Origin of the sequence: Vibrio fluminensis, assembly GCF_015278125.1 — a bacterium.
Taxonomy (GTDB): domain Bacteria; phylum Pseudomonadota; class Gammaproteobacteria; order Enterobacterales; family Vibrionaceae; genus Vibrio; species Vibrio fluminensis.
Map to the genome: position 1 here is coordinate 57,672 of NZ_JADILO010000001.1, position 57,671 is coordinate 115,342.

Annotated in this window: 45 protein-coding genes and 1 pseudogene (2 of these 46 cut by a window edge); 28 read left to right on the forward strand and 18 right to left on the reverse strand. The window is 43.4% G+C overall.

The features are described 5' to 3' along the window. The 5 genes from pepN to IRQ95_RS00300 all read right to left on the reverse strand — a co-directional run. Positions 1–2,038, reverse strand: the 5' portion of a protein-coding gene (gene pepN, locus IRQ95_RS00280; RefSeq protein WP_194435026.1) for an aminopeptidase N. It extends 569 nt beyond the left edge of the window; the window shows 2,038 of its 2,607 coding nt (coding positions 1–2,038); its start codon is at positions 2,036–2,038; the stop codon falls past the left edge of the window. A gap of 274 nt (positions 2,039–2,312) precedes the next feature. Further along, complete coding sequence (locus tag IRQ95_RS00285) at positions 2,313–2,984, reverse strand: hypothetical protein (protein ID WP_194435027.1); 672 nt, start codon at positions 2,982–2,984, stop codon at positions 2,313–2,315. A gap of 134 nt (positions 2,985–3,118) precedes the next feature. Further along, a complete protein-coding gene (gene prc, locus IRQ95_RS00290; protein ID WP_194435028.1) occupies positions 3,119–5,113 on the reverse strand; it encodes a carboxy terminal-processing peptidase in 1,995 nt (664 codons plus the stop codon). Positions 5,114–5,130: 17 nt separating this feature from the next. Beyond that, on the reverse strand, positions 5,131–5,763 hold the full coding sequence (gene proQ / locus IRQ95_RS00295; RefSeq protein ID WP_194435029.1) for an RNA chaperone ProQ: 633 nt from the start codon (positions 5,761–5,763) through the stop codon (positions 5,131–5,133). Between the two features lie 98 nt (positions 5,764–5,861). Next, a complete protein-coding gene (locus IRQ95_RS00300; RefSeq protein ID WP_194435030.1) occupies positions 5,862–6,335 on the reverse strand; it encodes a GAF domain-containing protein in 474 nt (157 codons plus the stop codon). A gap of 106 nt (positions 6,336–6,441) precedes the next feature. Here IRQ95_RS00300 and IRQ95_RS00305 point away from each other — a divergent pair, with 106 nt between their 5' ends. From IRQ95_RS00305 to IRQ95_RS00315, 3 genes are read left to right on the forward strand one after another with little or no spacing between them, the layout of a single operon-like run. Further along, positions 6,442–8,238 carry an ABC transporter ATP-binding protein gene (locus tag IRQ95_RS00305; RefSeq protein WP_194435031.1) on the forward strand — a complete coding sequence of 599 codons (1,797 nt, stop codon included), beginning with the start codon at positions 6,442–6,444 and terminating at the stop codon, positions 8,236–8,238. A gap of 45 nt (positions 8,239–8,283) precedes the next feature. Beyond that, a complete protein-coding gene (locus tag IRQ95_RS00310; RefSeq protein WP_194435032.1) occupies positions 8,284–9,552 on the forward strand; it encodes a paraquat-inducible protein A in 1,269 nt (422 codons plus the stop codon). Further along, a complete protein-coding gene (locus IRQ95_RS00315) occupies positions 9,545–12,178 on the forward strand; it encodes a PqiB family protein (RefSeq protein WP_194435033.1) in 2,634 nt (877 codons plus the stop codon). Before IRQ95_RS00310 ends, IRQ95_RS00315 begins: the two co-directional genes overlap by 8 nt. Before the next feature lie 31 nt (positions 12,179–12,209). Here IRQ95_RS00315 and IRQ95_RS00320 read toward each other — a convergent pair whose 3' ends face one another. Beyond that, entirely contained in the window at positions 12,210–12,473 is a 264-nt protein-coding gene (locus tag IRQ95_RS00320; protein WP_194435034.1) for a hypothetical protein, read from the reverse strand. 54 nt (positions 12,474–12,527) lie between these two features. Between IRQ95_RS00320 and rsmF the strand changes: the two genes are divergently transcribed. Further along, the gene (gene rsmF / locus IRQ95_RS00325) at positions 12,528–13,961 is read left to right on the forward strand and encodes a 16S rRNA (cytosine(1407)-C(5))-methyltransferase RsmF (protein WP_194435035.1); all 1,434 of its coding nucleotides are present in this window, start codon (positions 12,528–12,530) and stop codon (positions 13,959–13,961) included. Positions 13,962–14,165: 204 nt separating this feature from the next. Here the strand turns inward: rsmF and IRQ95_RS00330 are convergent, their stop codons facing one another. Continuing rightward, complete coding sequence (locus IRQ95_RS00330; protein WP_194435036.1) at positions 14,166–14,999, reverse strand: CvfB family protein; 834 nt, start codon at positions 14,997–14,999, stop codon at positions 14,166–14,168. Between the two features lie 101 nt (positions 15,000–15,100). On the opposite strand from IRQ95_RS00330, the gene IRQ95_RS00335 reads away from it, so the two are divergent. Further along, positions 15,101–16,471, forward strand: coding sequence for a hypothetical protein (locus IRQ95_RS00335; RefSeq protein WP_194435037.1), 1,371 nt, complete (start codon positions 15,101–15,103; stop codon positions 16,469–16,471). 7 nt (positions 16,472–16,478) lie between these two features. Here the strand turns inward: IRQ95_RS00335 and IRQ95_RS00340 are convergent, their stop codons facing one another. Then, complete coding sequence (locus IRQ95_RS00340) at positions 16,479–16,961, reverse strand: PaaI family thioesterase (protein ID WP_194435038.1); 483 nt, start codon at positions 16,959–16,961, stop codon at positions 16,479–16,481. A 248-nt stretch (positions 16,962–17,209) separates the two neighbouring features. Here IRQ95_RS00340 and IRQ95_RS00345 point away from each other — a divergent pair, with 248 nt between their 5' ends. Further along, positions 17,210–18,262 carry a 3-deoxy-7-phosphoheptulonate synthase gene (locus IRQ95_RS00345; protein ID WP_194435039.1) on the forward strand — a complete coding sequence of 351 codons (1,053 nt, stop codon included), beginning with the start codon at positions 17,210–17,212 and terminating at the stop codon, positions 18,260–18,262. A 17-nt stretch (positions 18,263–18,279) separates the two neighbouring features. Beyond that, positions 18,280–18,765, forward strand: coding sequence for a YajQ family cyclic di-GMP-binding protein (locus IRQ95_RS00350; RefSeq protein WP_194435040.1), 486 nt, complete (start codon positions 18,280–18,282; stop codon positions 18,763–18,765). A 64-nt stretch (positions 18,766–18,829) separates the two neighbouring features. Here IRQ95_RS00350 and IRQ95_RS00355 read toward each other — a convergent pair whose 3' ends face one another. Beyond that, positions 18,830–19,765 (reverse strand): precorrin-2 dehydrogenase/sirohydrochlorin ferrochelatase family protein, encoded by a 936-nt coding sequence (locus IRQ95_RS00355; RefSeq protein WP_194435041.1) that lies wholly within the window; start codon positions 19,763–19,765, stop codon positions 18,830–18,832. Positions 19,766–20,145: 380 nt separating this feature from the next. On the opposite strand from IRQ95_RS00355, the gene IRQ95_RS00360 reads away from it, so the two are divergent. The 6 genes from IRQ95_RS00360 to IRQ95_RS00385 all read left to right on the forward strand — a co-directional run bounded on the left by IRQ95_RS00360 (position 20,146) and on the right by IRQ95_RS00385 (position 25,851). Continuing rightward, positions 20,146–21,312: a transporter substrate-binding domain-containing protein gene (locus IRQ95_RS00360; protein WP_431358040.1), complete on the forward strand. Its 1,167-nt coding sequence runs from the start codon at positions 20,146–20,148 to the stop codon at positions 21,310–21,312. A gap of 82 nt (positions 21,313–21,394) precedes the next feature. After that, positions 21,395–22,591 (forward strand): amino acid ABC transporter permease, encoded by a 1,197-nt coding sequence (locus tag IRQ95_RS00365; RefSeq protein ID WP_194435043.1) that lies wholly within the window; start codon positions 21,395–21,397, stop codon positions 22,589–22,591. A gap of 1 nt (position 22,592) precedes the next feature. Further along, positions 22,593–23,690, forward strand: a complete 1,098-nt coding sequence (locus IRQ95_RS00370; RefSeq protein WP_194435044.1) for an amino acid ABC transporter permease — start codon at positions 22,593–22,595, stop codon at positions 23,688–23,690. Between the two features lie 22 nt (positions 23,691–23,712). Next, a complete protein-coding gene (locus tag IRQ95_RS00375; protein ID WP_194435045.1) occupies positions 23,713–24,462 on the forward strand; it encodes an amino acid ABC transporter ATP-binding protein in 750 nt (249 codons plus the stop codon). Between the two features lie 277 nt (positions 24,463–24,739). Further along, positions 24,740–25,408, forward strand: a complete 669-nt coding sequence (locus IRQ95_RS00380) for a Bax inhibitor-1/YccA family protein (RefSeq protein ID WP_194435046.1) — start codon at positions 24,740–24,742, stop codon at positions 25,406–25,408. Between the two features lie 113 nt (positions 25,409–25,521). After that, a complete protein-coding gene (locus IRQ95_RS00385; RefSeq protein ID WP_194435047.1) occupies positions 25,522–25,851 on the forward strand; it encodes a TusE/DsrC/DsvC family sulfur relay protein in 330 nt (109 codons plus the stop codon). A gap of 28 nt (positions 25,852–25,879) precedes the next feature. Here the strand turns inward: IRQ95_RS00385 and yccX are convergent, their stop codons facing one another. Beyond that, entirely contained in the window at positions 25,880–26,152 is a 273-nt protein-coding gene (gene yccX / locus IRQ95_RS00390) for an acylphosphatase (RefSeq protein WP_194435048.1), read from the reverse strand. An 88-nt stretch (positions 26,153–26,240) separates the two neighbouring features. Between yccX and IRQ95_RS00395 the strand changes: the two genes are divergently transcribed. Both IRQ95_RS00395 and IRQ95_RS00400 read left to right on the forward strand, forming a co-directional pair. Next, positions 26,241–27,644, forward strand: a complete 1,404-nt coding sequence (locus IRQ95_RS00395) for a methyl-accepting chemotaxis protein (RefSeq protein ID WP_194435049.1) — start codon at positions 26,241–26,243, stop codon at positions 27,642–27,644. Positions 27,645–27,776: 132 nt separating this feature from the next. After that, the gene (locus tag IRQ95_RS00400) at positions 27,777–28,970 is read left to right on the forward strand and encodes a class I SAM-dependent methyltransferase (protein ID WP_194435050.1); all 1,194 of its coding nucleotides are present in this window, start codon (positions 27,777–27,779) and stop codon (positions 28,968–28,970) included. 90 nt (positions 28,971–29,060) lie between these two features. Here IRQ95_RS00400 and IRQ95_RS00405 read toward each other — a convergent pair whose 3' ends face one another. Continuing rightward, complete coding sequence (locus tag IRQ95_RS00405) at positions 29,061–31,232, reverse strand: Ig-like domain-containing protein (protein WP_348541568.1); 2,172 nt, start codon at positions 31,230–31,232, stop codon at positions 29,061–29,063. Positions 31,233–31,532: 300 nt separating this feature from the next. Continuing rightward, a complete protein-coding gene (locus tag IRQ95_RS00410) occupies positions 31,533–34,388 on the reverse strand; it encodes a cadherin-like domain-containing protein (RefSeq protein ID WP_194435051.1) in 2,856 nt (951 codons plus the stop codon). A gap of 462 nt (positions 34,389–34,850) precedes the next feature. Here IRQ95_RS00410 and IRQ95_RS00415 point away from each other — a divergent pair, with 462 nt between their 5' ends. The 4 genes from IRQ95_RS00415 to IRQ95_RS00430 all read left to right on the forward strand — a co-directional run bounded on the left by IRQ95_RS00415 (position 34,851) and on the right by IRQ95_RS00430 (position 39,314). After that, a complete protein-coding gene (locus IRQ95_RS00415; RefSeq protein WP_194435448.1) occupies positions 34,851–36,113 on the forward strand; it encodes a TolC family outer membrane protein in 1,263 nt (420 codons plus the stop codon). Beyond that, complete coding sequence (locus IRQ95_RS00420; protein WP_431358041.1) at positions 36,089–36,727, forward strand: OmpA family protein; 639 nt, start codon at positions 36,089–36,091, stop codon at positions 36,725–36,727. The genes IRQ95_RS00415 and IRQ95_RS00420 overlap by 25 nt, the downstream gene beginning before the upstream one ends. Before the next feature lie 101 nt (positions 36,728–36,828). Further along, complete coding sequence (locus tag IRQ95_RS00425; RefSeq protein WP_194435053.1) at positions 36,829–37,179, forward strand: DUF2750 domain-containing protein; 351 nt, start codon at positions 36,829–36,831, stop codon at positions 37,177–37,179. Positions 37,180–37,370: 191 nt separating this feature from the next. Further along, the gene (locus IRQ95_RS00430; RefSeq protein ID WP_194435054.1) at positions 37,371–39,314 is read left to right on the forward strand and encodes a GGDEF domain-containing protein; all 1,944 of its coding nucleotides are present in this window, start codon (positions 37,371–37,373) and stop codon (positions 39,312–39,314) included. Here IRQ95_RS00430 and queC read toward each other — a convergent pair. Both queC and queE read right to left on the reverse strand, forming a co-directional pair. Continuing rightward, positions 39,307–39,996, reverse strand: coding sequence for a 7-cyano-7-deazaguanine synthase QueC (gene queC, locus IRQ95_RS00435; RefSeq protein ID WP_194435055.1), 690 nt, complete (start codon positions 39,994–39,996; stop codon positions 39,307–39,309). The two genes, IRQ95_RS00430 and queC, sit on opposite strands and share 8 nt — an antisense overlap. Positions 39,997–40,008: 12 nt before the next feature. Beyond that, a complete protein-coding gene (gene queE / locus IRQ95_RS00440; protein WP_194435056.1) occupies positions 40,009–40,656 on the reverse strand; it encodes a 7-carboxy-7-deazaguanine synthase QueE in 648 nt (215 codons plus the stop codon). 561 nt (positions 40,657–41,217) lie between these two features. Between queE and IRQ95_RS00445 the strand changes: the two genes are divergently transcribed. Continuing rightward, entirely contained in the window at positions 41,218–42,855 is a 1,638-nt protein-coding gene (locus IRQ95_RS00445; protein WP_194435057.1) for a methyl-accepting chemotaxis protein, read from the forward strand. Positions 42,856–42,871: 16 nt separating this feature from the next. Here IRQ95_RS00445 and IRQ95_RS00450 read toward each other — a convergent pair whose 3' ends face one another. Both IRQ95_RS00450 and IRQ95_RS00455 read right to left on the reverse strand, forming a co-directional pair. Then, the gene (locus IRQ95_RS00450; protein ID WP_228481031.1) at positions 42,872–44,299 is read right to left on the reverse strand and encodes a bifunctional NUDIX hydrolase/phosphatase PAP2 family protein; all 1,428 of its coding nucleotides are present in this window, start codon (positions 44,297–44,299) and stop codon (positions 42,872–42,874) included. 12 nt (positions 44,300–44,311) lie between these two features. After that, positions 44,312–44,779 carry a GNAT family N-acetyltransferase gene (locus tag IRQ95_RS00455; RefSeq protein WP_348541569.1) on the reverse strand — a complete coding sequence of 156 codons (468 nt, stop codon included), beginning with the start codon at positions 44,777–44,779 and terminating at the stop codon, positions 44,312–44,314. Between the two features lie 568 nt (positions 44,780–45,347). On the opposite strand from IRQ95_RS00455, the gene IRQ95_RS00460 reads away from it, so the two are divergent. The 3 genes from IRQ95_RS00460 to IRQ95_RS00470 all read left to right on the forward strand — a co-directional run bounded on the left by IRQ95_RS00460 (position 45,348) and on the right by IRQ95_RS00470 (position 48,570). After that, positions 45,348–46,319 (forward strand): tripartite tricarboxylate transporter substrate binding protein, encoded by a 972-nt coding sequence (locus tag IRQ95_RS00460; RefSeq protein WP_194435058.1) that lies wholly within the window; start codon positions 45,348–45,350, stop codon positions 46,317–46,319. A 188-nt stretch (positions 46,320–46,507) separates the two neighbouring features. After that, positions 46,508–47,020, forward strand: coding sequence for a tripartite tricarboxylate transporter TctB family protein (locus IRQ95_RS00465; RefSeq protein WP_194435059.1), 513 nt, complete (start codon positions 46,508–46,510; stop codon positions 47,018–47,020). A gap of 17 nt (positions 47,021–47,037) precedes the next feature. Continuing rightward, positions 47,038–48,570, forward strand: coding sequence for a tripartite tricarboxylate transporter permease (locus IRQ95_RS00470; RefSeq protein ID WP_194435060.1), 1,533 nt, complete (start codon positions 47,038–47,040; stop codon positions 48,568–48,570). Positions 48,571–48,638: 68 nt separating this feature from the next. On the opposite strand, the gene IRQ95_RS00475 is transcribed toward IRQ95_RS00470, so the two are convergent. After that, on the reverse strand, positions 48,639–51,779 hold the full coding sequence (locus tag IRQ95_RS00475) for an HD domain-containing phosphohydrolase (RefSeq protein WP_194435061.1): 3,141 nt from the start codon (positions 51,777–51,779) through the stop codon (positions 48,639–48,641). A gap of 284 nt (positions 51,780–52,063) precedes the next feature. Here IRQ95_RS00475 and IRQ95_RS00480 point away from each other — a divergent pair, with 284 nt between their 5' ends. The 4 genes and pseudogenes from IRQ95_RS00480 to IRQ95_RS00495 form a co-directional block, all read left to right on the forward strand. Continuing rightward, entirely contained in the window at positions 52,064–53,491 is a 1,428-nt protein-coding gene (locus IRQ95_RS00480; RefSeq protein ID WP_194435062.1) for a TolC family protein, read from the forward strand. A gap of 12 nt (positions 53,492–53,503) precedes the next feature. Beyond that, complete coding sequence (locus IRQ95_RS00485) at positions 53,504–54,478, forward strand: HlyD family secretion protein (protein ID WP_194435063.1); 975 nt, start codon at positions 53,504–53,506, stop codon at positions 54,476–54,478. Further along, on the forward strand, positions 54,478–55,665 hold the full coding sequence (locus IRQ95_RS00490; protein ID WP_194435064.1) for an ABC transporter permease: 1,188 nt from the start codon (positions 54,478–54,480) through the stop codon (positions 55,663–55,665). The genes IRQ95_RS00485 and IRQ95_RS00490 overlap by 1 nt, the downstream gene beginning before the upstream one ends. Next, positions 55,662–56,783: pseudogene (locus IRQ95_RS00495) on the forward strand (ABC transporter permease); the annotation flags it as partial. The gene IRQ95_RS00490 and the pseudogene IRQ95_RS00495, both read left to right, overlap by 4 nt. A 99-nt stretch (positions 56,784–56,882) precedes the next feature. On the opposite strand, the gene IRQ95_RS00500 reads toward IRQ95_RS00495, so the two are convergent. Continuing rightward, on the reverse strand, positions 56,883–57,263 hold the full coding sequence (locus tag IRQ95_RS00500) for an ATP-binding protein (RefSeq protein WP_194435065.1): 381 nt from the start codon (positions 57,261–57,263) through the stop codon (positions 56,883–56,885). Positions 57,264–57,513: 250 nt separating this feature from the next. On the opposite strand from IRQ95_RS00500, the gene metA reads away from it, so the two are divergent. After that, positions 57,514–57,671, forward strand: the beginning of a protein-coding gene (metA, locus tag IRQ95_RS00505) for a homoserine O-acetyltransferase MetA (protein WP_194435066.1). 784 nt of this gene lie beyond the right edge of the window; only the first 158 of its 942 coding nucleotides appear in the window; it begins with the start codon at positions 57,514–57,516; the stop codon falls past the right edge of the window.

Below are 57,671 nucleotides of genomic sequence, written 5' to 3' on the forward strand. Positions count from 1 at the left end.
GTAGAGCACGCTTACCAATTGCTGCGTGATCAATAGTGTACTCTGCTTGATTCAAGCTGTGGTAAATTGCAGAAAGCTCATCTTGTAGTTCAAATGCTAATTGAACTTTGATCGCTTTTAGTACGGCTGCGACAGCATCGACATCAACAGTCTTGTACCAACCTGATACTTCATTGTGACTTGGCAATGAAAGCACTTCAGCAATAAACGCTGGTTCTAGTTCTTCACTTAACAATACGCCACGGAATGCATCGACGACTTCACTTGGAAGTAAGACGTCACCACCCGCTTGCAAGTTAACAACATTGCGACGAATATACTTCGCCAACAACATTTGTCCCGCATCCCAACGAGCAAACTCATTGCGTGCATGAACCATTAAGAACGTTAGCTCTTCGTCACTGTAATCGTATTCAAGTTTTACTGGTGCAGAAAATTCTCTTAACAATGATGGTACGGGTTTTTCTGTCACACCTTCAAACACAAAGCTTTGTTTTGCTTGAGTTAGATTCAGAATATTTGAAACTTTTTCTCCGTTACAGCGTAACTCAACCACAGCACCCATTGCATCATACAACTCAATATCGAATGGAATATGCAGTGCCAGCTTCTCTGTTTGATCTTGAGTCGGGTCAGTTGATTGTTCTAGCGTCAATGTGTACGTTTTAGCATCAGCATTGTATTCGCTGCTTGCTTTTACGGTCGGTGTACCCGATTGGCTGTACCATAAACGGAACTGAGTAAGGTCAACATTGTTAGCATCTTCCATTGCTTTAACGAAATCTTCGCATGTCGCGGCTGTTCCATCGTGTCTTTCCATATAAAGCTTGATGCCTTTTTGGAAGCCTTCTTCTCCCAGTAAAGTGTGGTACATGCGAATGACTTCACTACCCTTTTCATACACGGTTAAGGTATAGAAGTTATTCATCTCAATCACTTTATCTGGACGAATTGGATGGGACATTGGACTGGCGTCTTCGGCAAACTGCGGGCCACGAATAATACGGACATTGTTAATGCGGTTTACCGCTCGTGAGCCAAGATCAGATGAAAACTCTTGATCGCGGAAAACAGTCAAACCTTCTTTTAAACTAAGTTGGAACCAATCACGGCAAGTCACACGGTTACCAGTCCAGTTATGGAAGTACTCGTGGCCGATTACCGCTTCGATACCTAAGTAATCTGTGTCGGTCGCAGTTTGATCGTTCGCTAGAACAAACTTAGAGTTAAAGACATTCAAACCTTTATTTTCCATTGCGCCCATGTTGAAGAAATCAACCGCGACAATCATGTAAATGTCTAAGTCATACTCTAAGTCGAAACGCTCTTCGTCCCACTTCATCGAATTGATCAGCGAAACCATCGCATGATTAGCGCGATCTAAGTTGCCTTTATCGACAAAGATTTCTAGTTCTAATGCACGACCAGACTTGGTGGTGTATTTGTCACGTAGAACATCAAAGTCACCCGCCACTAATGCAAACAGGTAAGATGGTTTTGGATGTGGGTCAAACCACTTCACCCAATGACGACCATTTTCAGTTTCGCCTTGTTCAACGCGGTTGCCATTGCTTAGTAAGAATGGATACTGCGCTTTATCGGCAATCACAGTTGTAGTGTAAATTGCCAGTACATCAGGGCGATCTAGGTAGTAAGTAATACGACGGAAGCCTTCCGCTTCACATTGAGTGCAGTAAGCACCATCAGATTTGTACAAACCCTCTAATGCAGTATTCGCTTCTGGGTTTATTTCGGTAACGATAGTTAATGTAAACTCGCTAGGCAATTGGTTGATCTTAATGCCATCTTCAACCAACTCATAATCAGACCATGGTTCTTGGTTTACTAATAGACTCTTTAGCACCAACCCATCACCATCTAACTCTAAAGTTGAGCTCTGTTTCAGTTGCTTAACTTGTGAGACCGCCGTCACTAATGTCGCGGTATCGTATAATTCAAATGTCAGATCGATATCAGTAATCGTATGAGATGGAGACTGATAATCTTTGCGATATTTGGCTTGAGGAGCTTGAGCCATTTCTAAATCCTTCTACAAATAATGTCGGTAGTTTTAAGTGTTCTAGAGATTGTACCCCAACGAAAATTACGATAGTTCAGACAAAACATCTGAAATCGCATTCGTTACTTATCGTTCAGTATGAGGCTGACGCTTTTTTCTCTAATAACTTAGTTGTAAAGCTTACAACTGTGACAACAAAAAAACGAGGTATTGTCATACATTACCTCGTTTTTTTCTAATATTGGTTTTACATCTAACTTATAAATCTAAACAACCAGTAAATTGACGATGTTTATCTTATTCGATTTAACACCGCAAACATGCCGCCTTCACCCGATTCAATCGTCAACGTATCTCGATTAAGTTTATAGCGAGTATTATGTTCACCGTTTTCATACAACAGGACAAGATGCTCGCCTTCTGTAAAGTAAACACCTCTTCTGATCGCTTCGTCACCATCAGGGTTGCTGACTTTGAATAGAAATACAAAATCAGGTTGTAATATCAAATCCATCTGGTTGACGTCACTCGCCAAAAGATCATCACCATCAAGATGCTTACTTGACCACATGCCTGCGAGTGAGTTTGAAAGGGCTTTGGTAAAAACGATGCCGTTTAAATTAAGCAAATTGTGGTTGCTCGCATAAGAGTAAATCTGAGGATGATCGGTATTCAACCCGAGAATAATCGTATCTTCATTTGCGGTATACATTCCTTCCCAGCGATCAACGGTATAGTCTTTTTTCTGAATATCAATCGTGAAATTATACTTAGAGTCTAACGTCAATTTTATCGCAATATAGTCTTCTTCTGATTTCTCAGGTTCAGGATTAATCAAATACCAATCGCCGATTAGAAACGGATGATCAAACAAACTTAACGCTTCGGTTTCTCGCGCATTAGAAGGGGTGGTCCCCCAAGTTGTAAAGCTAAAACAAGCTAATAAAATCCCAATCCATCTCATATCGCGTCCCCTTACTTTTTCTTTAAGCGTAGGCACAAGTCGGCGATAAAGCTAAAAATTTGATCTGGCTCACATTAGTTTTTGGTACAAAAAAAGCGAGCTACTTGAGCTCGCTTCGTATTTTGTTGATTAGCTTAACGTATCATATCAACCATGATAGCCACAGATTCATCTAGATATGCATCTGGTGCTTCATAATCTTTCGGTAAATCATCCAATGATTTATATGGCGTTTCACCGGCCAGTTTTTGGCGTTGGTTAATACGTTCAAGACGACGATTATCCGCTTCATCGCTAATGCGTTTGCGTTCTTTCTCGTTTAATGACAGAGCGTTATCTTCTTTCTCTGCATTGTATCTTGCGATATCTTGCGCGATAAAACCAAACTCTAGATCATTTGCGATGCGTGCTTGATGCTGTTTATCTAACTGCGCAATCAATTTATCGTTACGTTGTAACTGTGTGTAATCCGCTTTTTCAATGCTATCCCACGGTAGTGCATTATCTTCAACACTCTCACCCGTCTCAGCTGGGTCAATCGGTGTTGGATAAGCAATATCGGGTACGACACCTTTATTTTGCGTACTACCACCATCAATTCGATAGAATTTTTGAATTGTGTATTGAACGTAACCCAATTCTTTATCGAACAGATCGTAAATATGATTGAGCGAACGATGTTGTTGCACCGTGCCTTTACCGAATGAGTTCTCACCCACGACTACTGCGCGACCATAATCTTGCATTGCAGCGGCAAAAATCTCAGATGCAGATGCACTGTAGCGGTTAACTAGTACCATCAATGGACCGTCATAGCTGATTTCGTTATCGGTATCTGCATTAACGTTAATGCGACCATAACTATCTCGAACCTGAACAACCGGGCCACTCGTAATAAACAACCCAGATAAAGCCGTAGCTTCAGTTAGTGCTCCGCCGCCATTGTTACGTAAATCAACGATGATACCGTCGACTTTTTTCTGTTTGAGTTCAGAAATCAGCTTATCCGTGTCTTTAGACAGACCGACATAAAAACTCGGTACTTCTAGGACACCAATCTTTTTGCCATCTTGCTCGATGATTTCAGATTTAACAGCGCGATCTTCTAGACGAACTTTATCGCGAACAATTGAGATAACTTCACTCTTTGCATCGTTACCTTCCGGTAAGATTTCAAGTTTGACCGTTGTGCCTTTTGGCCCTTTGATAAGTTGGACCACGTCATCAAGTCGCCAACCAATCACATCAATCATCTCACCATCATCTTGACCAACACTGATGATGCGATCACCTTCACCGAGTTTCTTGCTCTTCGCCGCTGGGCCACCAGCAACAAGTGAACGAATCACGGTATAATCGTCAGTCATTTGCAACACAGCACCAATACCTTCAAGGGATAAATTCATCTCTTGCTGGAATTGATCAGCATTTCGTGGGGAAAGATAACTAGTGTGAGGATCGACTTCGCGCGAGAACGCGTTCATGTACAATTGGAAAGCATCTTCATTGTTGGTCTGAGTCAAACGTTTCAATGCATTATTGTAACGTTTGCCTAGGATGTCTTTGATTTCATCCCAGCTCTTGCCAGTCAATTTCAGATTTAAGGCATCGTACTTAACCCGTTTACGCCATAGTTCATCAAGCTCTTGCTCGTTCTTCGGCCAAGCGGCTTCGCTGCGATCAAGTTCAATACTTTCATCGGTATCAAACGTCATCTCTTTATCGAGTAGAGATAAGGCGTAATCAAACCTTTCATAGCGACGTTTGATTGATTGATTATAAATATCAAAAGCGATTTGGTTATCACCTGACTTTAATTGATCATCAATCGAATTCGCCCACTTAGAAAAGGAGTCGATATCAGCTTGAGTAAAGATATTCTTATTGAAATCAAGCATTTCAAGGTAACGATTAAAGATCGCTTGCGAAAATTGATCGTCTAACGAGAAATGTTTGTAATGAGAACGGGTAAATCGAGAAGCGACTCGCTTACTGGCGGTTTTGTGTTGAGCTTCTTGCTCAAGCGCAGGTAAGTCAGTTAATTCGATTTTAGCTTCGAGTGCTTTTACTGGAGTAGCTGCTAGCATAACGCTAGCAGCAATCAGCGAAAAGTTTAAACGGCATTTCATGCGTAGGAGATTCTCCTTTATGCGCGTAGGTGCTCCGCTTTCACAACCATTTGTAGGCCGTTAGACAGTTGAACTCGCACATCTTCCTTATTGATTTCAACGATAGTTGCAGGCATGTTTCCTTTACCCATGTTCACGTTTACTGCGTTACCAACTTTTACTTCTTCAGCTGTTAGTAGACGTGTTTCAACTGGTTTAGCTGCCTTCGGCGCTGACTTAGCAGGACGACGAGCTTGTTGAGGCTTTTTAGCCGCAGGCTTAGCAGTTTTTGCCTTGCCTTCTTCACGAGTCTTCTTGCCTTGTTCTTTGCGACGAGCTTGCACTTTCGCTTTGCTTTCTGCTAGTGCAGTTTTAGCGTGTTCAACGTGCTCTTCATCAAGCTCACCAGCTGGGTTGCCATCTAAATCTACACGTACTGCACCTGGCTTAACACCGTGTAGGTAACGCCATGATGAAGTGTACTGTCTTAACGCTGCACGAAGCTGAGTTTTACTTACTTTCGGGTCGTCTGAAAGGCGATCCGCAAGATCTTGAAAAATACCAATTTTAAGTGGCTTTGCTTCACCTTCTAAAGTAAAGCACTTAGGGAAACATTCAGCAATGTATGCAATTACTTCTTTGCTGTTTTTTAACTTTTCAGTGTTTTCCATGGGGGTTCCTGGTTAAAGCGGACTATCCGCGAGCGTTAAGATAAATATTTCAGCCATTATAGTGACCTGTAAACGAAAAACCACACTCTAACGCGAATTTATGCCTTGATAGCGTGTGAATTAAGCAGGTTTTCCACTTCTGCCATTAATTTAAGCAGTCCATTTTCGTCTTCTTGGTCAAATCGACCAATATTTGGGCTGTCGATGTCTAACACACCGGCGATTTTTCCATCAATTGAAAATGGGATAACAATTTCTGAATTGCTAGCGGCATCACAAGCGATATGACCTTCAAATTGGTGAACATCATGGACGCGTTGAACTTGGTTTGTCGCCACAGCTGTACCACAAACACCCTTTCCAACCGGAATGCGAACACAAGCAGGGTTGCCTTGGAAAGGCCCCAATACCAATTCATCTTTATCCATCAGGTAAAAACCGACCCAATTGATATCCTCGAGAGACATATTAAGTAACGCGCTGATATTCGACAAATTAGCAATCAGATTCGTTTCTGACTCAATAAGAGCCTGTGCTTGTTTAGTGAGGGATAGATAAAATTCTTGCTTCATAACAACTTCCGTTTAGAGACCTTACCGCGACTTCGAATCAAAACATGAGACATGTTTGGCGATTCTACGTACAATGTGAGTATAAATTATTCTTATTATCAGTAGAATGACCGAAAACAATAACACTATTAGCCGTTCTTGGCTGATTTCACAAGCAAAAATACACAAATCTAAGCTGATCGTAGCTAACCTCATTGCGATTGTAGCGACATTAGTCAGTGTCCCTATCCCTCTACTATTACCTCTAATGGTGGATGAAGTTCTGCTCGACAAGCCCAGTACTGGTCTTGAGCTAATGAATAGCGTTTTGCCTAGCTCAATTCAAACACCAACGGGTTACATTTTTTTTGCGTTGCTTCTTGTTATATTGATGCGCACTGTCAGCCAAGTGCTCAACATTTTGCAAAGCCGACAATTTACGCTGGTTTCTAAAACCATCACTTATCAAATGCGCAGTAAAATGATTGATAAGCTAGGCCGCATTAGTATTCGTCAGTATGAAACTCGCGGCAGTGGCGGTATCAATGCTCACTTGATTACCGATATTGAAACAATTGACCAGTTCATCGGCTCTACGCTGAGCAAATTTATTATTAGTTTTCTTACCGTTATTGGCACTGCGGGTGTACTACTGTGGATAGATTGGCGCTTGGGTTTATTTATTTTACTCGTCAATCCCATCGTGATTTATTTCTCCCGACTGCTCGGTAGCAAAGTTAAACACCTTAAGAAACGTGAAAACCAATCATTTGAACGTTTTCAAAATCGTTTAGTAGAAACATTGGACGGCATCTATCAGCTGCGTGCAGCAAATCGCGAACGTGAATTTTTGAACGAACTTAAACTGAATGCCAACCAAATTCGTCTCGATGCCGATAAGTACGCTTGGCAATCAGAAGCGGCTGGTCGTGTCTCCTTTCTACTATTCTTATTGGGCTTTGAGCTATTTCGTGCGGTTGCGATGTTGATGGTAATGTTCAGCGACCTGACCATTGGCCAGATTTTCGCTGTGTTTGGCTACCTTTGGTTTATGCTCTCGCCTGTTCAAGAGCTGCTCGGTATTCAGTTCTCTTGGTACAGTGCAAAAGCCGCTTTAACACGTATTAATACCTTATTAGAACTTGAAGAAGAATATCGTCCTAAGAGTAAAGTGAACCCGTTTAATGACCAGCAAGAAGTTGATGTGAGTATTGAGGACGTCACTTTTTCTTATAACGATGAAAGCCAAGTGCTCAGACACCTTAATCTGCATATCCCTGCGGGGAAAAAGGTTGCCTTAGTTGGTGCCAGTGGTGGTGGCAAGTCCACGTTAATTCAACTGTTAATTGGCGTCTACCGTCCTGAATCTGGCGTGATTAAATTCAATCATCACACTACCGACGACATTAGTTTTGATGTAATACGTGATCAAATTGCCGTGGTTTTACAGCAACCTATACTATTTAATGACAGCTTGAGGCATAATCTCACCCTCGGCAGTCATTATAGTGACGAGCAACTTTGGCAATCGCTTGAAATCGCGCAAATGCAAGATGTCATTAGCCAGCTTAGCCAAGGGTTGGAAACGCAGATTGGCCGTAATGGTATTCGCTTATCTGGCGGGCAAAGACAAAGACTGGCTATCGCTCGCATGGTATTAAGTGACCCGAAATTTGTCATTTTAGATGAAGCAACCTCAGCGTTAGACACCGCAACCGAGGCTGCTCTGCATAAAGCGTTAACTGAATTCTTAAATGGTCGAACAACGCTAATTGTAGCGCACCGCTTATCTGCGGTTAAACAAGCAGACATCATTTACGTGTTAGAAGATGGACAAGTGACCCAAACCGGGACTCATGGAGAATTAGTTGAACAACAAGGTCTATATCAAACCCTCTATGGCGCTGTGCAATCGCACGGCTAACAGGGTTACTCTCTATCTATTTGCCCTCAACCATCAGGGGGCACTTTGAGTTTAGATCCGCACATCACGCAACCTAGTAAAGTTCGACTTTGCCAAGGCTGTGAGTTACCCGTTGATATTGTTGAGGTTGAACTAGGCAAGAGTGCATTCTGTCCTCGCTGTGGTACGCAACTTTATCGCGGTGGTAGGCCTTCTTTATCAGGCAATTTAGCCATTGCGCTAACTTGCCTGTTGCTATTTATCCCTTCGCATTTTTTCAATTTCTTGAGTATCCGTCTGTTCGGGCAAATGATACCGGCAACCCTTCCGTCAGGCATTATTACTTTGTTCGAAGAAGGCTTCGTCTTTCTTTCACTATTAGTTGCATTTTGCAGCTCAATCGCACCACTACTGGTATGCAGTTCTGTAGTGGCAGCACATATCGCACTTAAACTCCGTTCGTTTAAATTATTAAGACCCGCCTTGTGGATCGTGCAGCATCTCAAGCATTGGGTGATGATCGACGTTTTCTTAATTAGTGTCGCGATTTCTTGTTTTAAACTACAAGACTATTCCGATCTGTTTGTTGGCGTCGGTCTATATGGTCTAATTCTATTGCAGCTCTTTACCGTGCTACTGGTAAGCCGCGTGAGCGTACGTCGCTACTGGGAAGCATATCAAGCAGAAAATGAATACCCGTTCGAGCATAAAGATGTGCACTGCACTGTCTGTCACCTCTCTCAGCCGAACAATGACAAGTGTGTTCGCTGCCACAACAGTTTGGCGCATCGAACACCGAATTCTATGCAGAAAACAGCGGCATACTTGTTGGCCGCTTCAATTGCGATATTACCAGCGAACCTGATCCCAATTTCTATTTTGCTTACCAACGGAAAACGTTTAGAAGACACCATATTCTCAGGTGTCGCTGCATTGGTAAAAAATGGCATGAGTGGCATCGCGCTGATTATCTTTGTCGCCAGTATTGTCGTGCCTGTGGCGAAAATTATTGGGCTTGCTTATATATTGCTGGCAGTAAAATTCAAACGCCGTATTTTTCATCGACAACGAATGATGATTTACTTTGTCGTGAAGTGGATCGGCAAATGGTCCATGATGGATCTGTTTGTTATTTCGATAATGATGGCCTTAGTTGACCGTGGTCAAATCCTTGATTTTACGCCAGGATATGGCGCTGTCGCTTTTGGTATCGTTGTGGTATTAACCATGTTGGCAGCAGATAGCTTTGATCCTCGATTTATCTGGGATAATTATGATGAAAGTCGTAATCGTCCGAGCAAAAAACTAAAACAACAAGAGTCTTTCAATGAGTAATTCAACGTCTTCGCAAAATTCTTACTCACCTGATGTGAAGCGGAATAAAGGTATTTCGCCCCTATGGATACTCCCTATTCTCACCATGGTGTTGGCAGGGTGGTTAGTATTTAAAGCTGTTCACGATGCAGGACAGAGAGTCAAAATTCAGTTCTCTGATGCTCAAGGTTTAATTGCAGGACGCACAACTATCCGCTATCAAGGCTTAGAAGTGGGTATGGTGCGCGATATTATTCTTTCTGAGAACCTAGAGAGCATTTATGTCGAAGCTGATATCTATCCAGAAGCAACCAAACTACTAAGTGATACTACCCGCTTTTGGATGGTAAAACCGACAGCATCACTGTCCGGTATTTCTGGCCTTGATGCGCTGGTATCGGGTAATTACATTGCCATTCAACCCGGCGCTGAAAGCGACGAAATTAAAACCACATTCGTTGCTCTCGATCGCGCACCAGTCGATCTACTGGCGAATCAGGGCTTGAGCATTACACTTAAATCAAGAGACCTAGGTGGGATCTCGATTGGCTCTCAAATTCTTTATCGTAAGATTCCAATTGGTGAAGTTTACAACTACCAGCTCGATAAGCAGAGCAAAAACGTTATCATCCAAGCCTCTATCCAAGATGAATATCGTGACATCATTAATAGTGAAAGCCGGTTTTGGAATGTGAGTGGGATTGGCGCAAACGTTGGTTTCTCAGGGGTCGATATCCGCTTGGAAAGTTTAACCGCATTAATTGGCGGTTCTATCGCTGTAGACTCCCCTGGACGCGGTGAGCCGGTAAAACAAAACGCCCAGTTCAAACTCTATCCAGACCTAAAAACTGCTGGCCGTGGTATCTCTATCAAAATAACCTTACCGGACGATAACAAAATCAGCCCTTCGGGCGCGCCAATTATGTATCGTGGCATTCAAATTGGGCAAATTACTGATTTGGAGCTAAACAAGCAACGCGAGCACATCATTGCGTCGGCCGCTATTGAGCCAGCTTTCAGCGACATGCTTAACACTGGCAGTCGTTTTGTGCTTGAAGAAGCCGAAGTGTCTCTTTCTGGCGTCGAAAACCTGACCAACCTTATAAAGGGTAACTTCCTAACATTAGTACCAGGTGAAGGAGAAAAAGCGCGTCAATTTACTGCAATTCGTAAGAATGAGTTCAAAATGCAACAAGCTCAGTCGATTGCGGTTGAACTGTACGCCGACAATTCATTTGGTCTAGATGCTGGCGCTAAGGTGCTTTATCGTGGTGTCAGTGTCGGTGAAATCACTAAAACAACACTGGAGCAAGACAAAGTACGTTTTGACCTATTAATCGATAAGCGTTACCAAAATCTAATCCGCTCAAATAACCGTTTCTTCGTAACAGGCAGCGCTAGTGCCGAATTAACCGAGGCGGGGTTAAATGTCACAGTACCACCTGCAAAGCAGCTACTCACGGGTTCGATCAGTTTTGTCAGTCTTGGAGACAAAATCGCCAAACCTCAGTATCAACTGTATAAGAGCCAATCTTTAGCAGAGCTGGCTCAGCACGCTCTAAGCGGCTCACAAAAAATTACCTTGGTCACTGACGAGCTACCTCCGGTTTCTAAAGGCAGCCCTCTACTCTATCGTAATTTGCAAGTTGGTAACGTCGCTGACTATAAACTGGTGAATGGACTTATTTTGGTTACGGTCACGATTGAAAACCAATACAAACACCTACTGAATAAAGAGACTGTCTTCTGGAATCGCTCTGGGGTTGAGATTGACGCTTCACTCGCCGGAGTAAGTGTCAAAGCGGCACCGCTTAAGACCCTAATCAAAGGGGGCATTGCGTTTGATACTATGTCAGGCATTGCGAATAAAGAAGGCAGCAACTGGAAGCTATACGATACGTTGAAACAGGCCCAAAAAGCAGGGTTCGAGATCACGCTAATCGCTCATGGCGACAGTAAAGTTTCGGTGGGTACCCCTATTCAATACAACAGCATCAAAGTCGGTGAAATCAGTAAAGTCGTGCCTGATTTTTCGCGTAATGACGTTGAATTAAAAGCACGTATTCTACCTGAGTTTGCCACCCAAATTGCTCGCCAAGGGAGTTATTTTTGGCTTCCGCAGGCAGAGGTAGGTTTAAGTGGCGTCAAGAATATTGAGAACCTCCTTAGCCAATCTATTAGTGTCTCAGTTGGTGATGGCGCACAAGCCAATAGCTTTGAACTGCATAGTCAGCCATTCCAAGCTGCTGGTGTCTCGTTCATACTGCAAAGTGAGACTCGCGGCTCTGTCGCCGTTGGCACTCCAGTGCTTTATCGCGAAATAGAAGTTGGCGAAGTCGTCAGTGTTGAACTGGGTGAGTTTGCCGATCGCGTTATTACTAAGATCGCGGTCGATGCAGACTACGCTTACCTAGTGCGCCAAAATAGCGTTTTTTGGAATAGCTCTGGTGTCGATGTTTCTATTGGCTTAACAGGGGCTGACATTCGTTCAGGCACTGTAGACAGCTTATTGCGCGGCGGAATCACCTTTGCCACGCCTGAAGGCTCGCAACTTCAACCTGTCGCAAAGCAAGATCAATCTTTCTTGCTACATAAAGCGCCAGAAGCCGACTGGAAATCATGGCGAACCGCCATTCCAAAGCCATAAGCAAAGCTTATAAGCCAAGTAATTTATAAGATTAACTTATCCAACACCAAGCGCAGCCCAAGCTGCGCTTTTTTTTCCATATTCCGTAAGCAACGTAAACGCTACGTTCCCACACCCATATTCCGTAGCGAAGCGTTCCCAATTCCGTATGCAGCGCAAACGTTGCGTTCCCGCATCCGTATTCCGTAGCAAAGCGTTCCTGATTCCGTAAGCAGCGAAAACGCTGCGCTCCCCCATCCGTATTCTGTAGCGAAGCGTTCGCGTCTCCCGCATCCAGTACCCGTTCTCCTTCCATCTTCAACTCTCTCGGGTATAATCGCGCTAAGTTTTATTTGCTCGAGTTTTCATTTTGCACGCTAACGTATTTATCCCTGATGCATTCCTAGCCGAGATGGCGAAAATCCTTCCTAGTTCACTGAATATGGAAGATTTTGTCGCTGCTTGCCAACGCCCACTGCGTAAAAGTATTCGTGTTAACACGCTGAAAATCTCGATTGACGAGTTTTTGATCCGAGCAGCAGAAAAAGGTTGGCAACTTGAGCCTGTGCCTTGGTGTGAAGAAGGCTTCTGGATTGAAGCCGATGAATCCATCGTCCCTCTTGGTAATACAGCAGAACACATGAGCGGTCTTTTCTACATTCAAGAAGCCAGTTCAATGATGCCAGTTGCAACCTTGTTTCAAGCCGATGACCAGTACGACAGCGTATTGGACATGGCTGCCGCTCCGGGTTCAAAAACCACACAAATTGCGGCACGCATGAATAACGAAGGTGTGCTGGTGGCGAATGAATTTTCATCAAGCCGAGTTAAGGTCCTGCATGCCAACATCGAGCGCTGTGGTGTACGCAATGCCGCACTGAGTAACTACGATGGTCGTGTGTTCGGTGGCTGGCTACCAGAACAATTTGAAGCCGTGCTTATCGATGCGCCATGTTCTGGAGAGGGAACCGTACGTAAAGATGCTGATGCGATGAAAAACTGGAGTAAGGAGTCCGTTATTTCTATCGCAGAGACACAGAAAGACTTAATTGAAAGCGCGTTCCATGCCCTTAAACCTGGTGGCGTAATGGTCTACTCAACCTGTACATTGAGTCGTGAAGAAAACCAAGAAGTTTGTCTGCACCTTAAAGAAACATTTGGTGACTTAGTTGAGTTCGATAACCTGTCTGAACTGTTTCCTAATGCAAAAGAAGCAATTACCGAAGAAGGTTTCTTACACATCTTCCCTCAAGTTTACGATTGTGAAGGCTTCTTCGTTGCGCGTCTGCGTAAACTTGGTTCGGTGCCAGCTCCTGAAGTTAAAAAACGCTTGGGTAAATTCCCATTTGAAAAAGTTAGCAATAAAGTACAGCAAGACATCGCGAAACAGTTAAAAGAAGCACTCGATGTTACTTTGCCTGCTGATTCTGCTGTATGGCTACGCGACAACGACGTATGGTTATTCCCTACCGCTCTTGAGCCAATGCTGAGCGAGTTTAAATTCTCACGCATGGGGATCAAAATTGCTGAAGCACATAAAAAAGGTTACCGCTGGCAGCATCAAGTTGCGACAGCACTATCGGATGGTTCCGAAACTAATTGCGTAGTACTTTCTATTGAGGAAGCTCGTGAATGGTTTATGGGACGCGATGTTCGCCCAGAAGGTCAATCTGGCAAAGGTGAAGTCTTAGTTAAAATGGGCAGTGATGTAGGTAACTATGTGATTGGACTTGGTAAATGGGTTGGGAATCGTGTTAAGAACGGCTTACCTCGTGAACTCGTCCGTGACAAAAACCTATTTTAATCACGTATTAAATTAGTTCTAAAACCCAAGACAAGCTCGCGCAAACCAAATTTTGTACTAATATTAATCTTATATACAAACAATAATATTAAGAAAGTTAGCGCGGGCTCAAACATTAGAGCCAATCCCCTAGGCCCGGATCAGGATAAGATCTGGGCCTTTTTTATTATGCTTCAATAGTATGAAGTCATAACAAAGGTTGAATTAGCTAAGGCGGATACCGTCTTTCTCAATAGTGATCTTGCCTTGCTTGTATAAACCACCAATGGTCTTTTTGAATGTCCCTTTACTGGTACGAAAAGCAGCGAAAATCTCTTCTGGTGAAGATTTATCGTTTAAAGGTAAAAATCCACCTTTTTTCTCTAGCAATTCGATGACTTTACAGCTCAAGTCATCCATCTTAGCGACACCAACTTTCTGCAAAGATAAATCAATCTTGCCATCTTCACGAATCCCTTTGATGTAACCCTTCATTTTTTTACCAATGAACAGTTTACCAAATACGTCGGAATTAAAGATCACACCCCAATGTTCACCATTCACAATTGCTTTGTAGCCTAAGTCACTACGCTCAGCGATCAACAAATCCACTTGTTGGTTACGAGTGTAGTTTGCAGGCGTCTTGTCTAGCAATTTGTTGAATTTCGTCGTACCGACGATGCGGCCTGATGCACGGTCTGTGTAGACATAAACAAGAATGGTTTGACCTGCAGCGAGACGACCGCGTTGTTCACTGAACGGTACCAACAGATCTTTCTCTTTGATACCCCAGTTAGCGAATGCCCCCGTGCTGCTAATGCCTTCGATTTTCATTAAACCCCATTCGCCTACCTGAGCAATTGGAGTCTCTGTGGTTGCAACCAGTTGGTTGTCAGAATCAAAATACAGGAATGCATCAATAAACTGACCTACTTCCACTCCTTCTGGAACGTGACGTTGCGGTAAAAGAGTGGTGCCAAAATCGCCTGCATCAAGAAACACGCCAAAATCAGCTTGTTTCACTACTTCGAGGTGGTTTACTTGACCAACATTAATCATTGTATTTTTATCTCTGTAACACTTAATTTGGAGCGATTATAGCGAAAGTCTGTTATGCTTGCGCCAGATTATTCGAACTTTTTTCCTTTCGGAGCTCCCCCTTGATTACCGTTGATAAGCAGGACGGCATCACGCTCAAGATTTCCCATTCAATGGCATCCAGCAAAAAGGCCAATCTTGACCTCTATTTCTTTGTTCCTGGTGAGTTAGGGCTCAGTCCTGACGTGCTCAAAGAAACTGAATTTTATTATGAGTCTATCGTGCAAAAGCGCGCTTATTACAGTGACAAAATACTCTTGCCACTTATCCATAGCCGTTTAGCAAAACGAGGACGTTTATCATCGACTCAGTATCGCGTCAGTTTGAGTTTGTTTGCTTATCAGTACGTCATCGCATTAGATAAAGCCGTTAACCAACTTAATCGCTATGACACTGACGTCGTGACCGACGAAGAAATCGATGCGGTGATTGAATTGTCTATCGACATTCTCAAGAAATTGCGTCGTGGCATTCCTTATGAAGAAAGCTTGAAGCGCTATTATGCCAACATCGACAACTATTTATCATGGTACACCGAGCAAAAGTTTCTTTCTCTGATTGCTCATATGCCCCGTGATGGTGATTACAAAACGCTGAAAGAGCGTTTGATCCTGATTGTCGAAAAAGAGAAAGCGCATCGCAAGCTCAATAACTACAATTCACCAGCAACACGTGACGACGTAACGCGAATGAGTAACAAGATGCGCCTACTACGTCGACTCATTGAACACCCTATCGTACTTAAAGAAAAAACGACCTCGCTAGGTAAAAATATGAAGCGAATCGTTAAAGGTTTGGCGACGGGTTTTGTCATGGTGTTTGTCACCATCACCGCGGTACTTGCTCGTGATTACTGGGGTGAAATCACCGCATCATTTATTGTCGCGATGTCGTTTGTTTATGCTCTGCGTGAAATCTTTAAAGATGATCTTCGTGATGTACTCTGGCGATGGTTCCGAAAGGGTAAACCGCGATGGCGTAAACGTTATACTGACCCAACCACCAATAAAGTGGTCGGTCAAAAAACCGAATGGCTCGACTATCAAGCACTAAACAAGCTTCCAGATAGAGTTATGTTTATTCGCAAAAAACGCACCGCGCAACGTGAAGAGCAGATACTTCATTACCGCTCGGAAATCGAAATGGCGACTTCACGCTTTATGAGTGGTTATGAAGAGACCCGTGAAACCATGTTCGTTAGCATGAGATCGCTAACACGATTAATGGATAAAGGCTCAAACAGCGTCTATTTACTGAATAACGGTCAAGTGAGTCGAGAGTCTGTCGAAAAGCGTCACTTAATTAACTTAATAGCTAAAGAAGACCGCGATGACGGCAAACAGAGATACTTCCGCTGGAAAATAATCTTAAACCGTACCAAGATTGTCGCGATAGAGCAGGTTGACGTCGACCCAAACATTCAACTGCCTTAAATAATCGTTATTGGCGCTTAGATAACTTAATCGAAAGCGTCAGTTCAAATACCGCCATCGGTTCATCGGCATGCAGTGATGGACAGGTGGCAGTAATTACTACCGCTCTATTGATGCGCTCTCCTGTTTCAATGGCTTCATCCAGCATTTGGTCAATCAGCAAACCGTCACTGCAAGTAAACAATACATCCGCTTCTGGCCTTTTTAAGAATTCTCCTTTGACCGCTTTAAACGCCAGCGAAATTTTTTCGCCTCGCTGCTGCGCCTTACTCATTGCCATAAAGCCACCAGCAACATCTGCACCGACAGCCAAAACGCCAAAATACATACTATTAAGATGATTTTTAGTTCTACGACGCAGCGGGATCATCACTTCGACTTTCTCTTCGTCCAATTGCAATATCTTGGGACGGCATAGCCAGATCAACGGGACTTTAAAGAAGCCGAAAGAGTTCAAGTAGAAATTTGCTTGGCGTAGAGGACTGAGCATAGTGACTTCCGTTATCAACTGGTCTGATCTGTTTTTAATAACTAAGTTATATATTGTTTTGCAGCAAAGTCAACATATTATTAACATAATTGAGAATGAACCGCGCTTAAACAGTTACATTGTCACACCACTAAGGTTACTTGATTTACTTGGTTATAAGTTAAATCTTAAGAATTTGTATATTTAGTTTATTCCTTAGTGGGTTTCCGTTATCTTTAGCGCTTCGTAATTAAAGAATAGGCTGCAGTATGCCACTTAAAACCGACGAACTAAGAACCCAACCGATGGGTCCTATGCCAACTCCTGCTGAGTTGAGCCACACTTACCCTATTACTGACGATGTAGCGGCGCGTATCGCTCAATCTCGTCGTCAGATTGAAAGTATTTTGGTAGGTGAAGACCAACGTCTTCTTGTTATCGTTGGTCCATGCTCTGTTCACGATACAGACGCAGCACTCGATTACGCGAGTCGCCTAGCTACCATTCAAGAACAATACAAAGACGAACTATTCATCGTCATGCGTACCTACTTCGAAAAGCCTCGTACTGTTGTAGGCTGGAAAGGTCTAATCACCGATCCTAATCTAGATGGTTCTTACGCACTTGAAACTGGTCTTAACAAAGCTCGCGAGCTATTGCTTGATATCAATAAACTTGGCTTGGCAACGGCTACCGAGTTTCTTGATATGATCACTGGCCAATACATTGCCGATCTTATTACTTGGGGTGCAATTGGCGCGCGCACAACTGAATCGCAAATTCACCGTGAAATGGCCTCTGCACTATCGTGCCCAGTAGGTTTTAAAAACGGTACCAATGGTAATATCAAAATTGCTATCGATGCGATTCGCGCAGCAAAAGCTCAGCACTACTTCTATTCACCAGACAAAAACGGCCGTATGACTGTTTACCGCACTTTTGGTAACCCATATGGTCACGTCATTCTGCGTGGTGGCGATCAAGGTCCAAACTTTGATGCACAATCAGTCGAAGTCGCATGTAAACAGCTTGCAGAGTTCGACCTACCACAGCGTCTTGTGGTAGATTTCAGTCACGCGAACTGCCAAAAACAACATAGAAAACAGATCGATGTTGCTAAAGACATTTGCGAACAAATTAAATCTGGCAGTACGTACATTGCAGGTATTATGGCTGAGAGCTTTATTATTGAAGGCAATCAACCAATGGACGACATTACTTCCCTAACCTACGGTCAGTCTATCACTGACCCATGTTTAAGCTGGGAAGATACTGCGTACATGTTGGAACTTTTGGCGGATGCTGTTAAAGCACGCCCATAATTTTAGAGGAAATTTACATGCCATCTTTTGATATTGTTTCTGAAATCGATAGCGTAGAACTACGCAATGCAATCGAGAACGCTCAACGCGAGCTTTCTACTCGTTTCGACTTTAGAAACGTAGCAGCAGAGATTGAGCTACAAAAAGATGAATCTGTAAAACTCAGCGCGGAAGGTGATTTCCAGCTAAAGCAAATGCGTGACATTTTACGTGGACACCTAGCAAAACGCGGTGTGGACGCGAATTCAATGGAAGCAAAAGATCCTGAAGCAACGGGTAAAAATTGGCATCAAGTGCTTGTTTTCAAACAAGGCATTGACACTCCAATGGCTAAAAAGGTTGTGAAAGCGCTGAAAGACGCAAAGATGAAGGTGCAAGCCTCTATTCAAGGTGAAAAAGTACGCGTAACAGGTAAGAAACGCGATGACCTTCAGGCTGCTATTGCTCTGATCCGTGAAGCTGAACTGGGCCAACCATTCCAGTACGAAAACTTCCGTGACTAGTCAATACCGTTAAATGTTAAAAACCCGCGTCTTCGCGGGTTTTTTTTCGACGTGAACACACAGATTACATTTTCGCTGATTTGAGTCTTAAACTATCACCAATCAGTAAGTTATATTTTGCCGATGCTTCATTGATGAACACAATCACACGTAATTGTTGTTGCTGGGCTTGAGCAATTAACTTACTCAACTCCCCTTCATCATAAAACATCAGTCGCTCAGCATCTCGCCTAACACTATCGACAAACACAAATGGACAGTCTGATGGATATAAGACTAACTCTGCTTGTTGCATTAATCTTAATGCCTTAAGTGAGAGTAATTCAATATCTTGACCGAATTCAACCCAGGTCAGCTGCCCCTCAGTCGTGACAGCCTCATTTAGAAGACCTTGATAACACTCTTCTAGTTCTTGTCGTGACGCGGCCAACTCTACCTGAGCATGGTCAAAAAATCGTTCCCAAAACTTGCGGCGTAAATCAACACTTGGCAGCTTCTGCTTAATATCATTGCGCTTCGACGCAGCAAAATCTCCTTGTAAGGAGAGGTTTTGTGGCAGTATGTACTCCAATTTTTGTCGAATATTTCGCACCAGCACAGGTGACGCTCCACCACTTGAAATCGCTATCTGAAAACGACCGCGATTAACGATTGAAGGCGTAATAAAGTCACAATATGGCTGGTCATCCACCACGTTAACCAGAATACCCAGTTTTTTGGCGTCATGGTGCACCTGATGATTCAAATTCGGGTTATCAGTGGTTGCCCAAACTTGCACAAATCGCGTATCCATCATCTCGTGTGAGTAGAAGTTCTGCACCCATTGGCACTCTTCACTTACAACTAAAGTCTGCAAGTAATCTTCAATCGCTGGAGACACAATTGTAACAATTGCCCCTGCTCTGACCAGGGTTTCCACTTTGCGGCAAGCCACTTCACCGCCACCAACCACCAGCACCTCTTTACCTTTGAGGTCTAAAAACATTGGAAAGTACTGCATTTCGCTCCTTGCTTATTTATCCTTCAATACTATACGTCGAATTTAACTTTAACTTTAAAATTATATTTTGAGTTAAAAGCGTTTATTAAGACTATAAAACTATGAAATAGCGGCTACCACTGTATCTAAATCTGCATTACGAGAAGTGAGATCAAGGTACTATTTACAAATAATTAACACTTCGTCATTCTATTTGTGTCGAGGATTGTGATTCTAATCAAAAATCATTTTAAATTATACATTTGAGAATATGCAGATCCTTTCCTAGGCTTATAACTAGTTGATTTAGAGACTGACACACTTGAACAGTTTATAAAGTCGACAATATCAATAAACACAACATTTTTCGATTAGTTGCATCAGGTCCCACCTGATTTAACATGGATTCCATAGGAAGGATACAGATGGTTAAAAAGCTCTCACTTCTAAGCGCAAGCATCGTAACGGCTGCACTTCTTGCAGGTTGCGGTGACAACACAAACTCTGCGGCAGACACGGCAAAAGTTGCAGAACTTGAGAAAAAAATATCCGAACTACAAAATCAATTATCTCAAAAAACAGATGCGCCAGCCGCAGCCTCGGCACAGACTTCATCAGAAAGCACACTGGATCGTGTAATTAAAGATGGCCAGTTAACTTGTGGTGTAAGTACTGGTCTACCAGGATTTTCTAACCCGAACTCTAAAGGTGAATGGGAAGGCATTGACGTAGAATACTGTCAAGCACTTGCCGCGGCAGTACTGGGTGACAAATCGAAAGTTAAATACGTTCCTTTAACAGCGAAAGAGCGTTTCACAGCACTGCAATCTGGTGAAATTGACGTACTTTCTCGCAACACGACGTGGACACTGCACCGCGATACCGCCTTAGGTCTTAACTTTGTAGGCGTAAACTATTACGACGGTCAAGGCTTTATGATTAAGAAAGACCTTGGTATTTCAAGCGCGAAAGAGCTTGATGGTGCATCAGTATGTGTGCAATCAGGTACAACAACTGAACTTAACCTAGCGGACTACTTCCGTAACAATGGTATGAGCTACAAGCCTGTTGTATTTGATACTGCGGCTCAAACCTCAAGTGGTTTTGACTCTGGTCGATGTGATGTGCTTACCACCGACCAATCTGGCCTTTATGCCCTGCGTCTAAATCTTGCTGATCCAAGCTCAGCAGTCGTACTACCAGAAATTATCTCGAAAGAGCCGCTAGGCCCTGTAGTACGTCAAGGTGACGACAAATGGTTCAACGTGGCTAAGTGGACGCTGAACACTATGATTAATGCCGAAGAATATGGCATTGATTCTCAGAACGTTGATGAAATGGCCAAATCAACCGATCCAAATGTTAAACGCATTCTTGGCATCGACGGTCCTAAAGGTAAAAGCTTAGGCATTCAAGATGATTGGGGTTATCAAGTAATCAAACAAGTAGGCAACTACGGCGAAAGTTTTGAGCGCACTGTTGGCGAAGATTCTCCTCTAGAAATCTCTCGCGGTGTTAATGCTCTTTGGAACCAAGGTGGCTTCCTATACGCGCCACCTATCCGCTAAGTTCAAGTCATATCTTCATAAAACAAATGGGCGGATTATTCCGCCCATTTACTAAAATCGACGGATTAGAGGTTACTGCAGTATGAAACCTACTATTAGCGAAGCTAGTCAGGCGCCAACGTCTAAAACTAGCATTCTCTATAATCCCACTTTTCGCTCAGTCGCTTTTCAGATTATCGCTGTTAGCGCACTGGCTTTCTTTGTCTACACTATTGTTAACAATGCACTTACCAATCTAGATTCACGTGGCATCGCCACTGGATTTGGTTTCCTTGATCAAGAAGCAGGCTTTGGGATTGGCCTATCGCTGATTGAATATGATGAAACCTTCTCTTACGGCCGTACTTTCTGGGTAGGCTTACTTAACACCGCGCTTGTATCTTTCTTGGGTATTATCGTTGCGACTGTGCTTGGTTTTGCCATCGGTATAGCGCGTCTATCATCGAACTGGCTTGTGAGCCGTTTAGCCGCAGTATATATAGAGATTTTCCGTAATATTCCTCTGTTGCTACAAATCTTCTTTTGGTATTTCGCCGTACTACAAGCACTACCTTCACCGAAAGAAAGCATCAGTTTAGGCGAGGCAATCTTCGTTAACGTACGGGGACTGTTTTTCCCCGCTCCCGTCATGGAACAAGGTTCTATGGTGGTTGTCGGCGCTTTCGTTGTTGGCATCATCGCGACTATTGTGATTAATATTTGGGCGAATAACCGTCAGAAATTGACTGGTCAGCAAACCCCTATGTTTCGCATTGCGTTTGGTTTAATTGTTGTGTTGCCAGTGATCGTGTACTTCATCATGGGTTCGCCAATCTCGGCAGAGTACCCTGAATTAAAGGGCTTCAACTTCCGTGGTGGTATCAGTATTATCCCTGAGCTCGCTGCGTTACTGTTGGCACTAAGTATCTACACGGCTTCATTTATTGCCGAAATCGTGCGTTCTGGTATTAATGCTGTCAGTCATGGGCAAACAGAAGCGGCAATGTCACTAGGCTTACCACGCTCTAAAACCCTAAAACTAGTGGTTCTTCCGCAAGCACTTAGAATCATTATTCCTCCACTCACCAGCCAATACTTAAATCTAACTAAGAACTCATCGCTAGCAATGGCGATCGGTTACCCTGATTTGGTTTCTGTGTTTGCCGGAACTACCCTTAACCAGACTGGACAAGCGATTGAAATCATCGCAATGACTATGGGTGTTTATCTGACACTAAGTCTACTGACCTCTGCTCTGATGAACTTGTATAACCGTAAAGTGGCGTTAGTGGAGAGATAATATGAAGACACATCAATTTCAGCCAGATTTACCGCCACCATCGAATACCGTTGGCCTAGTTGGGTGGTTACGACGTAACTTATTCAATGGTCCCTTAAACTCTATCGTGAGTTTAATTCTTGGTTACTTTATGGTGGTAGGCTTATGGTCTATTGCTGAGTGGGCATTCATCAATGCAGATTGGATAGGGACAACTCGGAACGATTGTACCCGAGAAGGTGCGTGTTGGGTATTTATCAGTGTCCGTTGGGAGCAGTTTATGTACGGCTTCTACCCAGAAGCTGAGCTGTGGCGCCCTCGCCTGTTTTATGCAACATTAGCGTTGTTCACTATCTTACTCGCTTATGAAGGCACGCCAAAACGTACTTGGATTTGGTTGTTCTTCGTAAATGTTTACCCATTTATTGCCGCAGGCTTGCTCTATGGCGGAGTATTCGGGCTTGAGGTGGTTGAAACGCATAAATGGGGTGGTTTGCTGGTTACTCTGATCATTGCTCTTGTTGGTATTGTGGTCTCTTTACCGATTGGTGTGGCGTTGGCGCTTGGACGCCGTTCAGAAATGCCCATCATTCGCAGCATATGTACCGTTTACATCGAAGTATGGCGCGGTGTTCCACTGATCACTGTGCTATTTATGGCATCTGTAATGCTACCACTGTTCCTTTCTGAAGGTTCTGAAACCAACAAATTGATCCGCGCGCTTATCGGTGTGGTGATGTTCGCTGCTGCCTATATGGCTGAAGTGGTTCGCGGCGGTTTGCAAGCGATTCCTAAAGGTCAATATGAAGCAGCCGACGCTTTGGGCTTAACTTACTGGAAGAAGATGGGACTGATCATTTTGCCGCAAGCATTAAAGATCACTATTCCTTCCATCGTAAACACCTTCATTGGTCTATTTAAAGATACCAGTCTGGTACTTATCATCGGTATGTTCGATGTGTTAGGTATAGGACAAGCCGCGAACACTGACCCTGAGTGGTTAGGTTTTGCAACTGAAAGTTATGTATTTGTCGCGTTAGTGTTCTGGGTATTTTGTTTTGGCATGTCGCGTTATTCGATATGGCTAGAGAACAAACTCCATACCGGCCACAAACGATAATTCTAGTATTCAAGGACGTATTATGACGCAACAACAAGATTACATGATCGAAATTAACGACATGAACAAGTGGTATGGTGAGTTTCACGTACTAAAGAACATTAACCTGAAAGTCAAAAAAGGCGAAAAAATTGTTATTTGTGGGCCTTCAGGCTCAGGTAAATCAACCATGATTCGCTGCATCAATCGTTTGGAAGAGCACCAAAAAGGTCACATCTTTGTTTCAGGTAATGAGCTAACCGAAGATTTGAAAAACATTGAAGCAGTCCGCCGTGAAGTAGGAATGTGTTTCCAACACTTTAATTTATTCCCTCATTTAACTGTATTGGAAAACTGTACCCTAGCACCTATTTGGGTCAAGAAAATGCCGAAAGATGAAGCGGAAAAGATTGCGATGCAGTACCTAGAGCGCGTTAAGATCCCTGATCAAGCCGACAAATATCCAGGACAGCTTTCTGGTGGTCAGCAACAGCGCGTGGCTATCGCACGTTCACTGTGTATGAACCCGCAAGTGATGTTGTTTGATGAACCTACATCAGCTCTCGACCCGGAAATGGTGAGGGAAGTATTAGATGTAATGGTTGAACTAGCAGATGAAGGTATGACTATGCTTTGTGTCACTCACGAGATGGGCTTTGCTAAAGAAGTGGCCGATCGCGTTATCTTTATGGATGCAGGTGAAATCATTGAAGAGAACAATCCAGTTGAATTTTTTGAAAACCCGCAATCGGATCGAACACAGAACTTCCTGGCTCAAATCCTTCATCACTAAAAAGCACTAATTGACCGACTTTAAGGGCACATAGCGTGCCCTTTTGTTTTTGTTACAGTTTTTCGGTCAAGTAACCCAACAGATTAGTAGCACATCACAATACCGCTACTGGAAAAAAGGGTTCAGATGCACATTTGGTTAAATTGTGTTACATCTTCGCAATTACTTGAGCAACTATTTCTATTATTATTCTGTTAACTACTCGATGGGGCTTGATCTTTTACTCAATCAACCGCATAAATGTAGGTATAAGCATAACACGCTAATGAGGAAGACTATGAACAGTCCTATGTTTACTCGTTCTACAAGTGCAACGAATACACTTGAGATCAACAAAACCCTAAAGAATACATATTTCTTGCTATCGATGACACTTGTAACGAGTGCTATCGCTGCCATGTTTACTATGGCTATCGGCATTTCTCCAATCATGGCGCTAGTGATGCAAATCGCAGCTATCGGTATTCTTTTCTTCGCTCTGCCAAAAAGCATTAACTCATCAATGGGTATTGTCTGGACATTTGTCTTCACGACTCTAATGGGTGGTGCTCTTGGTCCTATGCTGACTTACTACGCATCAATTGCTAATGGTCCATCAATCATTGCGCAAGCTCTAGGCTTGACGGGCATGGTATTCTTAGGTCTATCTGCTTACACCATTAGCAGCAAGAAAGACTTCTCTTTCATGCGTAATTTCCTAATGGCAGGTCTGATCATTGTTATCGTGGCTGCACTAATTAACATCTTTGTTGGTTCAACAATGGGTCAACTAGCGATTAGCAGCATGTCAGCCCTAGTTTTCTCTGGCTTTATCCTATACGACACAAGCCGTATTGTACGTGGTGAAGAAACCAACTACGTAAGTGCAACTATCTCAATGTACCTAAACATCCTTAACCTATTTACTAGCTTGTTAAGCATTCTAGGTATCATGAACGACGACTAATCGTCGAATCTGATTAAAAAAAGCCCGATGGAGTCTCTCCTTCGGGCTTTTTTATTGTGAGTAGTTCTGAGCTAGGCTACCCTAATCGTAATCTAATCGGTTGGATAATTAAGATGTTTGAATATAACGGCAAGCAAATCGAAACGGACGCGCAAGGCTACCTTCTCGACCATACTCAATGGGAAGAAGGCATGATTGCAATCCTTGCGGAGCAAGAAGGTATTGAACTTACAGATGCACACCTAGAAGTCGTGCACTTTGTTCGCGAGTTTTATCAAGAATTTAATACTTCGCCAGCCGTAAGAATGCTGGTGAAAGCAATGGAAAAAGCACACGGCCCAGAAAAAGGTAACAGTAAATACCTGTTTAAGCTATTCAAGGAAGGCCCAGCTAAACAAGCAACGAAACTTGCTGGACTGCCAAAACCCGCTAAATGTTTATAAGTTGACTGTTCGATATCCTGTGAAGCCTTCACAGGATATCAAATCCCTTAAAGTGCTTAAAATCGACCTCTTCTCGACTTAACTGATCGACTCTAGAGCTGGGTGGCCCTTCTTTCAAATACTCATGCATCTTCGCGATTTGCGCCTCGTTACCACACACCATCACTTCAACATTGCCATCCCATAAGTTCTTAGCATAACCGGTCGCTCCGACTTTCAGAGCGAAGTACGCGGTTTGATACCGAAAGCCTACCCCCTGAACTCTGCCCGCTACCACAAATTTCATACATCGATGTGTCATATATATACCTCTTGCCCTAACGCGATGTTATAGTGCCGCCGCTTTACCCACTAGTGGAATCAGTGGGGTATATTTAAGGAACTACATTATGAAACAAATCCCTTTTCGTTGGATTGATAAGTATCTCATCCACTTAACGATTCAAGAGAAGTTTTACTTACTCTTCTTTCTTCCCTTCTCTGCTCTAGTCATTTTAACGCTCATTCTCAATAACGCCTCTGGCGCAATGACTGACAGCCTATATCAGGAAGAGCTACTGTTAGTTAAAAGCTTAATTGAAGCGGGAAATATTTCTCAAAATGATGTCCAATCATTAATAAACTCTTCTTCCACAATAAGCATCGGTTTTGGCCCAGATGCTGTGCCCGTAAACAACGGACAATTTAGCCTTGTCGCAAACCATGACCAAAACTTGTGGACCGCACTGTCTACCTTTCAAGTCATCATAATTGCGGCTACCTTGTCGCTAATTGCACTTGGGGTTTATTACATTATGACCTTTATTGGTGGTGCGATGTTCACCATGAATCAGGCCCTAAACACGCTCGCGAGCGGAGACTTAACCGCCCGAATGAATTTCTTCAAAGTACGCGATGAGTTTAGTGAAATCGCAATTACTATTGATAAGGTAGCCGATCGCGAACAGAATCTAGTCATGTCGATTCAAGAATCGATCGCGCTAATGCAGCAAATCAGTTCAGAACTTAATCTAGCCACTCGAGAAAGTGCTCAAGTATCAGCCTCTCAGCAAGAGCACCTAAGCTCTCTTGCCAGTGCAACTGAGCAAATGGCGTGTACAATCCGCGAAGTGGCGACCCTTGCCCATGACTCGAGCTCTCAGACTAACGAAGCACGCAATATCGCTCAGCAAGGCCAAAGCAAAGTGGGCGATACGTTAAGCTCTATTTCGCATTTATCTAATGAGGTCCAATCGGCATCTCAAGCGGTTGCGGAACTGGACGCGAATGCAGCACAAATCGACCAAGTAGTAGCAGCCATCAACGGAATATCTGAACAAACTAACCTCTTGGCGCTAAACGCAGCGATTGAAGCTGCGCGAGCTGGAGAGCAAGGTCGCGGGTTTGCTGTAGTCGCAGATGAAGTGCGCGCGCTTGCAGGCAGAACACAACAAGCGACGGTCGAAATTCAATCCATGATTGAGTCATTGCAACGTAATAGCCAGTCACTCACGCAGTTGATGGAAACCACCGTCTCCAGCGCCAACGAAGGTCAGACTTTAATGGCAGAAGTAGACAGTGAGATAGGAGAGCTTGCAGCCCGTAACCAAAGTATCTCTGATAGTTCAACCCAAATTGCCACTGCTGCTGAACAGCAAGGTGTCGTTGCGGATAATATTGCCGCTAGCGTCGATGAAATTCGTAATCAATCCAATATGGTATGTAACAGGCTCGAAGAAACTCGCACTCATGTAGAGCAACTTCGCAGCCAAAGCAACACTATGGAAGATATGTTGATGGGACTTAAAGCTTAAATAAAACAAGTTTCAACACATTCTCTATCAGATACTAGTCAGCAGAGCCGCCATCGCGGCTCTTTTATTTGCTTTTCCCTAGCGCTTCACTGACAATACCCACCCTTTCAAGACAATCATTTGAGTATCACAATGACACCATCAATTTACCTAGTAAAAGGTCGAGATAAATCACTACGACGCAAACACCCATGGATCTTCTCTCGCGGTATCCAACGCGTAGAGGGTGAACCGCAGCTAGGTGAAACAGTGGATGTGTATAGCAATGATGGTCAATGGCTCGCTAAGGCTGCCTATTCACCGAACTCGCAAATCCGTGCACGTGTTTGGAGCTTTGAGAAACAAGACATCAACAAAGCGTTTTTCGTCAAACGCATCCAAGACGCACAACTACTTCGTGAAGATGTGATTGAGCGCGACGGACTAACCGGTTACCGCCTAATCGCAGCAGAATCTGATGGCCTTCCTGGCATTACTATCGATAAATACCAAGATTTCCTCGTATGCCAATTGCTAAGCGCAGGCGCTGAATACCAAAAACAAAACTTGGTTGATGCACTGATCGAAGTGTTCCCGAATGCCAACGTTTACGAACGCTCAGATGTGGCGGTACGTAAAAAAGAAGGTTTAGAAGAGACAACTGGTGTACTTCACGGCGAGCTGCCACCTAAATCGGTTGTTATTGAAGAGAACGGCGTAAAAATCAGTGTGGATATCGTTGGCGGTCACAAGACAGGTTTCTATCTTGATCAACGCGATAGTCGTCAACAATCCATGAAATATGTGAAAAACAAAGAAGTACTGAACTGTTTCTCTTACACAGGTGGCTTTGGTCTTTACGCACTAAAAGGCGGGGCTAAGCGTGTAATCAATGCTGATGTCTCTCAACCTGCACTGGATACTGCTAAATTCAATGCTGAACTTAACGAGTTTGATATTTCAAAGAAACGCGCAGTATTTCTAAATGCTGACGTATTCAAGTTGCTACGTGAGTACCGTGATCAAGGTACTCAGTTTGATGTTGTCGTAATGGACCCACCAAAATTTGCTGATAGCAAAGCACAACTTAATGGCGCATGTCGTGGTTACAAAGACATCAATATGCTCGCCATGCAGATTCTAAAACCAGGCGGTACGCTATTAACTTACTCATGCTCAGGCCTAATGGATCAAGTTCTGTTCCAAAAAATCATAGCGGATGCGGCTGTTGACGCGGGTCGTCAGGTGAAATTTGTCGAGCGTTTTGAGCAAGCAGCAGACCACCCTACCGATACTGCATACCCTGAAGGTTTCTATTTAAAAGGCTTTGCTTGCAAAGTACTGTAAAAAGTTATTCGCAAGGTAGTAACACGATAAACATGAAGCCATAAAAAAGGACCTTACGGTCCTTTTTTGTTAGTCATCGACTAATGCGTATTAGTATTGGTCTGGCAAGTTAGTAAACAAAGAATTTACAAGATCATGTGCACTGTCTCCGCTAAGGGCACCATTTTCAAGGCCGCTAACCTCACTTGCAACACCTTGCAAGTTGATATTCAACTCACCATCAGCACCATTATCGATAGTGACCGTTACATCATTATCACCACTCTGCTCGATAACAATGTTATCTAGAAGATCTTGCATTGATGCATCACTACCTAGCAATTCAGAAACGTCCAATACATCTTCGCCAATGGTAAAATCAGTAATGATGTCTTGATCATTGCGGGGCTCAGAACCCTGATCGACCCATTTAAAGATATCTGCGCCTAAACCACCAACAAGAATGTCGTTACCTAAACCGCCGACTAAAATATCATCGCCCGCACCACCGTCTAATAGATCGTTACCAGTACCACCGCGCAAGCCGTCAACGCCTTCACCACCGAACAAAGAGTCATCACCCGAACCACCGAAGATCGCATCAGCACCACCTTGACCGAATACGATATCGTTACCGGCACCTGCGTGAGCAACATCAATGTACGCATTACTAACAGAAGATGTGTTCAATGCACTGTCTTCACCCCATGCAGAGTCGACCAATTGATCATCATCAGAGCCTGCCATAAATTGGTTAATGCCATTGATCGCGCGTTGCTGATTTGCTTCTGAATAGGCATTTTCATCAAGCCTTGCATGACTTTCACCAAGGTCGATGTAATCGTCACCGGCACCAAGGAACACATCGTCGCCAGCATCGCCAACACTTACCGTGATACCACTCGGGTCATATTCGCCAACTTGGTAAATTTGCGTTTGATTGATGTCTGCCGCTGAAGCTGACCACAAGTAGCTTCCATGTCCTTGCATGAAATGAACGGTATCAACATAATCACCAGTTGAAATGACGTCGAAATCACGCTGATCATTATCAATGATGTCTGCCACTACAGTTTCGCCACCTAGCGTTAGACGATAGCTTTCAGTATTTTCTATTTCAAGATCATCAATAGTCGGTAAGAAAACTTCGAATGATGGCACGCCTTCCGGAACCACTAGTTGGCCTTGGGCGTTAACAGTAACGCCATGCGTGAACGATAGTTTCGACAAATCAACATCTGCAGCACTCGCGCCATTCTCTGGTGAGAATGAGAAGTCAAAAACCGTCTTATCCAACGTCACTTTATCTAGTGTCACAGAATAAACTAGCGTTTCACCTTCGGTGACGACTGAATCTTGTAAAGCAATCGATTCAACTAACGCTGGCTCTGGGATAGGGTTAACAATCACATTAACTAGACCAGTATCAACGCCACCGTTACCGTCAGAGATCGTATAGTTAAATTGTGTTTTACCTACGAAATCATCGTTGAGATCAAACTCAACATAGTCACCCACAATACGTGCCGAGCCATCTTGCAAACCATCAACACCAACGATAGTAAGTGTATCTAGATCCAGATCCTTATCATTCGCCAAAAGCTCACTGATCGCTACGCGTAGCACTTCACCTTGGTTTACAGCGTATGCACCATCTGATGATGCTTCAATACCCGCTAAAAAGTAGTCAGACGAGTCTTTTTCTGTGTCACCTTGCAAACCTTTGCTGTACTCAGTCGCACTGAAGACGATTTCATCAAATGCTTTGCCGTCTGTATCAATGTTAAAGAACGCTTGAGAACCACCGTCTACACCGCCAAACGTACCACTTGATACTGGCACGCCATCCAAATAAGCAATCCAAACACCTACTTCATCATTGTTTAAGCCTTCACCTTCTTCGCTATATAAACGATTGACAGAGAACTGGCCACTCGTCATGGCTTTTTCAAACTTAACACTCAGTTTCTCAGAAACGCCTGACTCACGGTCATACTGGAGCTGATTTTCAGGACCTGCCGCAGGAGCGCCATGTTTGATACCAATACCGTTCCTGTCAGGTGCTACTGTCGCACGATCATCACCATATGATGCACTCAGTGAAACTTGGTCCCAACCAATACTGTTGTTGGTACCATCTTGTGACATATCGCCTTGTACTACATGATATTCAGTTGGGTCATTCACGGCTAAAGGTGGTTGATTACCAGCATTAACTGAGCTTGTATTAACAGTGGTAAATGGATTAACTGTTTCTGCACGTGTGTCCGATGGGTTACTCACATTATCATCCTTTAATGTTCATCTTAAGATTTACATAACTAAACCGGAATAAACTAAAAGTAATGATTTATTCCAAAGAAATTTAGTTTAAACGCTTGACTATATAAACTTACAAAAAGCAAACAAAGATACTTCCCTATAGGCTAATGATATTAATTAGCACCTAAAACTTATGAACCATCTTTTGAGCGAGATTATTATCAACTAAATTTACATCTCATAAGTAAGACATTTCCTATAAAAAAACAAAATAAAAAAAGGCCCTGTTTAGGGCCTCTTTATTTAAAGTAATCATTTATATCAATCAGGAAGATTAATTAGCACATCATCGAATAGTGTTTCTTTTGTAAATGCAGTAAAGTCACTCGCGGCATCACTTGCCAGATTTATCTTAACTTGGTTGGTATTTTCTGTTTCGACCGTCACTTCGAGGGAAGCTTCGTCGTGACTAAGGTCAGCACTCACCTTAGCCAACATCGCATCTAATGTTATGTTATCTTCAAACAAATCAGATAGATCCAGTTTATCTTTGCCCACTTCAAAATCTACAACCTGATGCGTTCGATCATTACCTGATGGTTGATCAACCCAACTAAACAAGTCAATGTCATCACTTGCCGATAATATGGCCTGCTCCTCAACAATATATTCTGTGGTGATCTCAGGTAATGTCTCAGTAACCTCTATTTCTATGACACCATATCGAATGGAACCATTAGGTTCTATTACTTCAAATTCAACATTGGTATTTCCAATAAAACCATTTTTGGCAACAAAAACGAGTTCGCCAGTTTTATCGTCAATATTGACATCACCAGAAGACAGGTTTGTTAATTTAGCTGCACTGAGTTGATAGCCATCGGTACTATTGACTCCAAGTTGACTGAATATATGTTGTTGCGAGATTACAAGCTCGGTAGGTTTGTTTTCATCAACCGTCTTTTGTACGGAAAATTCATGACTCGCCTCAACAAAGAGTCCATCAACGAAATAATCGGAAGAGTCATTTCCTGAACCGCCATTTAGTCCCAACGAATATTCAGTTGCCGAAAACTCAATCTCATCAAAGGCGTAACCTTGAGTGTAAATATGGTAAGTCTGTGATTCGCCATTCGCTACCCCTTCAAAAAATCCACTTGCTACTGGCTCACCGTTTAGTTTAGCAATCCAACGTCCGACTTCATGGTTGTTATCACCGGCACCTTCGTTGGCGTAGAGATTTGACACAGCAAAACTACCCGATGTCGCTGGAGTATCTAATTTCACGATCAATTTTTCAGATTGGTCTGTATCTCGATCGTATTGAATCTGCTTGATTGGCCCCCCATCTTCTGGACCACCTGAAATGCCAATTTTACCCGTGAGGTGATTTAAACTAATCTGTCCACTTTCAATCACTTCTGCTTTAAGATTGCCTTCATCCCATTTAGGTACCAGACCATCTCCATTTGCGTCACCTTGCTCTAACTCATAACCAACATCAATCACATCTGTACGGTCAAGTATACTTCCCTCAGCTGTGACGGCGTCACCTATTGATGAATCGAAACTTTGAATCGTAAATTCTAACTTCTCGATATCTTCTTGCTTCATATCAATCCGAGTAGGAAGTACTACATCAAAACTGGTCACGCCTTCGGGCACCAGTAAAATTCCGCCAGACACCATAGTCACACCATTGGTATAACTAACTTGGTCCAGGTTGATATCTTCTGCTGAGGTATCACCTAATAAAGAAAAAGCGCCATTGAATAATGTCTCGACGGATGTTTCTTTATCGAGAGTCACCGTAAAGACAAGATCTTCGCCTTCGGTCGCGCTCGCATTCGTCACAGAATCTACAGTTGGAATAGGTTCATTAACTAAAATGCTGATCAGTGCGGTATCTGTTTCACCGTCACCATCTACAACTCGATATTGAATTTGCATAGTCCCTGAAGCACCTGGAGCAGGAGTAAAAATAATCTCGTCGCCTACTATCTCTGCACTACCTTGGGAAGGGTCAATAACCAGTTGGTCAATCGTCAGTTCGGTACCTTCAGGATCTGAATCATTACTTAATATTTCATCAATTGAAATTCGCAGCGGTATACCAGAGTTTGTCGCATAATGACCCGGAGAAGAGACTTCTATCCCTGCAAGATAATAATCTGAAGAATCATTCGAGGTGTCACCTTGGGCACCCAGACTGTATTCAGTCGCGGAGAAAACAATTTCATCAAATGCATTACCATTGGTCTCTATATCAACAAACTGTTTTTCTCCTCCCGGAACACCTTCAAAATAGCCGCTAGCCACAACAACTCCATTAAGGTAGGCAGTCCAAATACCCGCTTCGTTGTTCGACTGACCGTCATCGGACACTTCACCTTCATTCGCAAATAAATTTGTAATTGCAAATCGGCCTTCGGTCGCGGATTTATCAAACTTTATACTTAAATTTTCCGACTTACCACTAGACCTATCATATTGAATTTGGTTATCAGGGCCACCATCAATGCCCGTACCATCAACACCTAGACGATCATTAATAACGTATTTCGGATTCGCGCCTTGTCCATCAAAACTCGCTGAAATTTCTTTTACTCCCCCCCAACCTAACTCACTCCCTGCCATATTGCCTTGAGTAAGAGTGAAACCAACAGGATCATCATTGGCTGTAGGAGGAGATGTAGGTGGAACAACTGTAGACGGTGGAACATTGTCGCCAACTGACGACAAGACACTAAACAAACCAAGGCTTTGCGTTGTTGATAAACTGAGCAAACTGCTCGCTTCTGTCACAAACACGGTTTCCGGCTGAATTTCGGTACCATCTCTAGCAACGGTGCCCGATAACCCTAAGCTAGAACCCTCAGGTCCACCAGCGGCTGGCGCGAGTTCAGGGTCGATCGCGGTTGGGTCTACACCTTGTTCAATAGCACTGAAAATGTCATCGATTTCCGCTGTTACATTCGACAATTCACCTTCCGTCGATATTTGTGAAACCTCAACTGGTGCCAAATTTTCTTGGTCACTTTCAGAGCGAGCGACGATTAATTCGCCAGGCTTAGGAGCTTCACCAGGTTTAAGTTGTCGTACTACACCATCGACACCAATAACAATAGACTGACCTCCAACCAAACTTACGGGGGGATTTTGATTTGCGATTTCCATATTCTAGCCTCGAATGGTGTGTGAACTGACGTGTTACTAAAGAGCAAGCGACTAATAGTAAATTTCAGTGCGAAAATAACACTCTCAAATTAGCAACTAAAGTTTGAAAATAACCTTTTTGAGCATAATTTTAACATTTGAGACAATTACATTTTCGTTTTATAAAAAATCGGCCGATTTATTCTGGAAGGCATTAGAAAAGCATTAGCTTGAGCGATTTTTAGTCAGATTAAATGATAATCGCGCGCGCGATGTCTCATTATTAATAATTATGCAAAAAGCAGACAAAAAAATTAATACAAAACACTAAATTAGAACTTTTGTAACTTTCGTAAAAAGCATAGGATTAGTGTCAAACTTCTCATCTATGAGAATGATTTCTTTGTAAAATGACGCGCAGAGCACCTTAGGAGAATTAAATTGAAACTGAAAAAGCTTAGCTCACTAGCTTTATTGATTGGTATGAGTTTCAACGTATCAAGCCAGACTTTGGAACAGGCCGTTTCCTTAACCATTACAAATAATCCAGAGATTAAAGCTGCGTATAATGAATTTGTTAGTAAGTATTATGAGTCAGAAGCCTCGGAAGGTGCTTATTTACCAAAATTAGACCTTGATGCCGGTATCGGACACGAATCCGTTGATCTCGCTTCTGGTATTGAAAATGATTTAACGCGTAAAGAAGCGACGTTAAGCCTCACTCAGTTAATTTGGGATGGGAATGCGACCATCAATGATATGTCGCGCACCGCAGCAGATGCGGAATCAGTGCGCTACCAACTTTTAGCCGATGCCTCAGATATCGCCTTAGAAGTGTCGAGAATATATCTAGACGCAACGAAAGCTTTTGAAGTTTTACAATTATCGGAAGCCAACCTAGCGATACACAAAGAAATTCATCGCGATATCAAACGACGTGTAGAATCAGGTATTGGTTCCACCGCAGATTTGTCTCAAGTAGAAGCGCGTATTGCAAAAGCACATGGAAACTTAATCGCTGCGCAAAATAACTTATTTGACGTCCACACCCAATTTAAACGTTTAGTAGGTCAATCCCCTCAAGGTCTGATATTTCCGAGAGCAGACGAAAACGCGCTTCCCCTCACTTTAGAGGAAGGCCTTGAATTAGCGAACATGAACCACCCTGTGATTAAAATAGCCCAAGTAGATGTTGACTCCGCACGCTATCAATTTCAACAGCGTAAAGGGACTTATTATCCAACTATTTCAGTAGAAGCAACTCAGACATGGCGCGACGATGCTGGCGGTATTGAAGGCAGTAGCGATGAGTTTGCCGCAATGCTGCGTTTACGATACAACTTATTTAATGGCGGAACTGATCGCGACTTGGCCGATAGTGCCGCCTATCAGTTGAATAAGTCGAAAGATTTCCGTGACCGTACCTTCCGCTCTGTAGAAGAAGGCCTCCGCTTATCTTGGAGCGCCCTAGACCTTACTGTACAGCAAAAAGAGTTTCTTTCTGACCATGTAGACTCGGCATCTGATACGGTAATTGCTTACCAGAAACAATATAAATTGGGTAAACGTACACTGCTTGATGTCCTCAATACAGAGAACGAACTCTTTGAAGCGCGTAAAGGATACATTGATGCTAAATACGATGAGCAATTTGCTAAGTATCGTGTTTTTAACGCTACCGGTTCGCTTTTAGACGCACTGCGCGTTGATACGCCAAAAGAATGGCATCAAACGGTGGAGTACTAATTATGTTTAAAAAAATCATGACCCTTTCAGCCATCACGGCCGCTTTATCAGGCTGTGTGTTTGGTGACCACCAATACGAATACCTTGCCACCCCAACCCCAGAGCAGGTTGCTGATTTAATGGATCAAGATAGCGACGGTGTAATCAACGCGCGAGATCTCTGCACTTCTACTCCTGAAGGCTCTGAAATCACCAACGAAGGCTGTGGAAGAATTGTCAAATCATCAGAGTCGCTAGGCATTCACATTTTATTTGCCAACGATTCAAGTGAAATAATGCCTATATTTGAAGCTCAGATTCGCCAAATGGCTGATTTCTTACAAGAGTACCCTGAGACAGGCATAGAGATTCAAGGCTACGCGAGCAAAGTGGGCGCCGATGAGTACAATTTAGCTTTATCTGAGCGCCGAGCGTTGGCTGTAGAACAAGAGCTCGAGTCGTACGACATTGACCCTAACCGCGTCAAAGTCATTGGTTTTGGCGAAACGCTCCTTGAAGATGATGGCGATGACGAACTCAGCCACGCTCGCAATCGAAAAGTCATCGCTAATGTGGTTGGTTACAAAGGTGACGTAGTAAAAGAATGGACAATATTTACGCGACTACCGAAATAACTCAATAATTTACAGCGAAAAGGAGCGAAAGCTCCTTTTTTGTTTGGTATCTAACTCGCCCGGTGCTAACCTTAGGTCAAACATACCTGTGAGAGATCTACATGAGCAAATTAACAGCAGATATCGACGCAAACTTGGCTCTATTTATCGAAGAAACCAAAACGAACCAACTTGTTTGGGGGCTTCGTAATGACGAGGGTTGGCTATCTTGTGATTCGACAGAATTTGAAGAAAGTGAAGTGATGCCTTTCTGGTCTTCTAAGGAAGATGCTGAGACTCACAACGTCGAGGAATGGGCTGATTTCCAAGTACTAGAAATCCCTCTAGACATTTTCGTGGAAGATTGGTTACTAACGCTAGACGAAGATGGTGTTCTTGTGGGTACCAACTGGAATGCAACTCTTGAAGGTAAAGAAATGGAGCCATCTGAGTTGGCAAAACTATACCTTTAATTCCATTTCCGTGAATAATATAGAGAAACGCCGTAATGGCGTTTTTCTATTTTACAAACTAACTAGATACAGTTCAAAGCGAGACAAGTTTCACATTTGTCATCAATCAAACCAGAGTTCATTGTTCCCATTCCCTTCCTCGCTTATCATAAGCTATTAATTAATAAATATTTATTTCAAAACACGTGTCGATGAAACGTTTCTTTACCACATTACTCACAGCTTGCTCGATCTCAATATCTCTATCAGCGCACGCATTAAACGATATTGCGCAATGGGAAGAAGCATATGCAGACGCACTTGTTAAGAATAAGCAGCGAGCGCTTTCTCTGCTGCGTGATAGATATAATGCTTTGCCACCTAGTGTAGAAAAGCTTTACATCAGCAGTAAAATCCATGGCTTTATGTTGTTGAATGGACAGCCATATCATGGCAATCAGCACTTATTCGAGGACAACTACGCTAAGCAAGAACAGCTTTTAATTGAAGCATTGAATAGTGAAGAGCAACTTGATTTTATTACCGCACGCAACAATTACACGCTTCTTTTGGATCAGTTTGATCAATCAGGCAATTTGGACGGAAAGATATTAATCGAATACTATTTATGCCGAGGCTTAAATCGTCAATCATCTTTCCATGAAGGGGAAGTCTATTGTTCATCTTTGAAAACACATATTGAAGATGCGACCAATCCAATTTTGCCTAAATATCAAGCATTACGTGTTATCGCCAACAACAGTGAATTCATCGGTAAATATCAAATTGCCTTAGAAACTTACGAAGAATTGCTGAATATTATTCCTAGTTATATCGATTCATCTGGTATTTACAATGATACTGGCCTGCTACTTGCGAACCTAGGGTACTTTGAGAAATCTAAAGAGTACCTTCAGACTTCACTCGATATGCGAGCCAATACAGAGATCCCATTAAAGCTTGCACAAACTCATCATAGTATGGGCAAAGTACTACTCAAGCAGCATCAATATGAACAAGCGATTGAACATTTTGTCAAATCCAAGGATATCTCTCAGGTATACAACCACCAATATGGGCTAACTTTTGCTCAACTTGGCATTGGTCAATCCTATATTGGTTTAAATGACCACTCTAAGGGCATCTCTTATTTATTTGATGCACTTGATAGTGCGACGAAACAAGGAAATAGTCACATTCGAGGTGAAATATATCTTACCCTAGCGGATTCTCATAAAAGCCAAAACAAATACATCGCAGCTAATGATTTTGCCTTGCAAGCATACAACCTGGCTCTATCCATAGGTAGTGAGCGATTAACATCAAACTCACTCAAACATCTTGCAGAAATTGCTGAATTACAAGGCAACTACAGTAGTGCTCTAGAATATTATCGTCAGTATGCGAATTCAGAGCTGAAGAAGCGCGATAAAGAAAGCAAGAACGCCTTCATTGCTTTAGATGTTGCCCGCCAGAACTATCTCAGTGAAATTGAAAATGACAACTTAATCAACAAGAACACCTTATTACATGAACAACTTGATCAGGTTGAAAAAAAATCACTCATTTATGGTTTGATTATTCTTCTACTATTTACCACGTCATTAGGACAAGTAGTTTACATGCGTAAAAAACGCAGTGAATTAATTGCAGATGGTTTAAGTGGCGCACTCACTCGCACAGCATGTATCAATTTGATGAAGAAACACCCAGCGAGCAACAATCTAGAATATAAGAGTGTCGTCATTTTAGTTGATTTAGATAAATTCAAATCGATCAATGACTCACATGGTCACTTAGTTGGCGACACCCTACTGAGGCATATCGTTGAGGTACTTCAAGAAAGCATCAATAAAAATGATATCATCGGAAGGATTGGTGGTGAGGAGTTTATATTGCTACTAAAAGAAGTCGATGAACTTGATGTGCAAGAGCGGGTTAATTTCATCCACCAAGCAATATGCAATACACATATTGAGACGGAAGAAGAGCAACCCGCGCAGGTAACGGCAACGATTGCCTACTTATCGACCACCAAAGCTCTTAATGACTTCGATGAACTATTTTCCATTCTTGATCAAGCCATGTATCAAGCGAAACGCAATGGAAAGAATCAAATCATTGACGCGTATAACGACCCTATTTACATCAATTAGATTGTTTGCGTACCAATTCAGCCATGACATCATCGCGACTGGTTAAGTAATCATTAAGCCCTATCTTGCGTAGTTCGCAAGATGGGCAATCGCCACAACCATCGCCAATAATACCGTTATAGCAGGTTAAGGTATGATTTCGCACCAGCTCCAAAGCCTGATATTGATCGGCTAATGCCCACGTTTCTGCTTTATTCAGCCACATCAATGGTGTCTTAATCGTGATGTTTTTATCCATGCCTTTTACCAAAGCATCATTCATCGCTTTAACAAACTCATCGCGACAATCTGGGTAACCAGAAAAATCTGTCTCACACACACCAGTAATAATAGTTTGCGCACCAACCTGATAGGCATAAATACCAGCAAGTGTCAGGAATAGAATATTACGACCAGGAACAAAAGAATTCGGCAATCCGTTCTCCTGCAATTCATGCGAAACGGGAATATCATCACGCGTTAAAGAACTGATCGCCAATTCATTCAGTAACGTCACATCCATTACTTTATGCGCTGCCGCGCCCAAATCTTTCGCCAATTGGCTGGCGACTTCAATTTCCAGTCTATGGCGCTGGCCATAATCAAAAGTAATTGCATGAACTTCATCATACTCTTTTAATGCTTGTACTAAACAAGTCGTTGAATCTTGACCGCCACTAAACACGACTACGGCTTTTTTCATTGTCATTCCTAATTAAGCAATATTGAGATATTTGTGGGTTTGAATAGAAAGACGCCAGTTTCGTTCAATGCAAGTGTCGATACATAACTGCGTTGCCCGAGGTTTTTGGCTAATTGGTTGTAGTGCGATGATGACATTCGTTTTTAACTCCTCGCCATCAAGAAGCTCTTCCAATTGTTCGATGTCTTTAACCGTACCAACTGGATGCTTGATTTCATTGGCTCGCGCTAGCGCGCTAGAAAGAACAGGCAAGCGCCCTTTCATGGCGATTTTAGGAGAAACCGTCACCCAAGTATCAGGAGTAACCGATACCGGCGATGTACCACTAGTCTCTATTTGACACTGGCAGCCAATTGCCTCAAAAGCTTGAGTCAGTGGCAATAAATCGTATTCACAAGGTTCGCCACCTGTGATTACGATATGTTTTGCCGTATATTTTTGTCGATAAAGCTCAACCAATTCTTGTGCTGAAATCGAACACCACTGAGGGGATTCTTCCACTTTAGATAAAACCTGTGAAACATCCGTTTGATCGTTTAGGTTGACCTGCCAAGTTTGCTTGGTATCACACCATGCACACCCAACTCTGCACAACTGCAGGCGAATAAACACCGACGGAACACCCGTGAAACTGCCTTCACCTTGGATGGTCTCAAACATTTCATTCAATTTATACAAAACTACAACCCGTCGTTACGAACAATGATCATTTTTCGGCCCACACCTTATAAGAGCGAACTGCCAAGGTCAATCTGAACGTGTTTCCTAGAGAAGTAACGTGTTACAGACTGTCAATACAGCTCCTCATTCTTTGCGACCCATAGCAATCAAAAGACCATTGAACCACTTAGTTAATTGTTACGATAAAAATAATTTGCGCACAAACTCCATTTTCCTACAACATCAAGCACATTAAAAACGTTACTATGCAATCATAGCGTTAAGAACTAATTATTTTGGATATGAAATTGGTTCTTTTTAACTACTAATGAAATTATAAGTATGATGTAAGTAGAAATAAGCTCAATCACACTATAATTTTATTTTTTAAGTCGGATAAATAACATTCAAATTGCTCTTCGCCTAAATTTGCGACGCAAAGCTCTCTAATTTCAATCAAGATTTAAAATTATTGGCCGACAAATAAACAATTCATCTTTGTTTATCTAGATAAACAGAGACATTAAACGTATACATACTCACATCTAATAGGAACATAAGATGCTGCGAAATTTATCCGTGAAACAGAAAATCACTTTCCCACTTATCGCGATTATCGCGCTTTTTGCGACAAGTTCGATTATCAATATTGTAACATCCAAACAGCAGGGAGAGCTTACTTATCAACTTAACCAAGTTGTTGTCCCTACTATGTTTAATATTGAGGACGCTTATCGCGACCTTTATCAAGCGACATCAGCCGTTCAAGGCATCGCATTAGCAGATACACAAGAAGCGATAGACTTTAACCACTTCGAATATAAAGACAATGCTTACAAAGCTATTCCTCGAATGAATTCTGCTCAGTTGGTTGTCGACGAGGGTGTATTACCGGCCTCTTTATCAAAAGACATCGAATTGCTTGATGAAATAGCGAACCAGTGGCTGCAAAGCTACGAAACCATGCTCGCAGCCCCTCAGGCGCAGTGGTCAAGCCTTTATGTAGCAAATGCGCAAAAATTTGAAGATCAGTTTGTCGCTGTTCGTGAGCAACTTAATGTTGTTAAAGACCAAATCGAAGCGAAACGAAACTCACTGCAAGATGAAATTATTAGCGCGGCTAAAACGGCAGAGGTAGCCCTGCAAATTGGTACGGTCATCGTTGTTATTCTTTCTTTACTCACCTGCTGGGTTTTAATCAACTCAATAGTAAAACCTCTTATTAATATCCAAAAAGCAATGGAAGACATCGCATCTGGCGACGGTGACCTAAATAAAACCATTTCATCGAACTCAAACGATGAAATCGGTAAGCTTGCAGAAAGCTTTAACCAATTTGTAGATAAGATTCGCTCTACTATCCAGCAAGTCGTCTCAACCAATAGTTCGGTTAAAAACGAGCTTTCGAGCCTGGTCGCTATTTCTAACGCTATTGCAGATCAAACGAATCAGCAACGTCAAGAAAGTGAATTAGTCTCAACAGCGGTAAGCGAGATGCAAGCCACCAGTCACGTTGTTAGCGATAATGCTCGTGATGCAGCACAAGCAAGCCAAAGTGCTGATGTTGAAGTACAAAATACTAACCGCGTACTTGACCAAACAGTTAATTCAATCCGCACGTTGGCCTCTGAAATCGACGAAGCAAGCGGGGTGATCAATCACCTATCTTCTGATGTTGGTAACATCGCTTCTGTACTTGATGTGATCAAGGGTATTGCAGAACAAACTAACCTACTCGCACTCAATGCCGCGATTGAAGCTGCGCGCGCCGGCGAACAAGGCCGCGGATTCGCCGTGGTTGCTGATGAAGTTCGCTCGTTAGCAAGCCGCACACAACAAAGCACTGGCGAAATTCAAGCCATGATTGAAAAACTTCAACAAGGTGCAGAACAGGCCGTAGAAGTAATGAACTCAAGCCGCAATAGTAGCGAGAGCACTATCGAATCAGCAGGTCAAGCGAGTCAATCGTTACAATCTATCCTTAACGCGATATCAAGTATGAGTGATATGAACACCCATATTGCTTCCGCAGCTGTTCAACAAAATACGGTCAGTGAAGAAGTATCAGAAAACATTGTCCGTATCGCAAGCAACAGTGCTGAAGTCGTGGAAAGTGTTCAACGTGCAGAGCACAGCATCCAAGGCTTGAATCAACAATGCGATCAACTTGATAGATTGGTCTCACAGTTCAAATGCTAATTTAACTTAGAAAAACCTAGCTTCGGCTAGGTTTTTTTTCACCTACGATTCGGATAAATGCAAAACTAAACATCAGCAAAACCGGCAATAACGATACATAGACAATCAGTGATTTAAAATTACTGCTGTTAACCAAACTGTGTGCATGAGCAAAGCCGAATGTGATCAATGTTAAACAGCCACTTAGCATCAGCGCATTTTTGCTCGAAATCTGGTTTGGTAGATTAAATCCCACCACACAAATAAAAGTCGCTAAGACAACGAATGTAAGACCTAATAGTGCCGGCGTTTGCCAAATAAATGCAATCGCTGAAGAGGCCATTAGAAGTAGCAACCATACACCTTTTTTGGTAAACAGTTCATTACTTTGCGGGCCAATTGTCGTTTCTAAACGCGACATATGCCAAGCGCAAAGCCAACCAAAAAGCACACCAATGAGACAGTCTAATAAAAAAGTGCTAGCGCTATAAAATAGAGCCGCTACTAGCCAGCATAAACCGACAGCACAACAAGTATAAAAGCGATTCCACCCTCTTAAATCAAGCTGACTGCTGATCATCGCAATACTAATCGTCCAAAGCGTAAGCGATAAACTTGGTAGACCATAGCCTATTTGCTCTGCCAGGTTTAAGTTGGGTTGATAAACAAAAGGACGCGGCAGTTGAAAACCTAACTTACCCATTTGAACAACAAGTGCGCCAAAAGCTAAGGTAAAAATCAATTTCAACGTGAAGTCGCGACCAAACTGGGAATAGCATAACGGCAACAGCAGCAACCACCAAGGTGAAGTAAACCATAAGCCAACCAACACCAACGAGCTCATCATGTTAACAAGCGGGTTCTCACTATAAAGCAAGTAAGATTGCAGTGAGGCGATCCAAGGAAGCTCCAATTGATTAAACCTCGGTGCCGCCTGGGCTAGCGATTCAACAAAACTCACTTTTTGGCTGGTCGCCCCCAAATAACCATTAGCGATAGATTCCCATTGATCCGGATAACGGTAATCCTCGGCCGAAACAGTCTTAGCATCAATAAGGTGCGCTCGGGAAACCTCGACGCCATAATCTGGAGCAAACCAAATTGGCAGTTCATATCCACCATCTTTGTCTTGTTGCGCAAACGCAATCAAATCAGAGTCGGAAACGCAATCAAAGAAAATAGCACTTTCTCCACGCCATAGCTCCTTACCAACACTGACCACAAGGCCTGTCTCTTCCCAAACCTCTCGCTGGGCTGCTTGTTGCGGAGGCTCGCCAGCTTCAATGGTGCCCGCAGGTAGAGACCACTTATCAGTGAGAACCTCTTTGACCATCACCAAGTTGTTATCGGAGCGGATCAGGCATACTGCTCCTTTAAAGTGGTCACTTGCAAAGCTAGGCGATGCCGTTAAAGATATGATAAGCAAAAAACTCATCAATAATGCGTTACGCAAAACTGTATTCATTCGATTTCTTTTTTAAAGTTGTTTTCTAAGCCAGTGAATATGATGTTTGAAGCCTGAATCATCGTAAAACGAGCAAGCTTGCTGATTAAAGTGCCAAACCTCAACAAAAACTTGCTCTACGCCATATTCAGCAAAACGGGTTTCTAACACGTGATAAAGCTGTTTTGCTACTCTCTTTTTGCGCCAATTAGGTAAAACGTATAGTTCATCTACACTCCCCATTTGCACAGGTTTGCTTACCGACGAAATAAGCTCACAAAAATTACCGCTAATAAAACCGACAACTTGATCCTCATGACAAGCAACAAAAACCAAACAATCAGGATTGTCTAAATAACGAGCGATGCTTTTTTCTTGTTCGATCTCTTCCGCTGTTTTGAAATTTAGTGGGTCTTGTATATGGTGCTCATGGTGCAATTGATACATTAGCTCGTTAAGCTGCTCTAAATCAGTCGTCTTTCCTGCGCGGATCGCAATCACTCAATGTCTCTCTTAAATTCAAACAATTATTCTAAACTAATACTCAAGCGATCGTACAATGCCGACAGCCCTTGTTACAATCAATATATACTTGAGTATAGTAACTACATATAACTAAACTTTTGCAACTAAATGCTTCATTTCGCCATTTTTTCCATCAGACATTTCCTACTGCTCAAAATTTATTCCCAATCTAGGCCTTCAAATAGACAATAATTATTCGGCACAACTTCTCAAAATTAGATACAACAGCGTGCCACTCCTTTAATTTACCGCGTCACTAGTCGCATTTTATAAATTTAATAATATTATCAACACCGCTGTGAACAAAATGAACAAAACCTCCACAATGTTCAATAATCACATTATCGATGCTTTAAAGACATCAAATTAACATTTTCATAACCTTGAAACTGTTGGTGCTTAACATACCCCCAGAATACACCTACTAGCGCCAATATAGACATATGAATAATAGCGCCTAATATAGCTTGTGGCATACTGCTCAATATGTTGCATATAAACATTACCTCTAGCGCTTTGCGCTTTAACAGAAGGAACGTGACTCATGTTTAAGGGAATGAAAACAACCCTCGCAGCTTCAATCATCGCTGCATCATTTTCGTTTAATGCTCTAGCTGCTGATATAGAGAAAATCCACTTTCTGATCCCTGGAGGTGCCGGCGGCGGTTGGGACATGACCGCTCGCGGTACTGGTGACGTATTAGTGAAAGAAGATTTGGTCACCAATGTTTCATTCCAGAACCTGTCGGGCGGTGGTGGTGGTAAAGCAATTGCCCACCTAATTGAAACAGCAGAGCGCCAAGAAGATACGCTGATGGTGAATTCAACCCCGATCGTAGTCCGTTCACTAACAGGCGTTTTCCCTCAATCATTCCGTGATTTAACGCCTGTAGCCGCAACCATTGCCGACTACGGTGCAATCGTAACATCGCCTGACTCGCCGTTTGACACGTGGGAAGATGTAGTGAAGGCGTTTGGTGAAAACCCTCGTGACGTTAAAGTTGCTGGTGGTTCTGCTCGTGGCAGCATGGATCACCTTGTGGTTGCCGCTGCGTTCAAAGGTGAAGGTTTCGATGCTCGTAAAGTACGCTACATCGCCTATGATGCGGGTGGCAAAGCAATGGCGGCACTTCTTTCTGGCGAAACCCCGTTACTTTCAACGGGTCTGGGTGAAGTATTAGAAATGTCTAAAGCCGGCCAAGTTAAGGTGCTTGCAGTTACTGCACCAAAACGTTTAGATGCAGCGCCAAATATTCCAACCCTAACTGAGTACGGCAATGAAACGGTCTTTGCTAACTGGCGTGGTTTCTTCGCAGCGCCTGGTGTTAGCCAAGAAAAAATCAACGAATGGAACGCTGCATTTACCAAAATGTACAACACAGACCAATGGCAAGTGGTACGTGATCGCAACGGTTGGATCGACAACTACAAAGCAGATAAAGAGTTTTTTGCTTTCCTAGAAGATCAAGAAACTCAAATGGGTAACCTAATGCGCGAGCTAGGCTTCCTAAAATAAATCTAACTTAAATCAAGATTTGGAAAGCTGTTTAGGCTGATTTGTCCTCAGCCTAATTTCCCTAGCCAACGTTCAACTTTACCTCATATTTGTATCGACGAGGCACACTATTAACACTACTCCTTGCCCGTGTTGCTAGTTAGTTTGGTCGTTGGCTATCTTTTCCCCTAAAGTATTTGGAGTTTGATATGTCGGATTTACCGTCTCGTTCCTCTACGTCTTTTTTTTCCAAAAAGAATCTCCTTTGCCGTGATCGCGTAGGCGCACTGATTTTTCTCGCCGTCTGCTTGTGTTACGGGTATCAAACCTCTCAAATCCCCCTATTCCCTGGGGACGAATATGAACCGTTCACGGCTCGCACTTTGCCAACCATACTCACTTATTTGGGCGTTGCGTTAGCACTCATGCTACTTGTTACCGCAAATGGGGATGAAGAACAAATCGAAGTTGGCTCATTCAATTGGAAACTACTCGGCGGCTTTGTAATTTTGATGGCTCTCTACGGCCTTGGACTGACTTATGTCGGCTTTGTCATCGCCACCAGTGCGTTTTTACTCGCCGGTTTTTATATTCTTGGTGAACGACGCAAAAGTGTCCTTTTTGGCGCTTCGATACCCTTTGTTGTCGCGTTTTACTTGCTGCTTACACAAGGGTTAGATATCTATCTTGAGCCTGGTTTGCTGTTTCTAATGTGGTCATAAACGATAGGATTTAAGTTATGTTGGATGGAATCTTACAAGGATTGTCGACTGCGGTAATGCCAATGAACATCATGATGGTGGTGGTTGGCTGTTTTGTCGGTACTTTTATCGGAATGTTGCCGGGACTCGGACCAATTTCAGCTATCGCGCTGATGATCCCAATTACTTATGGATTGGAGCCCTCTTCAGGTCTGATTCTTATGGCAGGTGTTTATTACGGCGCGGTATTTGGAGGCTCAACGTCATCAATACTTATTAATGCGCCGGGTTGTTCTTCAACCGTGGTCACCGCGTTTGACGGTTACCCAATGGCGAAAAAAGGCATGGCCGGTAAGGCGTTAGCTCTGGCAGCTTACTCTTCATTCACTGGCGGTACATTATCTGCCATCATGTTATTGGTTGCCGCCCCTGCTCTCGCTAAAGTGTCGCTGAGCTTTCAATCCTCAGATTATTTCGCCCTAATGGTGCTCGGTCTTTCTGCTGTTGCTGCGTTTGCGGGCAAGGGACAAGTCCTAAAAGCATGGATGATGACCATTTTAGGCTTGATGTTGTCAACAGTCGGTATCGACAAAGGTGTTGGCGTTGAGCGCTTTACCTTCGGCCTTACTGATTTAATGGATGGCTTTAGCTTCCTTCTATTGGCAATGGCGACCTTTGCTCTAGGTGAAACTTTAATGGGTATTCTTAAACCAAGTAACGATACCCGCGGTGAAGAGCAAGATAAGCTGTCGAACATCGGCAGTATGAAGGTCACCAAAGAAGAAATTAAAGAAGTCGCGCCTGTTTCAATTCGCTCTTCCATTTTAGGCTTCTTTACTGGCGTTCTTCCGGGTGCAGGTGCAACCATCGCGGCCTTTTTAAGCTATGGCATGGAACGTAACCTCGCACCAAAAGAGAAAAAAGAAGAATTTGGTAAAGGCAGCATTCGCGGTTTAGTCGCGCCAGAATCAGCTAACAATGCGGCATCAAGCGGCTCTTTCGTACCTCTTCTCACGCTTGGTATTCCAGGTTCTGGCACAACAGCAATCATGCTAGGCGCGCTGATCGCTTATGGCATTCAGCCAGGTCCACGCCTTTTCGTTGAGCACCCAGATGTATTCTGGTCAGTCATTATCTCAATGTACATCGGTAACATTGTGTTGGTGATTCTGAACCTACCTTTGATCCCTTACATCTCGAAGCTGCTCGCAGTGCCAAGAACGGTATTACTGCCAATGATTCTGTTCTTCTCAATTACAGGCGTTTACCTAGTATCATTCAATACTATCGATGTATTTATCATGATTGTGATTGCCATGGCAGCGATAGCATTAAGGCTAGCAAACTTCCCTCTTGCCCCGCTATTGCTTGGCTTTATCTTAGGTGGTTTGATGGAAGAAAACCTACGACGCGCCCTGATGATCAGTGATGGTGAGCTGAGCTTCTTATGGGAACGCCCTATTACTCTGGCGTTTACCGCTCTAGCAGTGCTCATCCTGTTTAGCCCAATAATCATTAATGCGGTTCAACGCGTAATACCAAACCGCAACACTAAATCGGTCACCGATTAACGGCCAATAGTCACAGCCGCTAAAAAGGAGCTCTTCGGAGCTCCTTTCTTTTTTTGCGTTATTTGCATTTATGCCGGCTGTTGCTGTTTAAGGTACTTTGATAAATCAATGTTATCGCGCTGCGCTTCAGGCAGATAAAGCTCTGCATAGCGTTCAAAACCACCACTGGTTAAAAATAGAATAAACAAGTCGTAATCGATATGCTCATCTTTCGCCATACTGTGCATGATTTCAATCGCCACACTCAGTGGTTTGGCTTTCTTATAAGGACGATCGGCTGCAGTCAACGCTTCAAAAATATCAGCAATAGCCAGAATACGTTCAGGTATCGATAAATCACTTGCATTGAGCTTTCGCGGATAACCACGACCATTAAGAGTTTCATGGTGAGTAGAAGCATAGCGAGGCACCTTTGCCAACTCGGGAGGAAATGGCAGCGCTTCCAGCATCTTAATTCCGCTCGTCATATGCTCATTGATTTTAAAGCGATCTTCTGCAGTGAGCGTTCCACGGCGAATAATTAAGTTATAGATTTCACCTTGGTTATATTGATGCTCTGGCACATCAATATCAAAACCCAGTTTGGGGTCAAACTCCAACGGTCTAACTCGATGAATAATATGCTCAGGCTTGTTCGCTAAGAGCTTTTCCTCGGTAGGCAGTGATTCTTTAGTGGGCATTTTGCTTAGCTCTTCAAAAGGAGACAATCCAAGGCGATTGTCAAAATGCCGCAGCCAAGTTTGATCAGCAATCTCTTTCACTCGATCGATCGCCTCGTCACTCATAAATTCGACACCCACATTCGCTTTGGCAACAAATTCGAAGTCCTGTTGTAATTGAGCATGGCGTTGATGAAGAGTTTCAAATGCTGCGGATTTCGAATTTGGTTCCTCCAACACCGCTTTAAGGTACTCAATCTCAGCATCACGCCAAAGCACTTCAAAGCGAGTCCGTATTTCGTGAATACGGTTGTAGTTCGCTTCTAGCTTGGTGCCCTTATCAACAATATGTTCCGGCGTAGTGATTTTTCCGCAATCGTGCAGCCAAGCGGCAATTTTGAACTCACGTCGTTCATCTGCACTATTGAATTTGAAATCTTTAAACTTACCGTTTTGTGTTTGTTCGGCGATCTCCGCCAGCATAATGCCTAGTTCAGGTACTCGATTACAGTGCCCAGCGGTATATGGTGACTTATCGTCGATTGCTTGTGCAATGACATAAATAAACGCATCAATAAAGGCTTCACGCTCCTTATGATATTTCTCAATTTCATCAACCATTTCTAGTATCGATTCAGACAGCTCATGGACTTCTTTGATGTGACTATCGACCAATTGAACTTTGGCAAATTTTCGCTGTTTTATGAGCTGTGTTTCGGCTCTCAATCGGGCAATTGGCGTAACAATAGGAGAACCAAATATCCACGCTATCGGTAACACAATAACCATCACAAAAGCAGTAATCGCTATCGACGTCATCAAACCCGACATCACCTGAGAGGTAATGACCTCTTCTGGAACAATAACCGCAAAGTATTCATTTCCACCAATGCCTGAAACTAAAGAGACATAGATATAGCGACTTTGGTCGTTACTTTGTAGTATCTGATTATGATTCCGCTCGTTTAACGCCAGCTTAAACAACTCCGGATAAGGTACAAAACCACCTTTAGAGACAGTTTCATCTAACCATTTCGTTTCCAAGGCAAGTTGCTGTTCAGCAGTTATCTGCTTTAATGCTTTTTTCATGATGGGCATAAGGCTAGCATAACGCTCACTCAGCAATAGTTGGAATGGAATGCTATCGAGCCCCAGCAGTTTATTGACCTCAATCGCGTCAATGTTGGCGATTCCTTTCATCTCATTCAGCGCCAAATAGCTATCCACAACAACGTCAACTTGCCCATTAAGTAAATATTGTTTGGCCAACTTAAAATCACTGACACGTAAAACACTGACATTAGGCAAAATGTGAGTAATCAACTCAGCCATACCTCGCCCCGCAACTACACCAACCCGTTGTGTGTCTATGTCATATAAACTGGCAGGCACGTTTTGATCGACAAGCGTTGCAATCCCTATCGGCGCTGAGTAGAAATCGGTGGAATCCAAGCCATAAGCGCCAACAAGGCCATCGGTGACCGAGTGTAAAACGTCAATTTTTCCACTTGAAAACTTATTCAGGAGCGTCTTGGAATCGAAGCCGTTAACGAACTCCAACTTCAATCCCGTTAATTGTGCCAGCAATTTCAACTTGTCGATTGCGTACCCTTGAGGCTCACCGGCTTGCGCAAAGTCGTAAGGCCCCCAGTTATTTTGATTGGAAACAACCAGCGTAGGCATATTCGCAACCAAAGCACGTTCGTCTTCCGTTAACACCATTGGTTCAGCAAGCGGTATGTTGATCTCATTTCGCGAAGGCAAGTTCGAAGCAATCACCTCACCATTGTGATTAAACAAAAACGCTTCAACATTTGGATTTTCCGCCAGACCCAGTGAATCCGCCGATATTTTTGAACTGACTGACGATAAAACAATATCCACACCAATGACCGATGTTTGACTGCGTGTCGAGTAAGTTTGCCCCGTGATCTTTAAGTGCTTAAATAAGTAAGGGGCTGTTTTATAGACTGACTGTTCACTTGCAGAATGGAACCATGGTCTTTGCGAGGGGAAGTAATTACTCTTTTCAGATTCAATTCGTGTGCGTGATAAGCGCTCTGTAAAGAACTCTGTCGTTCTAATACGATTTTGTGCATCACCTTTTATTTTAATGATCACCCAACGATCATTCTCTCCTGCGCCAATTCGTTCGCGAACAATCGGCGATGATTCCAAATTAATAATTTGATAGAAATCTTCATTCTCCTTGCCATAATAAAGGCTATAGAACAGAGGGTTATCAACCAAAACCTGAATAAATATATCGCGAATATCACGTTCATCAAGTTGACGCTCAGCAGCAATGGAAACGCTACGTAATATCTTCGCGCTGCTGCTGGCATTGACTTCAATTTGCTGGATATATTCACTGATCTCAGCACTCGCCATGCTCAATTTACTCAGCACATGATCTTGAGACATTTGCTTGCTAAAAAAATACTGCATGCTTATCGCTATCGCGGCAGTAATCACCGTAGCGAAAATAAACATGGTTCCGACAGTAAAACGTATAGAAAACCTTCTAGCCGACGTTAACGATTGAGTCATCCGTCTTAGCCCTCCTTTGGCATACTAGGTGGGAGGCTATAACCTCCTCTTCTAAAGTTTACGCATAACAGTTCTGCGTTTAACTGCATCTAAACCGCGTCAAACAGCACAGATAGAGCACATTTGACGCACCTTCCTAACTAATGCCAATTCAGTATTAACCCTGTTGCACAAAAGTTCAATTGAGCATACCGTAAAACTTAAGATGTTTGATTTAGTAGGCATTTTTTGCGCAACCCTTTCTTAGAGTATATACTCTAAATTATTTTGCTTAACGGATTGCCATGAAACTACGTCCCCAATCTCTGCTACTTAGTCTTTCACTTAGTTGCATCACCGTATCGCCAATGGCTTATAGTGCTGCGATTAGTTTTGATGAGGCTTGGCAACTGCTACAGCAAGACAATAATTCCATCGCCGCGCAACGTGCCAATGTCGAGCGATACCAACACCTACAAAGTGCCACTGATGATCTTAATCTGCCTAAAGTCACTATTGGCGCCAATTACACACGTTTGGATCAAGATGTAACGGTTTCAGGAAAGCAACTTTTTGATAGCGTAGATGGCCTGCCACATGTACCAGCGAATGTTATAGCTTCAATCCCGGGGGCCGCGTCATTGGTTAGCAGTTTGGGTTCAGCTACCTCTACCATTTCTGAGCGTGATATTTTCACCTCTTCTATACGCGCTATTTGGCCTATTTTTACCGGTGGACGCATTAGTGCCGCGCAAAGTGCTGCGGAAGGTAAAACCGACGAGGCGCGTAGCCAACTGGCAATGGAAACTCAGGCGCGTTATGAAGATTTAAGTAAGTACTATTTCAGTGTGGTGCTTGCGCAAGAAGTGGTCGCAACACGTGAATTGGTTGAAGGCGGATTAACCAAACACCGTGATAACGCAGTTAAACTCGAGCAGCAAGGACAAATCGCGCGTGTTGAGCGACTTCAAGCAGACGCTGCTTTAGACAAAGCGGTAGTTGAACGCAAAAAAGCACAAAAAAGCTTGGAGATTGCCCAATCGGCACTGACTGAAATTCTCAATCAATCCTCGAGCGTAGAGCCTCGCAGCGCGCTATTTATTAACCAAAACTTGCCGCCTCTTTCTGCTTTTATCGAGCAAACGCTTGAGACTTACCCAGGACTTGATCTGCTCGATGCCAAAGAGAAACAAGCAAGTAGCTTAATCAAGGCAGAAAAAGGCAAATACTACCCTGAAGTGTATCTATACGGTGATTACAGTCTGCATGAAGATGATTCGCTAGCCAGCCAGATGAAACCAGACTGGCTGGTCGGGCTCGGTGTCAGCGTGCCGCTGATCGATAACAGCGGTCGCAGTGAAAATGTACAAGCAGCCCATAGCGCAGTTAGCCAAGTGCGCTACCTAAAAGCACAAGCGAAACAAGATCTCTCCGTATTGGTTAAAAAAACCTATTTAGAAGCTCAGCAAGCACAAGAAGAAGTAACTGGCTTAGGCTCTAGCATTGAACTGGCAAAAGAGAACTTACGCTTACGCGAAAAAGCGTTTTCTCAAGGTCTTTCAACCTCCACCGATGTGGTTGACGCACAGCTCTATTTGGCCAGCGTTCAAACGCAACGCGCAGCAGCGAGCTTCAACTACCTTATTTCGCTATCAAAACTACTGGCGCTTTCTAGTCAAATGAACAGTTTTGCTCAGTATCAACATAATGCAATTGCCACTCACAGCCTGTAATAAGGAACCAACATGAAAAACAAGAAAACATTATTACTTTCGGCCACTGCAATTGCTCTCGCCTCTTGGATTGGTTACAGCTTTTACCAAGCCTATCAACCGAAACCTATGCATTTACAGGGGCAGATCGAATCTCAGCAATACAGCATTTCATCCAAAGTCGCAGGGCGAATCGATCAGGTTTTGGTGCGTAAAGGCGATGAGGTCAAGCAAGAGCAGCTAATTTTCACCATTCACAGCCCAGAGATTGAAGCCAAACTTGAACAAGCCAAAGCCGGTCAAAAAGCGGCAGGTGCATTGGCACAAGAAGCAGAAAAAGGTGCGCGTGTACAACAGATTCAAGCCGCCAAAGATCAATGGCAAAAAGCCAAAGCAGCCGCTGATTTGATGGAAAAAACCTATCTACGCGTGAACAACCTATACAATGATGGTGTCGTCGCAGAGCAAAAACGTGACGAGGCTAAAACCCAATGGCAAGCTGCAAAATACACCGAAAGTGCTGCTTTCCAAATGTACCAAATGGCGAAAGAAGGTGCCCGTTCTGAAACCAAACTTGCTGCTGCGGAAAAAGCCCGCATGGCCGCAGGTGCAGTCGCTGAAGTAGAAGCCTTTGCCGCTGACACTCAAATCAAAAGCTGGTTTGACGGTGAGGTATCGCAGGTATTACTACAAAGTGGCGAACTCGCCCCACAAGGTTTTCCTGTGGTTACCGTCGTCGATAGACAAGATTCATGGGCCGTGCTCAATGTGCGTGAAGACTGGCTAAAACACTTTAACAAAGGCAGCACATTCACCGCCTATCTGCCTGCGTTAGACAAACAAGTGGAATTTAAAGTAACCCATGTTGCCGTAATGGGCGACTTCGCTACGTGGCGCTCTACCGATGCATCTCAAGGATTTGACTTGCGTACTTTTGAAGTGGAAGCGCGCCCTGTCACACCAGAGCCAGAATTGCGCATGGGCATGAGTTTGGTGGTTGAACTGTAATGAGTTCTCAGCAAAACTCTAACGCAAGCGCTACCAGCCAGTGGCAGATAGTGAGACGAGATAGATGGTTGCTCTCTTGTCTCACTTGGTTGCCGATCGCGTTGGCCATTTCTATTTGGGCGATCTTTTCTCAAGGTATCGCCCGTAATGTTCCTATCGCTGTGGTTGACCTTTCGCACAGTGAGATGTCGCGTACATTATCACGCTATTACGATGCCACTTCATCGATGGCTGTAGTAGAACAGATGCAAAGCGCCAACCAAGCGGAACAAGCGCTAGTCAATGGTGATATTTACGCCTATGCTGTGATACCCCATAACTTTGAGCAAGATGTCTATAAAGGATTAAACCCGCAAGTTTCGGTTTTTTATAACAGCCAATTTATCTTGATTGGTAAGTTAATCAACTCTGCGTTTGTTCAAGCACAGGGAACATTTAACGCTCAAATTGCCACCATCGCTAACCTCGCTCATGGCAACCAGACCTTGAGTAGTGCAATGGGTCAAGCGTTACCGATTAGAACGCAAATTACCCCGCTGTTTAATAAAAACAGTAACTATGCACAATTCCTCGTCTCGGCAATCATTCCTGCGCTTTGGCAAATAGTCGTTGTGGTAAGCACCATCTTGATCTTGGCAGCCAATCATCGTCAGCAAGGGCTAAATAAATGGTTAGCTGAACAACCTATCAGACGACTAGTTGTGACAATGTCACCATACATCCCCGTGTTTGCCCTGCAAGGTTTTGCTTTTCTCTGTTGGTTTTACCTTGGTTTCAAGTGGCCGATGGACGGCAGTTTATTAGTACTGGTTATCGGACAATGGTTGACGGTTATCGCATGCATGATCATGGGGAGCTTTTTCTTCTTTATGACGTTAGACCCTGCCCGAGCGATGAGCTTTGCTGGCGCTTTTACCGCACCTAGCTTTGCGTTTATGGGGATTACCTTCCCGGTGACAGACATGAATACCCTCGCCCAATTTTGGCGCAGTCTGCTCCCAATCAGCCACTATATTGAGCTGCAAGTCAGTCAAGTGAGTTATGGCGCCAGTTGGCAGGTCTCTATTCAGGAGTTATTGCCTATGCTTGGTTATTTGCTACCACTGCTACTAACTGGCTTACTCATCAAAAAGCATTTAACTGCCACTGCGATACCGGCAACTGTAAAACAGGAGCAACCAGAATGAACCTGTTTGAATTGATCAAAGCCGAACTCAAAGCCTTACTAACCAATCCAGTGGTGATGTTAACTGTATTTGGTGGTGTGGTTTTCTACTCGTTTCTTTACCCACTCCCTTACAGCCATCAGACGCCAAGAGAGCAAAAAATCAGTGTGGTTAACTTAGACCATAGCCAGACCAGTTATCGACTAGAACGCATGGTTGATGCCACTCCGCAAGTACAGATCATTCAACGAGACTCAACCATTGCAGCGGCAAAAGAGGCGTTTTTGGCTCGCGAGATCAGCGGAATATTGGTCATACCTGAGCACTTCTATAAAGACCTGTTGTTAGGTAAAAGCCCGACACTATCTTATGCTGGTGACGCTTCTTATTTTCTGGTTTACGGCACGATTGTTGAGGGCTTGGCGCAAGCAGGCGGCACATTGGCGGCGCAAACCACCGTCAGCCGGTTGGTCATGGACGGCACTCCAATCGAGCAAGCGGCTAAGCAATACTCCGCGACGCAGCTCAATATGAAGCCTACGTTTAATCCGCGCATGGGCTATGTGGATTATGTGGTACCTGCGGTGTTTGTGCTGATCTTACAACAAACATTAGCCATGGCATCAGGGCTTATGGGCGGCACGCAGAAACACGGCAAAGGTTACTGGACTAACACTCCGGCGTATAAGCTCATCGCTGTACGCAGCATAGTACTGGTGGCAATTTACTATCTACTCAGCATGTACTATTTCGGTGCTAGCTTTACCATGCACGGCGTCAGTCAATTGGCTCACGCCAGTGCCCTATTGGCTATGTTACTGCCTTTTCTATTAGCATCATGTGCGATTGGCATCTGGCTTGGCGCAATTTTGCCACGCAGAGAGCTGGTCACCTTAATCGTACTGATTAGCTCAATGCCACTGGTCTTTAGCGCCGGCTTTATTTGGCCGACCGGCTCAATCCCGAGCATCATTGTATGGCTTGCGAATCTCTTCCCAAGTACCCCAGGTATCCAAGGCTTTTTAGCCTTGAATCAGATGGGGGCAACATGGCAGCAAGCTGCGCCGTATTACACTCAATTATGGATTCAAGCCATAGTGTGGCTAGCGATTGCCATCTGGGCACTTAAACGACAAAAATCAAAGCTTAAACTATCAAGGGTGGCACTCGTCACCCTTCTTCTCTTTTCTCTTTTCTCGACTCTCAGCTCTCAATTCTCGCTTTCTCGCCTCTCCCCCTCATACCTGCCACTCTTGCCATTTAGCACGCATCTTCTCGATCACGCTCCGCTCGACACCGTGAATACTGCCATAATCGCCATGACATTCGATGATCTCAAACTCTACTTTGAGCTTTTTGGCTAACTGGTAGTAAGGCTGAATTTCCCAGCGACGGACAAAGGTATTGGCGACGACTACGTTCTCTCCTTTGCGCAGTGCTTGTTCGGTTTGCTGCTTACACCATGCATGCGCCTGCTCTAACAGAGTAGGATTAAATTGGTACTCGCCATCTTTATCAACAAAGTACATATCCGCTTCAAAATGCTGAGCTTGGAAAGTTTTTGCTAAGGTACTTTTACCAGAACCAGGTAAACCACGAATAAGAGTAAGCTTCGGCATAATATGAATTGACTACCAACTGATTCAATTGAGGACGCGCAGTATAAACCAGTCACCATGTTATCGCTAACTGCCTCTATCGCTGTTGTCACTCACTTAAACACACTCCATAACATCTAAGCCCGCATGGATACGAAGGCTTGGATTGCACCTCCGTCTGGGATAAATTAAATTTGCTGTCGACATCTTAAAATGATTGTTGTAAGTTTGGATGTATAGACGTCTAAAATACTGCTTTAGGGAGAAAGCCGTGCCGATCAAGATCCCCGATCAACTACCAGCCACTGACGTGCTGCGTGAAGAGAACATCTTCGTGATGTCAGAAACTCGCGCCGCGACGCAGAATATACGACCACTAAAAGTGTTGATCCTCAATCTGATGCCGAAGAAAATAGAAACGGAAACTCA

Excerpts from the sequence above, each read along its gene's own strand:
- IRQ95_RS00285 (WP_194435027.1), bottom strand. The coding sequence starts at position 2,984 with ATGAGATGGATTGGGATTTTATTAGCTTGTTTTAGCTTTACAACTTGG.
- prc (WP_194435028.1), bottom strand. The coding sequence starts at position 5,113 with ATGAAATGCCGTTTAAACTTTTCGCTGATTGCTGCTAGCGTTATGCTA.
- proQ (WP_194435029.1), bottom strand. The coding sequence starts at position 5,763 with ATGGAAAACACTGAAAAGTTAAAAAACAGCAAAGAAGTAATTGCATAC.
- IRQ95_RS00300 (WP_194435030.1), bottom strand. The coding sequence starts at position 6,335 with ATGAAGCAAGAATTTTATCTATCCCTCACTAAACAAGCACAGGCTCTT.
- IRQ95_RS00305 (WP_194435031.1), top strand. The coding sequence starts at position 6,442 with ATGACCGAAAACAATAACACTATTAGCCGTTCTTGGCTGATTTCACAA.
- IRQ95_RS00315 (WP_194435033.1), top strand. The coding sequence starts at position 9,545 with ATGAGTAATTCAACGTCTTCGCAAAATTCTTACTCACCTGATGTGAAG.
- IRQ95_RS00320 (WP_194435034.1), bottom strand. The coding sequence starts at position 12,473 with ATGGAAGGAGAACGGGTACTGGATGCGGGAGACGCGAACGCTTCGCTA.
- IRQ95_RS00330 (WP_194435036.1), bottom strand. The coding sequence starts at position 14,999 with ATGATTAATGTTGGTCAAGTAAACCACCTCGAAGTAGTGAAACAAGCT.
- IRQ95_RS00340 (WP_194435038.1), bottom strand. The coding sequence starts at position 16,961 with ATGCTCAGTCCTCTACGCCAAGCAAATTTCTACTTGAACTCTTTCGGC.
- IRQ95_RS00345 (WP_194435039.1), top strand. The coding sequence starts at position 17,210 with ATGCCACTTAAAACCGACGAACTAAGAACCCAACCGATGGGTCCTATG.
- IRQ95_RS00350 (WP_194435040.1), top strand. The coding sequence starts at position 18,280 with ATGCCATCTTTTGATATTGTTTCTGAAATCGATAGCGTAGAACTACGC.
- IRQ95_RS00355 (WP_194435041.1), bottom strand. The coding sequence starts at position 19,765 with ATGCAGTACTTTCCAATGTTTTTAGACCTCAAAGGTAAAGAGGTGCTG.
- IRQ95_RS00360 (WP_431358040.1), top strand. The coding sequence starts at position 20,146 with ATGGATTCCATAGGAAGGATACAGATGGTTAAAAAGCTCTCACTTCTA.
- IRQ95_RS00365 (WP_194435043.1), top strand. The coding sequence starts at position 21,395 with ATGAAACCTACTATTAGCGAAGCTAGTCAGGCGCCAACGTCTAAAACT.
- IRQ95_RS00370 (WP_194435044.1), top strand. The coding sequence starts at position 22,593 with ATGAAGACACATCAATTTCAGCCAGATTTACCGCCACCATCGAATACC.
- IRQ95_RS00375 (WP_194435045.1), top strand. The coding sequence starts at position 23,713 with ATGACGCAACAACAAGATTACATGATCGAAATTAACGACATGAACAAG.
- IRQ95_RS00380 (WP_194435046.1), top strand. The coding sequence starts at position 24,740 with ATGAACAGTCCTATGTTTACTCGTTCTACAAGTGCAACGAATACACTT.
- IRQ95_RS00385 (WP_194435047.1), top strand. The coding sequence starts at position 25,522 with ATGTTTGAATATAACGGCAAGCAAATCGAAACGGACGCGCAAGGCTAC.
- yccX (WP_194435048.1), bottom strand. The coding sequence starts at position 26,152 with ATGACACATCGATGTATGAAATTTGTGGTAGCGGGCAGAGTTCAGGGG.
- IRQ95_RS00395 (WP_194435049.1), top strand. The coding sequence starts at position 26,241 with ATGAAACAAATCCCTTTTCGTTGGATTGATAAGTATCTCATCCACTTA.
- IRQ95_RS00400 (WP_194435050.1), top strand. The coding sequence starts at position 27,777 with ATGACACCATCAATTTACCTAGTAAAAGGTCGAGATAAATCACTACGA.
- IRQ95_RS00410 (WP_194435051.1), bottom strand. The coding sequence starts at position 34,388 with ATGGAAATCGCAAATCAAAATCCCCCCGTAAGTTTGGTTGGAGGTCAG.
- IRQ95_RS00415 (WP_194435448.1), top strand. The coding sequence starts at position 34,851 with ATGAGTTTCAACGTATCAAGCCAGACTTTGGAACAGGCCGTTTCCTTA.
- IRQ95_RS00420 (WP_431358041.1), top strand. The coding sequence starts at position 36,089 with ATGGCATCAAACGGTGGAGTACTAATTATGTTTAAAAAAATCATGACC.
- IRQ95_RS00425 (WP_194435053.1), top strand. The coding sequence starts at position 36,829 with ATGAGCAAATTAACAGCAGATATCGACGCAAACTTGGCTCTATTTATC.
- IRQ95_RS00430 (WP_194435054.1), top strand. The coding sequence starts at position 37,371 with ATGAAACGTTTCTTTACCACATTACTCACAGCTTGCTCGATCTCAATA.
- queC (WP_194435055.1), bottom strand. The coding sequence starts at position 39,996 with ATGAAAAAAGCCGTAGTCGTGTTTAGTGGCGGTCAAGATTCAACGACT.
- queE (WP_194435056.1), bottom strand. The coding sequence starts at position 40,656 with ATGTTTGAGACCATCCAAGGTGAAGGCAGTTTCACGGGTGTTCCGTCG.
- IRQ95_RS00445 (WP_194435057.1), top strand. The coding sequence starts at position 41,218 with ATGCTGCGAAATTTATCCGTGAAACAGAAAATCACTTTCCCACTTATC.
- IRQ95_RS00450 (WP_228481031.1), bottom strand. The coding sequence starts at position 44,299 with ATGAATACAGTTTTGCGTAACGCATTATTGATGAGTTTTTTGCTTATC.
- IRQ95_RS00460 (WP_194435058.1), top strand. The coding sequence starts at position 45,348 with ATGTTTAAGGGAATGAAAACAACCCTCGCAGCTTCAATCATCGCTGCA.
- IRQ95_RS00465 (WP_194435059.1), top strand. The coding sequence starts at position 46,508 with ATGTCGGATTTACCGTCTCGTTCCTCTACGTCTTTTTTTTCCAAAAAG.
- IRQ95_RS00470 (WP_194435060.1), top strand. The coding sequence starts at position 47,038 with ATGTTGGATGGAATCTTACAAGGATTGTCGACTGCGGTAATGCCAATG.
- IRQ95_RS00475 (WP_194435061.1), bottom strand. The coding sequence starts at position 51,779 with ATGACTCAATCGTTAACGTCGGCTAGAAGGTTTTCTATACGTTTTACT.
- IRQ95_RS00480 (WP_194435062.1), top strand. The coding sequence starts at position 52,064 with ATGAAACTACGTCCCCAATCTCTGCTACTTAGTCTTTCACTTAGTTGC.
- IRQ95_RS00485 (WP_194435063.1), top strand. The coding sequence starts at position 53,504 with ATGAAAAACAAGAAAACATTATTACTTTCGGCCACTGCAATTGCTCTC.
- IRQ95_RS00490 (WP_194435064.1), top strand. The coding sequence starts at position 54,478 with ATGAGTTCTCAGCAAAACTCTAACGCAAGCGCTACCAGCCAGTGGCAG.
- IRQ95_RS00500 (WP_194435065.1), bottom strand. The coding sequence starts at position 57,263 with ATGCCGAAGCTTACTCTTATTCGTGGTTTACCTGGTTCTGGTAAAAGT.